The organism is Pseudomonas sp. Sample_11 (assembly GCF_004307505.1).
Lineage (GTDB): Bacteria > Pseudomonadota > Gammaproteobacteria > Pseudomonadales > Pseudomonadaceae > Aquipseudomonas > Aquipseudomonas atacamensis.
The window spans coordinates 1-57,671 of record NZ_RCOD01000029.1 but is presented as its reverse complement, the minus strand read 5'-3'; the positions used below and the strand labels follow the sequence as shown (position 1 = coordinate 57,671).

At 60.4% G+C, this 57,671-nt stretch carries 48 protein-coding genes and 1 tRNA gene (1 of these 49 running past the window's edge); 20 read left to right on the top strand and 29 right to left on the bottom strand.

The annotated features are described in order from the left end of the window. Window positions 1–339: the end of an acyl-CoA dehydrogenase C-terminal domain-containing protein gene (locus D8U60_RS07205; RefSeq protein WP_130899813.1), read on the top strand. Its footprint begins 1,458 nt before the window's first position; 339 of the gene's 1,797 nt are visible here — the last part of the coding sequence; its start codon lies off the left edge, out of view; its stop codon occupies window positions 337–339. A 157-nt stretch (window positions 340–496) separates the two neighbouring features. Beyond that, window positions 497–2,275, top strand: coding sequence for an acyl-CoA dehydrogenase C-terminal domain-containing protein (locus tag D8U60_RS07200; RefSeq protein ID WP_016772869.1), 1,779 nt, complete (start codon window positions 497–499; stop codon window positions 2,273–2,275). A gap of 228 nt (window positions 2,276–2,503) precedes the next feature. Here the strand turns inward: D8U60_RS07200 and D8U60_RS07195 are convergent, their stop codons facing one another. Next, complete coding sequence (locus D8U60_RS07195) at window positions 2,504–3,418, bottom strand: LysR family transcriptional regulator (RefSeq protein WP_130899812.1); 915 nt, start codon at window positions 3,416–3,418, stop codon at window positions 2,504–2,506. Between the two features lie 169 nt (window positions 3,419–3,587). Here D8U60_RS07195 and D8U60_RS07190 point away from each other — a divergent pair, with 169 nt between their 5' ends. Both D8U60_RS07190 and D8U60_RS07185 read left to right on the top strand, forming a co-directional pair. Further along, entirely contained in the window at window positions 3,588–4,814 is a 1,227-nt protein-coding gene (locus D8U60_RS07190) for an aminotransferase class III-fold pyridoxal phosphate-dependent enzyme (protein ID WP_130899811.1), read from the top strand. Window positions 4,815–5,007: 193 nt separating this feature from the next. Continuing rightward, window positions 5,008–5,166, top strand: coding sequence for a YqaE/Pmp3 family membrane protein (locus D8U60_RS07185; protein WP_003228885.1), 159 nt, complete (start codon window positions 5,008–5,010; stop codon window positions 5,164–5,166). 129 nt (window positions 5,167–5,295) lie between these two features. On the opposite strand, the gene D8U60_RS07180 is transcribed toward D8U60_RS07185, so the two are convergent. The 15 genes from D8U60_RS07180 to rpsU all read right to left on the bottom strand — a co-directional run bounded on the left by D8U60_RS07180 (window position 5,296) and on the right by rpsU (window position 24,942). Continuing rightward, window positions 5,296–7,104 (bottom strand): S9 family peptidase, encoded by a 1,809-nt coding sequence (locus tag D8U60_RS07180; RefSeq protein ID WP_130899810.1) that lies wholly within the window; start codon window positions 7,102–7,104, stop codon window positions 5,296–5,298. Further along, the gene (pqqE, locus tag D8U60_RS07175; protein WP_130899809.1) at window positions 7,070–8,230 is read right to left on the bottom strand and encodes a pyrroloquinoline quinone biosynthesis protein PqqE; all 1,161 of its coding nucleotides are present in this window, start codon (window positions 8,228–8,230) and stop codon (window positions 7,070–7,072) included. Before pqqE ends, D8U60_RS07180 begins: the two co-directional genes overlap by 35 nt. After that, window positions 8,202–8,477, bottom strand: coding sequence for a pyrroloquinoline quinone biosynthesis peptide chaperone PqqD (gene pqqD, locus D8U60_RS07170; protein WP_122699662.1), 276 nt, complete (start codon window positions 8,475–8,477; stop codon window positions 8,202–8,204). The genes pqqE and pqqD overlap by 29 nt, the downstream gene beginning before the upstream one ends. Further along, on the bottom strand, window positions 8,474–9,226 hold the full coding sequence (gene pqqC, locus D8U60_RS07165; protein WP_024014556.1) for a pyrroloquinoline-quinone synthase PqqC: 753 nt from the start codon (window positions 9,224–9,226) through the stop codon (window positions 8,474–8,476). The genes pqqD and pqqC overlap by 4 nt, the downstream gene beginning before the upstream one ends. A 150-nt stretch (window positions 9,227–9,376) precedes the next feature. After that, window positions 9,377–10,288: a pyrroloquinoline quinone biosynthesis protein PqqB gene (gene pqqB / locus D8U60_RS07160; RefSeq protein ID WP_065616547.1), complete on the bottom strand. Its 912-nt coding sequence runs from the start codon at window positions 10,286–10,288 to the stop codon at window positions 9,377–9,379. Between the two features lie 81 nt (window positions 10,289–10,369). Further along, window positions 10,370–10,444 (bottom strand): pyrroloquinoline quinone precursor peptide PqqA, encoded by a 75-nt coding sequence (gene pqqA, locus D8U60_RS07155; protein WP_003444522.1) that lies wholly within the window; start codon window positions 10,442–10,444, stop codon window positions 10,370–10,372. Between the two features lie 156 nt (window positions 10,445–10,600). Then, window positions 10,601–13,012: a pyrroloquinoline quinone biosynthesis protein PqqF gene (pqqF, locus tag D8U60_RS07150; protein WP_130899808.1), complete on the bottom strand. Its 2,412-nt coding sequence runs from the start codon at window positions 13,010–13,012 to the stop codon at window positions 10,601–10,603. A 38-nt stretch (window positions 13,013–13,050) separates the two neighbouring features. Further along, a complete protein-coding gene (locus tag D8U60_RS07145; RefSeq protein ID WP_130899807.1) occupies window positions 13,051–13,845 on the bottom strand; it encodes a carbon-nitrogen hydrolase family protein in 795 nt (264 codons plus the stop codon). A gap of 12 nt (window positions 13,846–13,857) precedes the next feature. Continuing rightward, window positions 13,858–15,540 (bottom strand): NAD(P)/FAD-dependent oxidoreductase, encoded by a 1,683-nt coding sequence (locus D8U60_RS07140; protein WP_130899806.1) that lies wholly within the window; start codon window positions 15,538–15,540, stop codon window positions 13,858–13,860. Between the two features lie 214 nt (window positions 15,541–15,754). Next, a complete protein-coding gene (locus D8U60_RS07135) occupies window positions 15,755–16,216 on the bottom strand; it encodes an Lrp/AsnC family transcriptional regulator (RefSeq protein WP_016772879.1) in 462 nt (153 codons plus the stop codon). Between the two features lie 179 nt (window positions 16,217–16,395). Next, window positions 16,396–16,472, bottom strand: a tRNA-Ile gene (locus D8U60_RS07130). A 15-nt stretch (window positions 16,473–16,487) separates the two neighbouring features. Beyond that, a complete protein-coding gene (locus D8U60_RS07125; protein ID WP_130899805.1) occupies window positions 16,488–20,234 on the bottom strand; it encodes an EAL domain-containing protein in 3,747 nt (1,248 codons plus the stop codon). A 126-nt stretch (window positions 20,235–20,360) separates the two neighbouring features. Next, window positions 20,361–22,208 (bottom strand): RNA polymerase sigma factor RpoD, encoded by a 1,848-nt coding sequence (rpoD, locus tag D8U60_RS07120; RefSeq protein ID WP_024014550.1) that lies wholly within the window; start codon window positions 22,206–22,208, stop codon window positions 20,361–20,363. Between the two features lie 67 nt (window positions 22,209–22,275). Beyond that, complete coding sequence (dnaG, locus tag D8U60_RS07115) at window positions 22,276–24,240, bottom strand: DNA primase (RefSeq protein ID WP_024014549.1); 1,965 nt, start codon at window positions 24,238–24,240, stop codon at window positions 22,276–22,278. 486 nt (window positions 24,241–24,726) lie between these two features. Continuing rightward, window positions 24,727–24,942 (bottom strand): 30S ribosomal protein S21, encoded by a 216-nt coding sequence (gene rpsU, locus D8U60_RS07110; RefSeq protein WP_002551877.1) that lies wholly within the window; start codon window positions 24,940–24,942, stop codon window positions 24,727–24,729. A 199-nt stretch (window positions 24,943–25,141) separates the two neighbouring features. Between rpsU and tsaD the strand changes: the two genes are divergently transcribed. Further along, entirely contained in the window at window positions 25,142–26,167 is a 1,026-nt protein-coding gene (gene tsaD / locus D8U60_RS07105) for a tRNA (adenosine(37)-N6)-threonylcarbamoyltransferase complex transferase subunit TsaD (protein WP_073476551.1), read from the top strand. 23 nt (window positions 26,168–26,190) lie between these two features. Here the strand turns inward: tsaD and plsY are convergent, their stop codons facing one another. Further along, window positions 26,191–26,760, bottom strand: a complete 570-nt coding sequence (gene plsY, locus D8U60_RS07100) for a glycerol-3-phosphate 1-O-acyltransferase PlsY (RefSeq protein ID WP_024014548.1) — start codon at window positions 26,758–26,760, stop codon at window positions 26,191–26,193. 74 nt (window positions 26,761–26,834) lie between these two features. Between plsY and folB the strand changes: the two genes are divergently transcribed. Together folB and folK are read left to right on the top strand one after the other, a co-directional pair. After that, window positions 26,835–27,191 (top strand): dihydroneopterin aldolase, encoded by a 357-nt coding sequence (folB, locus tag D8U60_RS07095; RefSeq protein WP_016772885.1) that lies wholly within the window; start codon window positions 26,835–26,837, stop codon window positions 27,189–27,191. Then, entirely contained in the window at window positions 27,182–27,700 is a 519-nt protein-coding gene (gene folK, locus D8U60_RS07090; protein ID WP_122612437.1) for a 2-amino-4-hydroxy-6-hydroxymethyldihydropteridine diphosphokinase, read from the top strand. The genes folB and folK overlap by 10 nt, the downstream gene beginning before the upstream one ends. 85 nt (window positions 27,701–27,785) lie before the next feature. Here folK and D8U60_RS07085 read toward each other — a convergent pair whose 3' ends face one another. The 11 genes from D8U60_RS07085 to D8U60_RS07035 all read right to left on the bottom strand — a co-directional run bounded on the left by D8U60_RS07085 (window position 27,786) and on the right by D8U60_RS07035 (window position 41,885). Next, on the bottom strand, window positions 27,786–29,015 hold the full coding sequence (locus D8U60_RS07085; protein ID WP_130899804.1) for a multifunctional CCA addition/repair protein: 1,230 nt from the start codon (window positions 29,013–29,015) through the stop codon (window positions 27,786–27,788). A gap of 63 nt (window positions 29,016–29,078) precedes the next feature. After that, entirely contained in the window at window positions 29,079–30,641 is a 1,563-nt protein-coding gene (locus tag D8U60_RS07080) for a SpoVR family protein (RefSeq protein ID WP_024014545.1), read from the bottom strand. Beyond that, window positions 30,638–31,909: a YeaH/YhbH family protein gene (locus D8U60_RS07075; protein WP_039757709.1), complete on the bottom strand. Its 1,272-nt coding sequence runs from the start codon at window positions 31,907–31,909 to the stop codon at window positions 30,638–30,640. The genes D8U60_RS07080 and D8U60_RS07075 overlap by 4 nt, the downstream gene beginning before the upstream one ends. A gap of 119 nt (window positions 31,910–32,028) precedes the next feature. After that, window positions 32,029–33,951 (bottom strand): PrkA family serine protein kinase, encoded by a 1,923-nt coding sequence (locus D8U60_RS07070; protein WP_016772892.1) that lies wholly within the window; start codon window positions 33,949–33,951, stop codon window positions 32,029–32,031. Between the two features lie 296 nt (window positions 33,952–34,247). Next, the gene (gene glpE / locus D8U60_RS07065; RefSeq protein ID WP_016772893.1) at window positions 34,248–34,577 is read right to left on the bottom strand and encodes a thiosulfate sulfurtransferase GlpE; all 330 of its coding nucleotides are present in this window, start codon (window positions 34,575–34,577) and stop codon (window positions 34,248–34,250) included. 33 nt (window positions 34,578–34,610) lie between these two features. Continuing rightward, window positions 34,611–35,492: a symmetrical bis(5'-nucleosyl)-tetraphosphatase gene (locus D8U60_RS07060; protein ID WP_122699654.1), complete on the bottom strand. Its 882-nt coding sequence runs from the start codon at window positions 35,490–35,492 to the stop codon at window positions 34,611–34,613. After that, window positions 35,492–35,872: a Co2+/Mg2+ efflux protein ApaG gene (gene apaG, locus D8U60_RS07055; protein WP_122612442.1), complete on the bottom strand. Its 381-nt coding sequence runs from the start codon at window positions 35,870–35,872 to the stop codon at window positions 35,492–35,494. The genes D8U60_RS07060 and apaG overlap by 1 nt, the downstream gene beginning before the upstream one ends. Window positions 35,873–35,985: 113 nt before the next feature. Continuing rightward, entirely contained in the window at window positions 35,986–36,804 is an 819-nt protein-coding gene (gene rsmA / locus D8U60_RS07050; protein ID WP_041476699.1) for a 16S rRNA (adenine(1518)-N(6)/adenine(1519)-N(6))-dimethyltransferase RsmA, read from the bottom strand. After that, on the bottom strand, window positions 36,801–37,790 hold the full coding sequence (gene pdxA, locus D8U60_RS07045; RefSeq protein ID WP_016772897.1) for a 4-hydroxythreonine-4-phosphate dehydrogenase PdxA: 990 nt from the start codon (window positions 37,788–37,790) through the stop codon (window positions 36,801–36,803). The genes rsmA and pdxA overlap by 4 nt, the downstream gene beginning before the upstream one ends. Then, window positions 37,787–39,109, bottom strand: coding sequence for a peptidylprolyl isomerase SurA (gene surA, locus D8U60_RS07040; protein ID WP_177434901.1), 1,323 nt, complete (start codon window positions 39,107–39,109; stop codon window positions 37,787–37,789). The genes pdxA and surA overlap by 4 nt, the downstream gene beginning before the upstream one ends. Further along, entirely contained in the window at window positions 39,084–41,885 is a 2,802-nt protein-coding gene (locus D8U60_RS07035) for an LPS-assembly protein LptD (protein ID WP_130899803.1), read from the bottom strand. The genes surA and D8U60_RS07035 overlap by 26 nt, the downstream gene beginning before the upstream one ends. A 130-nt stretch (window positions 41,886–42,015) precedes the next feature. Between D8U60_RS07035 and D8U60_RS07030 the strand changes: the two genes are divergently transcribed. The 3 genes from D8U60_RS07030 to D8U60_RS07020 are packed head-to-tail and all read left to right on the top strand — an operon-like array spanning window position 42,016 to window position 44,472. Then, entirely contained in the window at window positions 42,016–43,035 is a 1,020-nt protein-coding gene (locus tag D8U60_RS07030; protein WP_016772900.1) for a phosphotransferase, read from the top strand. Then, window positions 43,032–43,703, top strand: a complete 672-nt coding sequence (gene murU / locus D8U60_RS07025) for an N-acetylmuramate alpha-1-phosphate uridylyltransferase MurU (RefSeq protein ID WP_130899802.1) — start codon at window positions 43,032–43,034, stop codon at window positions 43,701–43,703. The genes D8U60_RS07030 and murU overlap by 4 nt, the downstream gene beginning before the upstream one ends. A gap of 1 nt (window position 43,704) precedes the next feature. Next, window positions 43,705–44,472 carry a TerB family tellurite resistance protein gene (locus tag D8U60_RS07020; RefSeq protein ID WP_024014539.1) on the top strand — a complete coding sequence of 256 codons (768 nt, stop codon included), beginning with the start codon at window positions 43,705–43,707 and terminating at the stop codon, window positions 44,470–44,472. A 96-nt stretch (window positions 44,473–44,568) separates the two neighbouring features. Here D8U60_RS07020 and D8U60_RS07015 read toward each other — a convergent pair whose 3' ends face one another. After that, window positions 44,569–45,555 carry an alpha/beta hydrolase family protein gene (locus D8U60_RS07015; protein WP_130899801.1) on the bottom strand — a complete coding sequence of 329 codons (987 nt, stop codon included), beginning with the start codon at window positions 45,553–45,555 and terminating at the stop codon, window positions 44,569–44,571. A 74-nt stretch (window positions 45,556–45,629) separates the two neighbouring features. On the opposite strand from D8U60_RS07015, the gene D8U60_RS07010 reads away from it, so the two are divergent. The 10 genes from D8U60_RS07010 to D8U60_RS06965 form a co-directional block, all read left to right on the top strand. Beyond that, a complete protein-coding gene (locus tag D8U60_RS07010; protein ID WP_130899800.1) occupies window positions 45,630–48,023 on the top strand; it encodes a transporter substrate-binding domain-containing protein in 2,394 nt (797 codons plus the stop codon). A 102-nt stretch (window positions 48,024–48,125) separates the two neighbouring features. Next, window positions 48,126–48,755: a response regulator transcription factor gene (locus tag D8U60_RS07005; protein WP_003228820.1), complete on the top strand. Its 630-nt coding sequence runs from the start codon at window positions 48,126–48,128 to the stop codon at window positions 48,753–48,755. Window positions 48,756–49,091: 336 nt separating this feature from the next. Next, entirely contained in the window at window positions 49,092–50,216 is a 1,125-nt protein-coding gene (locus tag D8U60_RS07000; RefSeq protein ID WP_016772906.1) for an ABC transporter ATP-binding protein, read from the top strand. 48 nt (window positions 50,217–50,264) lie between these two features. Then, window positions 50,265–51,308, top strand: a complete 1,044-nt coding sequence (locus D8U60_RS06995; protein WP_016772907.1) for an ABC transporter substrate-binding protein — start codon at window positions 50,265–50,267, stop codon at window positions 51,306–51,308. Between the two features lie 198 nt (window positions 51,309–51,506). After that, window positions 51,507–52,754, top strand: a complete 1,248-nt coding sequence (locus D8U60_RS06990) for an ABC transporter permease (RefSeq protein WP_016772908.1) — start codon at window positions 51,507–51,509, stop codon at window positions 52,752–52,754. Between the two features lie 12 nt (window positions 52,755–52,766). Next, window positions 52,767–53,591, top strand: a complete 825-nt coding sequence (locus D8U60_RS06985) for an ABC transporter permease (protein ID WP_016772909.1) — start codon at window positions 52,767–52,769, stop codon at window positions 53,589–53,591. Window positions 53,592–53,802: 211 nt separating this feature from the next. After that, window positions 53,803–54,951: an iron-containing alcohol dehydrogenase gene (locus tag D8U60_RS06980; protein ID WP_130899799.1), complete on the top strand. Its 1,149-nt coding sequence runs from the start codon at window positions 53,803–53,805 to the stop codon at window positions 54,949–54,951. 114 nt (window positions 54,952–55,065) lie between these two features. Beyond that, complete coding sequence (gene rpe, locus D8U60_RS06975; protein ID WP_007918813.1) at window positions 55,066–55,740, top strand: ribulose-phosphate 3-epimerase; 675 nt, start codon at window positions 55,066–55,068, stop codon at window positions 55,738–55,740. After that, window positions 55,737–56,555: a phosphoglycolate phosphatase gene (locus D8U60_RS06970; RefSeq protein WP_101160848.1), complete on the top strand. Its 819-nt coding sequence runs from the start codon at window positions 55,737–55,739 to the stop codon at window positions 56,553–56,555. Before rpe ends, D8U60_RS06970 begins: the two co-directional genes overlap by 4 nt. A 70-nt stretch (window positions 56,556–56,625) precedes the next feature. Further along, window positions 56,626–57,671, top strand: a 1,046-nt coding sequence (locus tag D8U60_RS06965) for a chorismate-binding protein (RefSeq protein ID WP_130899798.1), incomplete at its 3' end; no start/stop codon positions are given.

The following is a 57,671-nucleotide window of genomic DNA, read 5'->3' as shown; positions in this document are numbered from 1 at the left end:
GTCGCGCAACTCAACGGGCTCAATCAACAGTGGGGCGACCTGACCATGAAGGTCGGCATGGCCGCCATGAAGAACCCGGACGAAGTCGGCGCCGCATCGGTGGATTACCTGATGTACAGCGGCTACATCATCCTGGGCTACCTGTGGCTGCGCATGGCGTCGGTTGCGCAGGCACAGCTGGAGGCGGGCGAGGGTGAAGCTGATTTCCTCAAGGGCAAACTGGCGACGTGCGAGTTCTACTTCAAGCGTTTGTTGCCGCGTACGGCTGCGCATCAGGCAGCGATCGAGGCGGGCAGTGATTGTTTAATGAATTTGCCGGCGCAGGCGTTTGCTTTGTAGGGCAGATCGAAAGATCGCGGCGATCTTTTTCCGGTGACTAAAAATAACAAATCAGTCACCGGTTGACCCTATGTGTCGCAAAAGTTGTTGAGGTACACTCCGGATCAACGAAAACATCATTCCACGAACCACCTGTTTAGATCTTGCGAGGTTTGCCATGGCTGACTACAAAGCGCCGCTGCGCGATATGCGCTTCGTCCTCAATGAAGTGTTCGAAGTCGCCAAACTCTGGGCCGAGCTGCCGGCGCTGGCCGAGACCGTCGATGCCGAAACCGTTGAAGCGATTCTCGAAGAGGCCGGCAAGGTCACCAGCAAAAGCATCGCGCCACTGAGCCGTGCCGCTGACGAGGAAGGTTGCCATTGGGCGGACGGTGCCGTCACCACCCCGGCCGGTTTCCCACAGGCTTATCAGACTTATGCCGAAGGCGGCTGGGTCGGCGTCGGCGGTGATCCGGCCTACGGCGGCATGGGCATGCCCAAAGCCGTGTCGGCGCAGGTCGAAGAAATGGTCAACTCCGCCAGCCTCGCGTTCGGTCTGTATCCGATGCTGACCGCCGGCGCCTGCCTGTCGATCAATGCGCATGCCAGCGAAGAACTGAAAGCTGCGTACCTGCCGAACATGTACGCCGGCATCTGGGCCGGCTCCATGTGCCTGACCGAGCCGCACGCCGGCACCGATCTGGGGATCATTCGCACCAAAGCCGAACCTCAGGCCGACGGTTCCTACAAGGTCAGCGGCACCAAGATCTTCATCACCGGCGGCGAGCACGACCTCACCGAAAACATCATTCACCTGGTACTGGCCAAGCTGCCTGACGCCCCGGCCGGTCCAAAAGGTATTTCGCTGTTCCTGGTGCCGAAGTTCATGGTCAATGCCGACGGCAGCCTCGGTGCGCGTAACCCGGCCAACTGTGGCTCGATCGAGCACAAGATGGGCATTCAGGCCTCGGCGACCTGCGTGATGAACTTCGACGAAGCCGTGGGTTATCTGGTCGGCGAGCCGAACAAAGGCCTGGCGGCGATGTTCACCATGATGAACTACGAGCGCCTGGGTGTTGGTATTCAAGGCCTGGCCACGGGCGAGCGCTCTTATCAGAACGCTGTTGAATATGCGCGCGATCGTCTGCAGAGCCGTTCGCCGACCGGCGCGCAGAACAAGGACAAAGTCGCCGACCCGATCATCGTCCACCCGGACGTGCGACGCATGCTGCTGACCATGAAAGCCTCGAACGAAGGCGGCCGTGCGTTCTCCACGTATGTGGCGATGCAACTGGACACCGCCAAGTTCAGTGAAGACGCGACCACCCGCAAGCGCGCGGAAGATCTGGTGGCGTTGCTGACGCCGGTAGCGAAAGCCTTTCTGACCGACCTGGGTCTGGAAACCACTGTCCACGGCCAGCAGATTTTCGGCGGCCACGGCTACATCCGCGAGTGGGGCCAGGAGCAACTGGTGCGTGACGTGCGCATCACCCAGATCTACGAAGGCACCAACGGTATCCAGGCGCTGGACCTGGTCGGGCGCAAGATCGTTGGCAGCGGCGGCGCGTTCTACCAGTTGTTCGCTGACGAGATCCGCCATTTCACCGCAACCGCCAGTGCCGATCTGGGCGAGTTCACCAAGCCGTTGAACGATGCCGTCGACACCCTCGACGAGCTGACCGCGTGGCTGCTGGACCGGGCGAAAAACAATCCGAACGAAATCGGCGCGGCCTCGGTCGAATATTTGCAAGCGTTCGGATACACCGCTTACGCCTACATGTGGGCGTTGATGGCCAAAGCCTCGCTGGGCAAGGAAGCGCAAGATGATTTCTATGCGAGCAAGCTGGGCACCGCACGCTTCTATTTCGCCCGTTTGCTGCCGCGTATCCACTCGTTGAGCGCGTCGGTCAAGGCCGGTAGCGAATCGCTGTTCCTGCTGGATGCGGCACAGTTTTGATCCTGTAGACGTCATGTAAGCATTTGCTTACGTGACGTGCTGCTGTTCTCCCATATCCGTATATTGGATCCACGGCTAATCTACATTTCATGGACGTCGCGCAGGAAGCGCAAAGTAAACAACACGGACACGTAGGATTCTGCCAGGGTGGCGGAGTGAAATGGATGTCAGGGAAACAGTCTGCAAAGCCCCGCTTCGGCGGGGTTTTCTTTTGCCTGAAGAAAAGTTTCAGGCGAGCGGATCGAGAGCCGGCTTCATTTCGCGATCGATCACCTCTTCAAGCAATGTCCGCAGCAATGCCAACGAGGCCTGCTGGCGTTGCACATCTCGGCACACCAGGCCAACTTGCAACGGTACCCGTGGCTCGCTTAGCGGTTTCCACAGCAGATCGGCATCGTCGTATTCCTTTTGCGAACGTCCCGGCAGCACCGTCGCCAGCCGGGTGTGCGGCAGGCTGTCGAGAATCCCCAGCATATTGTTCAGCTCGGCCTGCACCTGCGGGCGTCGACCGAGGCTGGTCAGTTGTGCCTGCCAGATCTGCCGGATCTGAAACTCCTCACCGAGCAGCAGCATTGGCAGCTCAGCAGCCTGGCGCATCGAGACCTTCTTGAACTCGCGCAAGGGATGGTCTGCCGGGATCACCAGCGTCAGTTCATCTTCGTACAGCAACACGCCGTGCAGACCGGGTTGGCGCGGCGGCAGATAGCTGATGCCGATGTCCAGCGAACCATTGAGCAGACGCCGTTCGATTTCCAGCCCGGTCAGTTCATAGATTTGTACCACCAGATGCGGCTGCGCCTTGCGCACACGCTCGAGCATTTGCGGCACGAGGCTGGTGTGCACCGTTTGCAGCACACCGATCGCCAGGGTGCGCAATGCCTGACCCTTGAAATTGCCCAACGCGTCGCGCGCCCGCTGCAAGCCATCGAGCAGCGGCAACGCGTGGTTGTACAGCGTGTGCGCAGCGAGGGTCGGCAGCAGGCGTTTACTGCTGCGTTCGAACAGGGTGACTTCGAGATTCTGCTCCAACTGACGGATCTGTTGCGACAGCGCCGGTTGCGAGATCGACAAGCGCTCAGCCGCACGGCCGACGTGGCCTTCTTCGTAGACCGCGACGAAATAACGCAGTTGTTTGAAATCCATAAGTAGCGCTTATCGAAATGGCTGAAAAATCGAAATGGCCTGAAGCCGTTTGCGCGCCTAGTCTAACCGCATTCACAAGGCTTGCAGGGCCAGAAAGCGTGACGAATTCCATTTGCTACGTTAGTGCTTACATAGGCAGTTCAAAAAACCTCAAGCGAGGTTTTTCCGCATGAATCTGTTCAGTTTACGGCGCCAGACGCCGAGTCTGGATGACCTCACCTTCGAGGCGGGGCCATCCACTATGACCGATCACCTCAATGCCCAACGCCTGATGCCCAGTGGCGAGCGGCCGCATCAAGTGTTCGTTCGCGGCCAGGGTTCCTGGCTGTGGGACAGCAACGATCGCGCCTACCTCGACTTTTCCCAGGCCGGCGGCGCCAACAGCCTTGGCCACAGCCCTACGGCGCTGGTCAAAGCCATCGCCAATCAGGCCCAGGCGCTGATCAATCCCGGCTGCAATCTGCAAAATCGCGGCATGCTCAGCCTCGCCGAGCGTCTGTGCGCCAGCACGTCCAGCGATCAGGCCTACCTGCTCAACAGTGGCGCCGAGGCTTGTGAGGCGGCAATCAAACTGGCGCGCAAATGGGGGCAGCTGCATCGCGGTGGCGCTTCGCGGATCATCGTGGCGCAGCAGGGTTGCCATGGCCGCAGTCTGGCGACGGTCGATCGAGTGCCATTCAACGACCTGCCGGCGCTGCATGCGGCGGTTGATGCGCAGACCTTGGCAATCATGCTGGAGCCGATCCAGAGCGATGCCGGGGTCATCCCGGCGACCGAGCACTACCTCAAAGGGGTCGAACGACTGTGCCGTGAACTGGGCATTCTGCTGATTCTCGACGAAGTGCAGACTGGCATCGGCCGCTGCGGCAGCTTGCTCGCCGAACAGTCCTACGGTATTCGCGCCGATATCGTCGTGCTCGGCAAAGGCCTCGGCGGCGGCTTGCCGCTGGCGGCCTTGCTGGCGCGAGGCAAGGCCTGCTGCTTTGCCACCGGCGAGCTGAGCGGCCCCCATCACGGCAACGCCTTGATCACGGCGGCCGGTCTGGTAGTGCTCGACAGCATCCATGACCGCAGCTTCCTCCAGCAGGTCAACGACAACGGCCAGCACCTGCGCGAAGGTCTGTCACGACTGGCGTACCGCTACGGCCACGGCGAATTGCGCGGCCAAGGCCTGTTCCATGGGCTGACGCTGTCCGACGAGTGCGCCGACGCCGTCGTCCATGCCGCACTGCACGAAGGCCTGATATTGAACGCCGCGCAGCCTGACTGCCTGCGCTTCACCCCCGCCCTCACTGTCAGCAAAGCCAACATCGACGAAATGCTCCTGCGCCTGGGCCGCGCCTTCTCGCGAGTGCGCACCGCCCAAGTGCAATGTCGCAAGGGCATTGCCGTCTGAGCTGAGCAGCCCCAACCGATTACCCGAACCGTCTCGCGGTATAACGCACGCCCCACGCCTGATTCTTTTGGCGTGGGGCGTTTTTTTTGTGATGCTGGCGATCAAATAGCAAGCGTAATGAACCCTGACTAACGGCGCAGGTCGATTAGCTTGTATGGCTCAAGTGAGCCAACCCCCATTGAGGAGCTGCCCCATGGATTTCATTCGTATCATCATCGCTATTCTGTTGCCGCCACTGGGCGTGTTTCTGCAGGTCGGGTTTGGCGGGGCGTTCTGGCTGAACATTCTGCTGACGTTGTGCGGCTACATTCCGGGGATCGTGCATGCGGTGTATATCATCGCCAAGCGTTGAGTCCAGCGGCGTCTGATCAATAGCTATCGCGGGCAAGCCCGCTCCCACAGTGTTATGAGTGATCACAATTTTTGTGTACACCAAATAACCTGTGGGAGCGGGCTTGCCCGCGATTGGAGCGACGCAGTCTCAACGTGAGGGCTCAGTCAGCCCCATCACCCGCCGATAAAACGTCCACTCCCGCTCCAGTGCATGCGCCTGGTTGGCCGCGCGACGAAAGCCGTGGCGTTCGTCAGGGTAGTAATGCGCTTGGACCGGGATGCCGTTGTGCTCCAGCGCCGCGACCATGTCGCGGGTCTGTTGCGGCACGACCACCGCGTCCAGTTCACCCTGAAAGAAAATCACCGGCACGCGAATGTTATCGGCGTGCAGCAATGGAGTGCGGGCGGCATAGCGTTCGGCATCTCCCTCGGGATCGCCGATCAGCCAGTCCAGATAATCGCCCTCGAACTTGTGCGTGGCCCGTGCCAAAGCCACTGGATCGCTGACGCCATAGAGGCTGGCGCCTGCGCGGAACACCTGCCTGAACGCCAGTGCGCACAATGTGGTGTAACCACCTGCACTGCCACCGCGAATGAACGCGCGTTCGCCATCGATCAAGCCTTGATCGGCGAGATAGCTGACCACCGCGCAGGCATCCTCGACATCCACCTCACCCCAGCGCAGATGCAGCGCTTGCCGATATTCACGGCCATAGCCACTGCTGCCGCGATAGTTTAGGTCGGCGACGGCGAAACCGCGCTGCGTCCAGTATTGGATGCGCGGGTCGAGTATCGGATAGCACGCCGAGGTCGGGCCGCCGTGGATAAACACCACCAGCGGCGGTTTCGCTTCACCGCTCATGGCCGGGTAGAAGAAACCATGCGCCTCGCCGGAGCCGCTCGGATAACGCAAGGTCTGCGGACGGCTGATGCGTTCGGCAGGCAATGGAGCCACGCCGCCAGCGAGGATTTTCACGGCATGAGTGACACGATCAATGGCGATCACTGCCGACGGGCTGGTCGGCGATGCAGCGATGCAATAGATGAATTTTTGATCCATCGCCAAGTGGCGGAAGCGGCTGTAGTCACCGCTGAAATCTTCATTTCCCAAGGCCAGGCGCCCGAAACCATCCTCGCTCCAGCTGGCTAAAAATTGATCACCGACAGGCAGCCAAGTGCAGCCGCCCAGTTGCCAGGGCGCAGGCGCGTAATCGGCCTCGGCACTCGGTAGCGCGTGCAAGCCATCGGTCGTTTCGACCCACGGCTGCCAGTAGCCGCCACGATCTGTCAGGCAGTAGAGCCGGCCGTCGGCGTCGAAACGCGGCTGCTGGATCGACTCCTCAATCTGCTCGCCGGCAATACAACGAGGCGCAGAAAAATCATCTTCCGCGACCATCAACCGCGTCGAGGTCCACGGCTGATGCGGTCGGCTCCACTCGATCCATGCCAACCGCTGGCCGTCCGGGCTCAGCGTTGGCGACGCGTAGAAATCAGCACCTTCGGCCAGCACCTTGCGCGTACCGCTCGCCAGATCGATCGCCACCAGGCGATGTCGATCCTGCTGCTCTTCGACCGCCAACACCCGGCCAGCGGCGAATTGCAGATCGCCGTAGCGGCAGTCAGTCGTCGTCAGCGCGACCGGCTCGCCATCCAGCGCTTGCCGATACATCTGCTGATCCGCTTCATTGACGAAAACCACCCCGTCAGGCGTCAGACAAAACGCACCACCGCCATACTCGTACACGCGGCTACGCACGCTGAAGCCGTCCGGCGTCAGACGTTTCGCTGCGCCATCGCGCCAATGCCAGATTCGGCACGCGGCGTCCTCGGGGCGGTATTCGTTCCAGAACACACCATGGGCGCCGAGCTGCAGTTCGGCGAAGTCGGTCCCGGCAGCGACGGCTTGGGCGGCGGTGAAAGGCTCAGCCCTTGGCGATGAGGCGTGAGTTTCGTTCATTGCGAAAGGCCAGTTGTTCGATGGTTTGAGTGGCGCTCTCGGCTTCTTCGCGGGCCTTGAGGATCACGCCGTGATGTTCGGACTTGCTGCACACCGGGTCGGCATTACTGGCGTCGCCGGTGAGCATGAACGCCTGGCAGCGGCAGCCGCCGAAGTCTTTTTCTTTCTCGTCGCAAGAGCGGCACGGCTCGGGCATCCAGTCGTAACCGCGAAAACGGTTGAAGCCGAACGAGTCGTACCAGATGTGCTGCATGCTGTGCTCGCGCACGTTGGGAAACTGCACAGGCATCTGGCGGGCACCATGGCAGGGCAGGGCGGTGCCGTCCGGGGTGACGGTCAGGAAGATGCTGCCCCAGCCGTTCATGCAGGCTTTCGGGCGTTCTTCGTAATAGTCCGGGGTGACGAATATCAGCTTGCACGGATGCCCTTCTGCTTCCAGTCTGGCGCGGTATTCGTTGGTGATGCGTTCGGCGCGCACCAGTTGTTCCTTGGTCGGCAACAGACCGACACGGTTGAGCTGCGCCCAGCCGTAGAACTGGCAAGTGGCGAGTTCGACGAAGTCAGCCTCCAGCGCAATGCACAGTTCGATAATGCGGTCGATCTTGTCGATGTTGTGCCGATGGGTGACGAAGTTCAGCACCATCGGATAGCCGTGGGCCTTCACTGCGCGAGCCATTTCCAGCTTTTGCGCAAAGGCCTTTTTCGAGCCCGCGAGCAGGTTGTTCACTTGCTCGTCGCTGGCCTGAAAACTGATCTGGATGTGATCAAGCCCGGCCTTTTTGAAGTCGCTGATTTTCTGCTCGGTCAGGCCAATGCCGGAGGTGATCAGGTTGGTGTAGAAACCCAACTGCCGTGCTTCACGGATCAGTTCGGCCAAGTCCTGACGCACCAGCGGTTCGCCGCCGGAAAAGCCCAGTTGCGCCGCGCCCATCTCCCGCGCTTCGCGGAACACCTTGATCCATTGCTCGGTGGTCAGCTCTTTGCCCTGCTCGGCGAAATCCAGCGGATTGGAGCAGTACGGGCATTGCAGCGGGCAGCGGTAGGTCAGCTCGGCGAGCAGCCACAGCGGCAGGCCGACTTGCGGTTTGGCCGGCAGATCAGCCAAGGGTGAGCCAGTGTTGCTCACGGGCAACCTCCATGAATTGCTCGACGTCGTCACCGAGCTCGGGCACGCCGGGGAACTGCGTGTCGAGTTCGGCAATGATTGCCGCGACATCGCGTTCGCCATCAATCAGGCCGCCAATCAGCGCGGCGGTTTCGTTGAGCTTGATCATGCCTTCCGGGTACAGCAAGACATGGCCCTTTTGCGCCGGCTCGTATTGGAAGCGATAGCCCGGGCGCCAGCTCGGCACTTTGCTGCGGTCGAAACTCATAAGATGATTCCTTTATGCCAGACCCGTTGTTCGGTCACGCTGTGATACGGCGGACGGTTCAGTTCGTAGGCCATGCTCATGGCATCGAGCATGCTCCAAAGAATGTCCAGTTTGAACTGGAGAATTTCCAGCATGCGCTCCTGGCCTTCGCGGGTCTTGTAATGCTCAAGGGTGATCGCCAGCCCATGCTCGACGTCACGCCGCGCCTGACCGAGACGGGTGCGGAAGTATTCGTAACCGGCCGGGTCGATCCACGGGTAATGCTGCGGCCAGCTGTCGAGGCGCGACTGGTGGATCTGCGGCGCGAACAATTCGGTCAGCGAACTGCTGGCGGCTTCCTGCCAACTGGCGCGACGGGCGAAGTTGACGTAGGCATCGACGGCGAAACGCACGCCGGGCAGCACCAGCTCCTGAGAACGCAATTGGTCCGGGTCGAGGCCAACAGCCTGGCCCAGACGCAGCCAGGCCTCGATGCCGCCATCTTCACCGGGTGCGCCGTCGTGGTCGAGCAGGCGCTGAATCCACTCGCGGCGGATTTCCCGATCCGGGCAATTGGCAAGGATCGCTGCGTCTTTCAGGGGAATGTTCACCTGATAGTAGAAGCGGTTGGCGACCCAGCCCTGAATCTGCTCGCGGGTCGCGCGGCCTTCGTACATCGCCACGTGGTACGGGTGGTAGATGTGGTAGTAGGCGCCTTTGGCGCGCAGGGCCGCTTCGAATTCGGTCGGGGACAGCGGGGTGTCGGTCATTGCGGTTCTCCGGGGAACAACCGTTGGAATTCTGTGGTGTCTGTCAGGACGTCATCGCTGGCAAGCCAGCTCCCACAGGTTTTGTGTACGCCACAGATCCAATGTGGGAGCGAGCCTGCTCGCGATAGACCGCGCAGCGGTCTCGATTGCTTAAAGCACGATACTCATGCCATCAAACGCCACTTCAACATTACGCCGCGCCAGCTCGGCACGCTCCGGGGAATCCTCGTCGAGGATCGGGTTGGTGTTGTTGATGTGGATAAGTACCTTGCGCTGCTCGGGCAACTGCTCCAGCACTTCGAGCATGCCGCCGGGGCCGTTCTGCGCCAGGTGGCCCATCTCGCGACCGGTGCGGGTGCCGACGCCACGGCGCTGCATTTCATCGTCATCCCACAGCGTGCCGTCGACCAGCAGGCAATCGCTGCCCGCCATGATTTCCAGCAGCGGCGCATCGACCTTGCCCAGCCCCGGCGCGTAGAACAGCTTGCCGCCGGTGTTGAGGTCTTCAACGATCAAACCGATGTTGTCGCCCGGATGCGGATCGAAACGGTGCGGCGAATACGGCGGCGCGGCGCTGCGCAACGGCAACGGTGTGAAACGCAGGTTAGGGCAGGCCGCTACGGTGAAGCTCTGGTCGAGCTCGATACGGTTCCAGTCCAGCCCGCCGTTCCAGTGGGTGAGCATCTTGAACAGGGGAAAACCGGTGCTCAGGTCTTCGTGAACCATGTCCGTGCACCAGACCTGATGCGGGCAGCCTTCGCGCAGGCTGAGCAGGCCGGTGGTGTGGTCGATCTGGCTGTCCATCAGGATGATCGCGCTGATGCCGGTGTCGCGCAGGGCGCGGCCCGGTTGCATCGGGGCGAAGCTTTGCAGTTGCGCGCGGATGTCCGGCGAGGCATTGCACAGCACCCAGTTAACGCCGTCATCGGAAATGGCGATGGACGATTGGGTACGGGCCTTGGCGTTCAGGCTGCCGTCGCGAAAGCCTGCGCAGTTGACGCAGTTGCAGTTCCACTGCGGAAAACCGCCACCGGCGGCCGAACCCAGAATCTGGACGAACATGAACGCTCCATCATTTCAACGCGGAAAATAAAACGCCTCGGCGAGCCGAGGCGTTGCACTGCGATTCTGCGTAAGCAGAACTCAGCGGCTGGCGAAGTACATGGTGACTTCGAAGCCGATACGCAGGTCGGTGTAAGCAGGTTTGGTCCAGGCCATGAGATGTCTCCTTCTGAGGGTTGGGATAGCGCTATCCATAGTTATAGTCCACGGCAGCGCGGTGATGTTCCAATTAGTTAGGCGGCTATGTTACTCAAAATTTCAACGCCGTGACCCGTGAATCTTTGAGAAAGCTCCTTGCCGCCTCGGTAATGATCAGTTTGTCGCTGGCCACGGCGCGTCCGGCATCGATTCATTGGCCAGGCAATGCCAGCCGCCCTCGGCATTGATCAGACGCTGCGCAGCATCGAGCAAAGCCTGGCGATTCAGCTGCTGAATCGCCGCGACCAACTGCTCACGGTAATCCGACGAATGGCCAGCGAGTTTGCCCTGCCACAGCAGCTCGGCGGCATCCTTGGTGGACAGCGTGGCGTCGTCGAACTGATCTGCAAGAACTTGGCGCTGTTGCTTGAGGCTTGCGTCATCAAGCGTTTCGATCAACGCGGGGATGTTTTTCAGGAACTCTTGAATGTATTCGAGCAACTCGGCGGCCGAAGTCGTCGGCGATTGCACGCCAAAGACAATCGCGGTCCTGCCGTGCAATTGACGCAGCGCGCTGAACACGGCGTACCCCAATTGCAATTCGACACGCAGGCGCTGGTAAAAAGGCGTCTGGCACAGCTGAGCCAGAAGGCGCCATGCAGCTTCATCAGCGATGTCGCGGCTGGCAGTCGGGCAGACCAGCAGCAAGGCGTGTTCGCTGGAGGCCGTGTTGATCTGGCTCCAGTGGTACTGGGCTTGGGTGATCGGTGTCACCGCTAGCTGATTGTCCGGTGTGCCGGGAATGCGGCTCAGCGCCAGGCCCAAGGCTGATTGGGTTTGTTGGTCAAACCCGAGAGCGAGGCCGTCCCAGCGCGAAGTTGTCCACAGCTGATTGGCGTCCTCGCTGGTTCCAATTGTGGGCAGGGATTTCTCTGGCAACGCTTCGAGTAGTTGGCGGATCGGCATCGACGGTATCTGCACCTCGTCGCGCGGCGAATCGGCGTCGATCATCGTCAGACATTTCAGCGCATGCTCGAGGACGCTGGGCATCGGTTCCTGTAATCCGCTCATTTTCAGCAGGCATTGGTTACCTGTGGCGCTGAAAGACAAGTCCACTCCGGCTTCGGACGCATCCTGTCGGGTCTGGCGCAGACTGCGCTGCAATCTTGCGCGCAGATCTGCGCTGGCCGCCGCCTCGACCTGCCAGCGCAGATAGATCGCGCCTTCATCGCTGTTGTCCGGCAGCGCCTGACTGAAATGCATCGGCGAACGTTCGCGACGGCTGCGCGAGCGATCCTGGGCGAACGTGCGCAGGCCACGGTGGGCGCTGGTCTGGCCGCGAATCAGCCCGGCGTTGGCCAGCGGTTCACTGGCGCGCAAGAAAGGATTGGCGGCGGGCAGATGCCAATGATCGCTGAAGTTATCCACAACGCCGATCTCGCGAAGGATGTGCTCAAGTGCGGTAGCGCCGGATTCGGACAGGCCGAATGCTTGCTGCTCGAGATCGAGCCGTGCCAGTTGCAAAGCGCCGCTGACTTGCTGCTGGCGCTGAAGCAGGGCGGCGTATTCCTCGCGCAACGGCTTCCAGTCCTGACGGGCGAAGAAGCTCAGCCAATCCAGCAGGCGTTCGCGAATGGTATCCAGGCGGTCGCCATCGGCATGGAATTGAAGATGCAGCAGCGCTTGGCCGGCGAACTGGTAAAGCGGCGTGGCTTTCAGGCTGTCAGCCAGATTCTGTTGATGCAGGTATGCGAGCAATTCACCAGGTTTTGCGCTATTCAACCAATAACAGAGAAAAGCCATCGCCTCGGCGGATGACTCGGGCAACCCGTCGAAAGCAAATAACAGGTTCGTGTGAGCGCCGACCTGTTGATAACTTTTCACTGCCAACGGTGGCGGTGCGGCCTGAGCAACTTTATCCCCAACCGGCAACACCGCTGCGAATTGCTGCGCCAGCTCCCGAAGCTCATCGATACTTTGTGGCCCGACCAGACTCAGGCTCATTTGCCCGGTTCGATAAAAGCGCTGATGGAAGTCTTGCAGCGCCGACTGAAACCCAGGCGATTCGACCTGCAAGCTGTCCCGATTGCCCGCATGAAAACCGCGCAACGGATGCTCCGCTGGTAAACCTTCATACAAGGCAAACTGCTGTTGCGCTGTCGGATCCTGCGACCAGGCGACGAATTCCGCCTGCAGCACTTCTCGTTCACGCAGTTGATCGTCCAGATTCATACGTGGCCGGGCGAGCATGTCTGACAGACGCTCGAGCCCCGCGCTGAAGGACGACACAGGCAACTCGAAGAAAAAGTCCGTGGTGCGCTCGCGGGTGCTGGCATTCACCTGCCCGCCGTGACGTTGCACGTAGGCCATCAGCCCTTCGTCTGTGGGAAAACGCTCGGTGCCGAGAAACAGCAAGTGCTCGAGAAAATGCGCCAGCCCCGGCCATGCCAGCGGCACGTCATGACTGCCGGCCGCCACGCGCAACGCGGCAGCGCTGCGCTTGAGACCGGGCACGTGGCGCAGGGTCACGTGCAGGCCGTTGGCCAGGGTTTCAGAGTGGGGGCGGGGATGAGTCGGCGCGGGCATGGGCACTTCCAGAACAGTGAAGTGCCCATGCTAGCGGATTAGCGGCGGTTGAGCGCGCCGTAAAGCTCCGGGCGGCGATCGCTGAGATAGCGATTGGCCTGGCGTGAATCGTTCATCAAATGGCGGTCCAGTTCACCGACGATCAACGCCTCGTCCAAACCTGCCAGGGCGATACGGCTACCGTCCGGTGCGGCAATGCTGCTTTGCCCGCAATACTGGATATCGCCTTCATGTCCGCAGTAATTGGCGTAAGCCACGTAGCACTGGTTTTCGAAGGCGCGGGCACGCACGGTGACATCGGCGACGAAGTCGAACGGAATCATGTTCGCCGTCGGCACCACGATCAGCTCGGCGCCGGTCAAGGCCAGGCGCCGCGCGTTTTCCGGAAACTCCAGGTCGTAGCAGATCAGGAAGCCGAGCTTCCAGCCGTTCAATTCAACCACCGGCAAGTCGGAGTCACCGGGGCTGAACATCGACCGGTCGAGATCGCCAAACAGATGCGACTTTCGATAGTTGCACAGGCGCTCGCCGTGGGCGTCGATCAGTTGCACGGCGTTGTAGATCTGCCCGTCGGCGGTGCGCTCCGGATAACCGTAAACGATCGCCAGACCCGCAGCCTTGGCAATCCGGGCGATCTGCTGCGCCCATTCACCGTTGTAGACCTCGGCCAGCGTGCTCACCGCTTCGGCGCCGATGTTGTAGCCGGTCATGAACATCTCCGGCAGCACCAGCAGGTCGGCGCCCTTGGCCTCCATCGCTACCTGATGCAGGCGCTGCAGGTTGGCGGCGGGGTCCAGTGGCAGCGGTGGACATTGGTAAACGGCTACGCGCATCGGGGAATCCTCTTACTCGGGCAGGGCGATAGGGCCGATGTCTTTGAACACATCACCCGGGCCCGGGTTCTCTTTATGTGTCGAGCCGCCGAAATGTTTCATGATGCCCCACACCGCGTTGAGCGAGGTCTGCACCGCGCCTTCAACCCACGCGGGCGTCCATGACACATCGTCGCCCGCGATGAAAATCCCGCGCTGCTCGGCCGGCATGTCGTCCTGGATGAAGTGCGCATACATGCGCTGGTTGTAGCGGTAATGGCCGGGCAGGGCGCCCTTGAAGGCACCGAGGAAGTACGGATCGGCTTCCCACGACACGGTGATCGGATCGCCGATGATCCGCGCGGCGATGTCGACTTTCGGGTAGATCTTTTTCAGCGCGTTCAAGGCCAGCTCAACGCGTTTTTCCACCGGATGCGGGAGCATTTTCAACGCGTCGCTCATCCACGAGTAAGACAGGCAGATCACCCCCGGCTTGTCGTCGCCGTTGTCGAACAGATAGGTGCCACGGGTCAGGCGATCGGTGAGGGTCATGCTCATCACATCGCGGCCGGTTTCCGGATCCTTGTCCTTCCAGAACGGCCGGTCGACCATCACGAAGGTTTTCGACGACTGCATGTAGCGCGTGCGGTCGAGGGCCATCCACATCTTCTGCGAGAACAGGGTTTCGTCGCATTCGATCTGAGTGGTCAGCAGCCAGCTCTGGCAGGTGGTCAGCACAGCGGCATATTCGCGGGTGTCACCGTTGTTGTCGGTAACGGCGAAACGGCCTTGCGGTGCGTGGGCAATCTTCTTCACACCGGAACGCGGCGCGCCACGGTGCAGGGATTTCAGGCTGGTGCCGGCCGGCCAGTGCACGCAGCGCTCCGGCACATGGCGCCAAATGCCCTGTGGCACCTGCTCGACGCCACCGACCACCAGGTGCTGGTGATCGTCGCAATTGGTCATTACCACGCGGAAGATTTCCAGCATCGAATTGGGAAAGTCTGAATCCCAGCCGCCGGTGCCGAAACCGACCTGGCCGAACACTTCGCGGTGCTGGAACGACAATTTGGCGAAGGCCTTCGAGGTGGCGACGAAGTCGTAAAAGGTCCGGTCGTCCCACAGCGGCACCAATTTGTTCCACAACTCTTTCAGGCGCGGCACATCGCGATCACGGATGGCTTGCTGAATATCGGAGAACTGCGAACCGGCTTCCAGCGCATCCGCCCAGGCGTCAGCCACTTCCTGAAACAATGCAGGAAGATCCTTCAGGCTTTCGGCGTAATAGGTTTCGCCTTCCAGATCGATCACGGTGCTGCCAGAAGCGCCGGTCAACGGGTTGGGAAAAGGCTTGGTTTCGAGGCCGAGCTTGTCGACGTAGTGGTAGAACGCTGTGGAGGACACCGGAAAGCGCATGCCACCGAGCTCGGCGACGATGGCATCGGTGCCGTTGAAGGCCTGCGAGCGCAGACGACCACCGAGTTTCGACGCCTCGTACACCACCGGCTTCAAACCGAGTTTCATCAGTTCATACGCAGCCACCAGACCGGCAATACCCGCGCCGACAATCGCCACCTCAGCGCCATGGTGCTGCTCGGGAATGCTGCCCAGGCCGGCGGGATGCTCGATCCAGTCGTCAAACGCGAACGGAAAGTCCGGACCGAAAATGGTGACTGGTTTTTTTCCGTCTGCAGGATGGCGATTGTTCTTGTTCATGGCTGACCTTATTGGCGACCCGACGCAGGATTCGCGTCTGAGTATAGGAAAAGATGCCAGCCATTCTAGGGAGCGTGGAGCGCGTTAATAAGACGCAATGTGTCGTCGTTTTGCCTGATTGTTGTGCAGACTGACGATTGTTGGCTGCATACCGACCAAAAAATGGGAGCGAGCCTGCTTGCGAAGCGGCTCAGCCAGAATGCCCGGCCAATGCTCAGACCGGCTGCCCGCGATCAATCTTGCTACTCAGAATGATCGAAGTCGTGGTTTTCTCCACCCCATCGACGCTGCCAATCTGATCCAGCAACTGATCGAGCTGCTCCGGCGAATCGGTGCGCAACCACGCCACATAATCAAACTCGCCACTCACCGCGCACAACTGCTGCACCTGCGCCATCGCACTCAAGCGCCGCAGCACGTCCTTGCCGGAACGCGGCTGCACCTTGATCCCGACGTAGGCCTGCAAGCCACCATCGACCACACGCTGACCCAAGCGCACACCATAACCGGTGATTACCTTGGCCTTTTCCAGCCGGGCCAGACGCGACGTCACCGTCGTGCGAGCAATGCCTAGCTGACGGGCGAGCATAGCCACGCTTTCACGGGCGTTGATTTGCAGCGCGGCGATTAGCTGGCGGTCGATTTCGTCGAGGATGGGTTGGCGGGTGTCTGGCAAGGGGGACTCCGGTGGCATGGGACAATCAGGTTAAGGATGGTACAGGGACAATCGCGTTGGGGCTTTCTGCGTTCTCTCAAACGGATTTTCCTGCGCAGTTCCAGAACGTTGCGCCCGCCGAGACGAAACCCAACCACTCGCCCACAAAAAAGCCGCGCATCAAGCGCGGCTTTTCAATTTGGTGGGCCCACACGGACTCGAACCGTGGACCAAAGGATTATGAGTCCTCTGCTCTAACCAACTGAGCTATAGGCCCTCAGTAGGCCGCGGATTATAGCGACGGTTTCGCGGCTGTGCTATCCGAAAAATCCGATAGGGTTACATGCAGAAACGTCGCGGCGAATTCCTCCGGGGGCAGCGGCAGGCTGACGATGTAGCCCTGGATCTGTTCACAACCTTCCGCGGCGAGGAATTGTTGTTGCGCCTGGGTTTCCACGCCTTCGGCAATCACGGTGAATTGCATGCTACGCCCCAGAGCGATGATGGCGCGCACAATGGCTGCGTCGTGGGGGTCGTCAGGCAGTCCGCGGACGAAGGACTGGTCGATCTTGAGGATGTCCAGCGGCAGGCGTTTGAGGTAACTGAGCGAGGAGTAGCCGGTGCCGAAGTCATCGATCGCCAGTTGCACACCGAGGTGTTTGAGTTGGTGCAGCACCGCCAGCGCCTCTTCGGCCTGACTCATGATGAAATTCTCGGTAATTTCCAGTTGCAGTAAATCCGGCCTGAGGTGGTTGTCCTTGAGCAGTTGTTCGATGCGCACCAACAGGTTGGGCTGACGCAATTGCGCACCGGCGAGGTTGACCGAAAGCGGACCGAGCGGTTGGTAGATCTCGTTCCACTCGAACATCTGCCGGCAAGCGGTCTCCAGCACCCAGTCACCGATCTGCAGGATCATGCCATTTTCTTCCGCCAACGGAATGAAATGCTCGGGCGGCACGTCGCCGAAGGTCGGGTGACGCCAGCGAATCAGCGCCTCTGCACCGACCAGACTGTGATCGACCAGGCTGATTTTCGGTTGGTAATAGAGAAACAGCTCATCGCGCTCGATGGCGCGGCGCAGTTCGTGTTCCAGCGCTATGCGCTCGCTGGCTTGGGCAGTGAGGTCGCGGGTGTAGCTTTCAACGCGGTTGCGTCCTTTGGCTTTGGAGCGGTACATCGCCGCGTCGGCGTTTTTCACCAGCGTGGCCACATCGCAACCGTCGCGGGGATAGAGGCTGGTGCCGATGCTGGCGCTGATAAAGAACTCGTGTTCGCCGGCCTGGAACGGCGCGCCGAAGCAGTTGAGCAGTTTCGTCGCGATGTTGTCGGCGTCGCTGGCTTGCTGCAAGCCCGGCAACAGGATGATGAACTCGTCGCCACCCAACCGTGCGACCGTGTCGATATCGCGCAGTTGTTCTTTCAAGCGCACGGCGATGCCCTTGAGCAACAGGTCGCCGACCGGGTGGCCGAGGCTGTCGTTGATGTGTTTGAAGCGGTCGAGATCGAGAAACAGCACCGCGCCCTGGCCGCCATTTTCCTGCTGGCTGGTCAGGGCCATTTGCAGGCGGCTCTCAAACAAGGTGCGGTTGGGCAAACCGGTGAGCGGGTCGTGGTGGGCCTGATAATCGAGTTTGGCCTGGGCATGCTTGAGGCTGGAGATGTCGGCGAACACCGCGACGAAGTGAGTGATGAACTTGTCGCGATTGCGCACCGCGCTGATGGTCAGCCAGCTCGGGTACAGCTCGCCGTTCTTGCGCCGGTTGGAAATCTCGCCTTGCCAGTGTCCCTCGTCGGTCAATTGATGCCACATCGCAGCGTAGAAAGCGCTGTCATGTAGCCCTGACGCCAGCAAGCGTGGCGTGTGGCCCAGTGCTTCACTTTCGCTGTAACCGGTGATTTCGGTGAAAGCACGATTGACGGCGCTGATGTGTTGTTGAGTATCGGTGATCAATACGCCCTCGGCGGTGCTCTCGAAAACGGTCGCGGCCTGCTGCAGTTTCTCCTGCATGAGATGGCGTTCGGTGATGTCGCGGGCGATGGTCAGCATGCAATCCTCGTCGCCAATCGGCAGCGGTCGACTGGACACTTCGCACAGGCGAATCTGCCCGTCGCTGCGACGGATGTGGCATGTGAAGTCGCGGACGAAACCGTCGCGTTGCAGCAGGTCGAGCATCTGTTTGCGTTCGTTGAGGTTGACCCAGATACCCAGATCCAGCGTCGAACGATCCACTGACATGGCGCTGTTGAAACCGGTGATGCGGCTGAAACCTTCGTTGACCTCCAGCAGCAGGCCGTCGCTCTGGCGCGACAGCAGCAGGCCGTCGGGCGACGCATGGAAAGCCTTGGCGAACTTCTCTTCAGAGGTTTGCAGTTGCTGTTGGGTTTCCTTGAGCTGGCTGATGTCGCGCACCACGACTACCAGCGCCGGCGTGGTATCGAGGTCGAAGGGTTCGGCGGAAATCAGCCCGGTGAACAATTGGCCGTTGTTGCGGCGAAAGGGCATTTCCAGATTACGGATGCTGCCGGCCTGCAAACGCTGCAAGAGGCCCGGCCCGACGCCGGGAATGCCCCAGATATTGAGGTTGGTGGCGGTCTGGCCGATCACGTCCTCGGCCCTGAGGCCGATCTGCTCCTCGAAGGCCTCGTTGACCTCCAGCAGGCAGCCGTCGGACAGGCGTGCAATCACCAGAATGTCCGGGCACTGCTCGAACACCGATGCGAACTTCTGCTCGGACAGGCGCAGCGCCTCTTCGGTGCGTTTGATTTCGCTGATATCGATCATCAACCCGCGCATCACCGGTTCGTGGCCATGCTCGATCAGGCTGACAATGTCGCGCACCCACAGGCAGCGGCCGTCGGCGGTGATCACGCGATAATCGACGATGTGATCGCGGCCCTGGCGTAGCGCTTCCCTGCAATAGTTCTGCGTGCGGGTCAAGTCGGCCGGATGAATGATGTTGTGCCAGAAACCCGGAGTCAGCCAGTGAGACTGTGGATACCCGAGCAGGTCTTCAGCATGGGGCGATACATAGCTGTAGGTGAAGTCGCTCATCCGCGCTTCCCAGGCGATGGCTGACAAGCTCTCCACCAGGCCGCGGTAGTGATATTCGCTGCTGCGCAGCTCTTGTTCGAGGTCGATGCGCCGGCTGATTTCCGAACTCAGGCGGCGGTTGATGCGAATCACCACGGCGAGGATCGTCATCAGCAACAACAGACCGGGCAGACCGTACATCAGCAGGTCCGACCAGAACGTGCGGTGGTCGAGCACATTGCCGACCCAATGTTCCTGGATGCTACTTATTTCCGCCGGGGTCATGTCGGCGAGGACTTTATCAAGTATCCCGACCAGCACCTTGTTGTCGCGGGGCACGGCCATCGCCAATTGATAGCGATATGGGGTTTCGCCGCTGACGTAGAGGCCGTCGAGCTTGAGCTGGCGCAGGCTCCACACGCTGGAAGCGAGATCGCCGACCACCGCGTCCACTTCATCGGTCGCCAAAGCTTGCAGCGCCGAGCTGACATTGGGCATGGCGACCAGATTCAGATCGGGGTGGTGAGTACGCAGCAGTTCGTGGGGGGCGTAGTTTTCCACCACGGCGATTTTCAGACCGTAGAGGTCGTCGAGTTTGCGCGGCTGGGCGCCGCCGACATGGGCAAGTATGACGATCGGGAAGTCGAGGTACGGCCGGGTAAATGACAGGTAATTCTGGCGCTCCGGCGTGGACATGATCCCCGGCAGCAAATCGATCTTGCCTTTTTTCACCTGCTCCAGCACCACCGTCCAGCTTGCCGGTTCGATCGGCGTCAGCTTGATCGCCAGGCGTTGGCGAATCACGTCGATATAGTCAGCGGCCAGACCCTGATAGCGGTTCTGATCGTCACGAAATTCGAAAGGCGGCCACGACGCGTCGACACCCAGGCGCAAGTCAGGGTGAGCCGCCAGCCAGCTGCGTTCTTCATCGGTGAGAGTCAGCGCGTCAGCCGTGGCGGTGCAGATCATCAATGACAGCAGAAAAAGCACGGGCGCCAGTCTGGGCATAACGCTCTCGTCACGGCTTGGGGATGATTGTTTCGAGTGTAGACGGGGTACGCGGCGGGGAGGGCGGAGCGGGGAATTTAATCTGCCATAAAACAAAACCCCCGGCCTGGGCCGGGGGTTCTGGTATCACTCGTCGAGGAAGGAGCGCAGATGCTCGCTTCGCGTCGGATGGCGCAGCTTGCGCAGCGCCTTGGCTTCGATCTGACGAATCCGCTCACGCGTTACGTCAAACTGTTTGCCAACTTCTTCGAGCGTATGGTCGGTGTTCATGTCGATACCGAAACGCATGCGCAGTACCTTGGCTTCACGGGCAGTGAGGCCGGACAGCACTTCGCGAGTCGCTTCCTTCAGACTTTCCACCGTGGCGACATCGATTGGCGACTGCATGGTCGAGTCTTCGATGAAGTCGCCCAGATGGGAGTCTTCGTCATCACCGATCGGGGTTTCCATGGAGATCGGCTCTTTGGCGATCTTCAGTACCTTGCGGATCTTGTCCTCAGGCATTTCCATGCGTTCGCCCAGCTCTTCCGGGGTCGGTTCACGACCCATTTCCTGCAACATCTGCCGGGAAATACGGTTGAGCTTGTTGATCGTCTCGATCATGTGCACCGGAATACGGATGGTGCGCGCCTGGTCGGCGATCGAGCGAGTGATCGCCTGACGGATCCACCAGGTGGCATAAGTCGAGAACTTGTAACCGCGACGGTATTCGAACTTGTCCACCGCCTTCATCAGGCCGATGTTGCCTTCCTGGATCAGATCGAGGAATTGCAGGCCGCGGTTGGTGTACTTCTTGGCGATCGAGATCACCAGACGCAGGTTGGCTTCAACCATCTCTTTCTTCGCGCGGCGGGCCTTGGCCTCACCGATCGACATGCGACGGTTGATGTCCTTGATTTCAGCAATGGTCAGGCCGGTCTCGGTTTCCAGTGCGATCAGCTTCTGCTGGCAACGGATGATGTCCGGCTGCACGCGACCGATGGCTTCGGCGTACTTGCTCTTGCCTTTGGCCAGGGCGTCGGACCAGCTTTCGTCGACTTCGTTACCCGGGAACTGACGCAGGAAATCGGCGCGTGGCATACGTGCATCACGTACGCACAGCTGCATGATCGCGCGCTCTTGCTGACGCAGACGATCCAGGGCACTGCGCACACGCTCGACCAGGGCTTCGAATTGCTTCGGCACCAGTTTGATCGGCATGAACAGCTCGGCCAGGGCCAGCAACTCGGCAACCGCTGCCTTGTTGTGACGACCGTGCTTTTTCAGGGCCTTGCGGGTGATTTCCATCTGGTCGGCGACGGCGCCGAAGCGCTGTGCAGCGATGACCGGATCCGGACCGCTTTCGGCTTCTTCTTCGTCGTCGGAAGATTCGGCATCATCGTCGTCAGTGTCGTCGTCAGCCTTGACGGCTTTCGGATCGACCGGCGGCGGCACTTCTGCCGCAGGCGGCGCGATGCCGTCGTCCGGGTCGATATAACCGCTCAGGACGTCGGACAGGCGACCACCTTCGGTGGTGACGCGGGTGTACTCGGAGAGAATGTGGTCAACCGTGCCAGGGAAGTGCGCAATTGCGCTCATCACTTCACGAATGCCTTCTTCGATCCGCTTGGCGATTTCGATTTCGCCTTCACGGGTCAGAAGCTCGACCGTACCCATTTCACGCATGTACATGCGCACCGGGTCAGTGGTGCGACCGATATCGGTCTCCACCGCCGCCAACGCAGCGGCTGCTTCTTCCGCAGCGGCCTCGTCGGTATCGGCGTCGGCCAACATAAGGGCGTCCGCATCCGGAGCACTCTCGTGTACGGGGATCCCCATGTCGTTAATCATGCGGATGATGTCTTCCACCTGCTCCGGATCTGAAATATCCTCGGGCAGGTGGTCGTTGACCTCGGCGTAAGTCAGATACTTCTGCTCACGACCCAGTTTGATCAACTCAATAATACGAGACTGCTGTTGCGCTTTTCCGGACATAACACCCTATCCACTGAAGGTCTTGGCGGGCAAAAAACAAGCCGAGGATTATACCTGAGCTATGACCTCACGCGCCAGTTGAGGTCGGGTTTGATGCGGAAACATTGCGACTTAAAAGGTCGCGCAGTTGATTTTTCTCTTCGACGCTCAGTTCGCTTTGCCGCGCTTTCCTGAGTAACTGTTCGAGATTTCGCTCGCGTTGGCGGGCGGACAAGCTAGTAATGGTGTCGAAAAACTGTTGTTCAAGGTTATCTCCGTCAATCAGCCATTCCTTTTCTGCCAGCGCCTTGAGCAAGCGACCCTGTTCAGTACCGTGCCATCGCGCGATCAACTGAAATGAGTTTAGCTTGGGATTCTTCTGTACGGCTTCGAGCAGCGCCACAAGCAACTGGGCGTTGGTCTGATTTTCATCGGCAATGTGCCCGGCGTCTTCGACGCGCTTGGCCAGTTGCGGATGATGGAGCAATGTTCTCAATGCCGTCAGGGTTGGCGATTCAACGCCAATCGGCGTGCGCGGGCGCTGCTGTTCGCGATCGCCACCACGCTTGCCGTTCTTGTCCCACGGTTTCTTGTCCCACTTCTTGCCGCCGGCGCCGGGTTTCTTCGGCGTCCATTCCTGCTGCGGCGCGTACATGTCCTGTGCCTGCGGCTGATGGTAGTCGCTGTAGTCCGGCATGGCGTCGTAATCGAAGCCCGGATCGTAGGCAGGCGGTGCTTCCTGCGGCGCACTCTGAACCAATTGGCTGACGGTCTCGCTGCTCAGGCCGGTAATCTCGGTCAGGCGCTGACGCATGAGGATGCGCAGGTTCGCTCCTGGCACCTTGTCGATCAATGGTGCAGCGAGGGTGGCCATGTGCGCCTTGCCCTCAAGCGAGCGCGGGTCGGATTCTTCGGTCAGTTGCTGGAAAAAATAATCGGCCAGCGGCTGCGCGTGCTGATTGATGCGCGCCTTGAATGCGTCGGTGCCTTCGGCGCGAACCAGGGTGTCCGGGTCTTCGCCTTCGGGCAAAAACAGGAACCGCGCGCGACGACCGTCCTGCAGACACGGCAGCGTCGCTTCCAGTGCGCGCCACGCGGCGTTGCGGCCGGCCTGGTCGCCGTCGAAGCAGAACAATACGTTCGGGACGACGCGGAACAGGCGCTTGAGGTGTTCTTCGCTGGTCGCGGTACCCAGCGTGGCGACGGCATTGCGCAAGCCTTGCTGAGCTAGGGCGATGACGTCCATGTAACCCTCGACAACGATGATTTCATCGAGGTTGCGATTGTTCTTGCGTGCTTCATAAAGGCCGTAGAGTTCCTGGCCTTTATGGAATACCGGGGTTTCCGGTGAGTTCAGGTACTTGGGCTTGTCGTCGCCCAGTACGCGGCCGCCGAAGGCGATGATCCGTCCACGGGTGTCGCGGATCGGGAACATCACGCGATCGCGGAAGCGATCATAGCGCTTGCCGGTTTCGGCGTTCTCGATCAGCAGGCCGGCTTCGATCATGGCCTTCTGTTGCAGGGTGTCGCTGCTCAGATGCTTGAGCAGGTTGTCCCAGCCCGGCGGTGCAAAACCGAGGCCGAAATCCCGAGCGATCTCGCCAGTCAGGCCGCGACCCTTGAGGTAATCCACCGCAGCCTTGCGCGACGGATGACTCTTGAGTGCCTGCCGGTAAAAATCAGCGGCGGCGGTGAGCAGTGGATACAGCGGCGAATCGGTCGGCTGACGCGGCTTGCGCTCGCGGCCGCTTTCTTCGCGGGGGATTTCCATGCCGGCGGCTTTGGCCAGATCTTCGACGGCCTGGGGGAAGTCCAGGTTGTCGTGATCCATGAGAAAGCCGAGGGCGTTGCCGCCGGCGCCGCAACCGAAGCAGTAATAGAACTGCTTGTCGGGGCTGACGCTGAACGACGGGGTTTTCTCTTTGTGGAACGGGCAGCAGGCGGTGTAGTTCTTGCCGGCCTTCTTCAATTGCACGCGCGAGCTGACCACGTCGACAATGTCGGTGCGGTTCAGCAGGTCGTCAATGAAGCTCTGGGGAATCAGCCCGGCCATGGCGTTCTCGTCGTCTGCGCTGCAATAAATCCGTTGCGACAGGCTGTCGGACGCGGGCCATTGCTGGAAACGCACAAAAAGTGCGGCTCGACCGGTGTCGTCTGCGTGATCGCTGTCGGGAAGTGTATCTGCCGAAAATCCACTGACGTTAGTACCTATCAGTCTTCGACTATTTGAAAGTGTTGCGCTGAATCCGCTGACGGCCGGTTGTTGGCCTCGGATAGCTCAATAAAGCGGGCACGCATGCAGGTGCCTTGGGCTGATCGTCGTAAGAGGAATCAGTGGGTGTGCTCGTCAGTAGCCTTGAAAGGCTCGTCAGAAAAGACGTGCACCGCTGGCAAAAGAGCCAGGCCTGACGCGGTGAAGCAGATTTGTCTCGGTCGCATCGGCGGCGTCGACGGTGAAGCATCAAGCGTTTTACGCAAATGCCATTAGCCCGGCTGAGGGCCGGGCTTAGGCAAGAAGCTTGCTACGAACGTCTGTGGATTAGTACAGACGAACGGCGCGGCGCTGTTCGCGCTGAACTTTCTTGGCGTGACGCTTAACAGCGGCTGCTGCTTTGCGCTTACGCTCAGAAGTTGGCTTCTCGTAAAATTCGCGGCTACGAACTTCAGCCAGTACACCGGCTTTTTCGCAGGAGCGCTTGAAACGACGCAGAGCTACGTCGAAGGGTTCGTTCTCTTTTACTTTGACGGCTGGCATCCAGAGCTACCTTCATTCATTACCGGGGTCAACATCCTCGCGGCAAAAGAGCACTTGAAGACGTCGGTTTTTAAGGGTTGCGGATGTTAACCCCTCATCGCTCGGAATGCAAAGCCTCTGATCGAAAACCGCTGGTCGGGGCATCACGTGGCGACTATTATGCGCGCCTTCGAATTCAGCCTAAACAAGGCGCAAACCCATGCTAGTACTGGGATTAGAAACCTCCTGCGACGAAACCGGCGTCGCATTGTATGACAGTGAACGCGGTCTGCTGGCCGACGCGCTGTTCAGTCAGATCGACCTGCACCGTGTCTATGGCGGTGTGGTGCCGGAGCTGGCCTCGCGTGACCACGTCAAACGCATGCTGCCCTTGATCCGTCAGGTGTTGGCCGAGGCCGACTGTGTGCCGACCGAGATCGACGCAATCGCCTACACCGCAGGTCCTGGCCTGGTCGGCGCGCTGCTGGTCGGTGCCTCCTGCGCGCAGGCGCTGGCGTTTGCCTGGGGCATTCCGGCGCTTGGCGTGCACCATATGGAGGGCCACTTGCTGGCTCCGATGCTGGAGCCGAAACCGCCGCAATTCCCGTTCGTCGCTTTGTTGGTTTCCGGTGGCCATACGCAGTTGGTTCAGGTCGACGGCATTGGCCAATACAGCCTGCTCGGCGAGACGCTCGACGATGCGGCCGGTGAAGCCTTCGACAAAACCGCAAAGATGATGGGCCTCAATTACCCCGGCGGGCCGGAAATCGCCAAGCTGGCCGAGAAGGGCGTCGCAGGACGTTTCACTTTTCCGCGTCCGATGTGTGATCGCCCGGGTCTGGACTTCAGCTTCAGCGGCTTGAAAACCTTCGCCCTCAACACGTGGCAGCAATGCGTCAGCGCCGGGGACGACGGCGAGCAAGCCCGTTGCGACATCGCGCTGGCATTCCAGCAGGCCGTGGTGGAGACTTTGACCATCAAGTGCAAGCGCGCCCTGAAACAGGCAGGCATGAAGCGGCTGGTGATTGCCGGCGGCGTCAGCGCCAACAAGGCGTTGCGGGTTTCGCTGGAAAAGATGCTCGGCGAAATGAAGGGCGATGTGTTCTATGCGCGCCCTGAGTTCTGCACCGACAATGGCGCGATGATCGCGTTTGCCGGTTGCCAGCGCCTGAAGGCTGGTCAGCAGGAAAGTCTGGCAATCACCGTGCAGGCACGCTGGCCAATGGAGCAGTTGTCGGCGCTGTAATGAGCGACGCTCATGAACGGCAGTCAGAAATGCCGTTCGCGCCCGGCAAACAGGTCGCGTAGATTGCCGCGATGGCGCCAGACAATCAGCAAGGTCAGCGCGCTCATTGGCAGCAAGGCTTCCGGCTCCTGCCAGGCCAGCAATGGCAGGGTCAGTGGCGTGGCAATCAGCGCCGCCAGCGAGCTGGTGCGGGTCAGGTAGAACGTCAGCAGCCAGGCGCACACCGCCAGCAGCGCGGCGGGTGGATACAGGCCGAGCAGCATGCCGGCGGCAGTGGCAACGCCTTTGCCGCCGCGAAAGCGAAAGTACAAAGGGAACAGGTGACCGATCACGGCGCACACGCCAATCCAGGCCTGATCCTGCAGTGAAAGACCCGCGCTCGAGGCGATCAGCACCGGCAGCAGGCCTTTGCACAGATCACCGAGCAGGGTCAGGATCGCCAGTTTGCGACCGGCCAGGCGCAGCATGTTGGTGGCGCCGGCATTACCCGAGCCACTCATTCGCGGATCCGGATTTCCGGTCAGGCGGCTGAGCAAAATGGCGAAGGACAGCGAGCCGAGCAGGTAGGCGAGAATCGCCAGTAACCAAAACATGCTAACTATTCCGGGCGAGGACGCCCTGATTCTAACGGCGCATCGCGCCCTTGTCGTGCAGCGGAGAGAAGTGCTTGGACAGAGTGTTTATCGAGGGCCTGGAAGTCGACACCGTGATCGGTGCCTACGACTGGGAGCGCGGCATCCGTCAGTGCCTGCGTCTTGATCTGAGCTTCGCCTGGGACAATCGCCCGGCCGCCGCCGGTGACGACCTGACCCTGGCGCTCGATTACGCCAGTGTTTCCACGCGCATTCAGGCCTTCGCCGAGCAGGCGCAGTTCCAGTTGGTCGAAACCTTTGCCGAGCGTCTGGTTGAAGTGCTCATGGCCGAATTCAAGATCACCTGGGTGCGACTGAAACTGACCAAACCGGGCGCGGTGCCGGCCGCCAAGGGTGGTGTGGGTGTGGAGATCGAGCGCGGATGTCGCTGACTCAGGTCTATCTCGGGCTCGGTAGCAATATCGAGCGCGAAACCCATTTGCGCGCCGGTCTCGATGCGCTGGCCACGTTCCTGGTGGATATCCGATGTTCGGCGGTGTTCGAGAGCCAGCCGGTGGGCATCAAGAGCGGGCCGTTCTTCAATTTCGTGGTCTCGGCCTACACCGATCTGCCGTTGATGGAGCTTGATCGCCGCTTGAAATTCATTGAGGCGGATAACGGTCGCTATGCACCGGATCGCAAGGGCTTGCCGCTGGATATCGACGTGCTGCTGTATGGCGATCTGGTGGGTAATTTCGACGGATTGGTACTGCCGCGTGCGGAAATCCTGAAAAATGCCTTTGTGCTGTGGCCGCTGTCGTTGATTGCGCCGGATCGGGTGCATCCGGGGGTGGGCAAGAGCTTTGCGATGTTGTGGGCTGAGGCGCAGATTGATCAGGTGTTGGCGCCGGTGGAGTTCGAGTGGCGGGGGGAGCAATTAACCCCTCCAGATTTGCGTTGATCTGACTTACGTTTTCGCGAGCAGGCTCGCTCCCACATGAGATCGAGGTCTCCGGTGGGAGCGAGCCTGCTCGCGAAGTTTTTTATCAGGCTGTCGCCGCCTCTTTGTAGGCTTTCAACGCCTTCAGTCGTTCCCGCTTCAGCGCTTCGCCCAATTCCGGCCCCTTGAATCCCTGCTCCAGCAAAGGCTGCACCGCCACCGCTCGCGCAGCTTTCGCGGCTCCGCGCAAATAGTCCGCCTGTGGATAACTTCGCTGCTCCAGGCCCTTGCGGCCACGGGCATCCATCTCGCACGCGGCGATAAACTCTTCGAATCGCTGCGGCCGGCGATAAATATCGAAACTCTGCAGCAACTCCAGCAGCGTCGAGGCTTTCAGCTCCAGCGCCCGGTGCCCATGGGTGTGGTATTGCCCGACCAGCAGTGCCAGTTCCTGACAGTCTTTGGGGGCCTTGAAGCGCTCGTTGACCGCTTTGATCAGCTTCAGCCCGGTGTGCTCATGGGCGATATGCCTGGGCCATTCTTCTTCCGGCGTCAGGCCTTTGCCCAAGTCGTGCAGCAGGCAGGCCCAGCGCACCGTCAGTGGTTGTTTGTGTAGGGCTGATTGCTCCAGCACGCTCAGGGTGTGCAGGCCTGTGTCGATTTCCGGGTGGTGGGTCTCTGGCTGTGGCACGCCGAACAAGGCGTCGACTTCCGGCATTAGCTCTTTGAGTGCGCCACAGTCGCGCAAGACCTGGATGAACACCTGCGGGTGGTCTTCCATCAGTGCGCGGGAAATCTCTTTCCAACTGCGCTCAGCGGTCAGCGCCTGCAATTCGCCGGACTCACTGAGCTGACACATCAGGTCCATGGTCTCGTCGGCGACCGTAAAGCCCAATCCTGCGTAGCGTGCAGCAAAACGGGCAACGCGCAGCACTCGCAACGGATCTTCGGCGAACGCCGGGGAAACATGGCGAAGGATTCGTGCTTCGAGATCGCGCTGACCATGGTACGGATCGGTCAGGTTGAGCTGATCGTCCTCGGCCATGGCATTGATCGTCAGGTCGCGGCGAATCAGGTCTTCTTCAAGCGTGACTTCGGGACTTGCGTAGAAAGTGAAACCGCCGTAACCGCGACCGCTTTTGCGCTCGGTGCGGGCGAGGGCGTATTCCTCGCCGGTTTTTGGGTGCAGAAACACCGGGAAATCCGCGCCGACCGGGCGGAATCCCTGAGCGAGCATTTCTTCAGTGGTTGCACCGACCACGACCCGGTCGACATCAGTGACCGGCAACCCTAACAGGCGATCACGTACCGCGCCGCCAACCTTGTAAACCTGCATAAAAAACCTCCGTCAGTCCGACAGGATAACCCTTGCGTCAGACTTTCGGAGGCCAGAACCGGATCAAAGATGAATCACGGCCAGATCGAGCCGGCCGTAATCGCCCTCGCTGTGTTCACTGCGTGGCGGCACGTGATGGGTTTTCATGATCTGGTCGCCTTGCAGGGTTTCCAGATGAATGTCGAAGCCCCAGAGCCGGTGCAGGTGCTTGAGCACTTCTTCGGTTGAGTCGCCCAGTGGTTTGCGGTCGTGTTGCTGATGACGCAGGGTCAGCGAGCGATCGCCGCGCCGGTCGATGCTGTAGATCTGCACGTTCGGCTCACGATTGCCGAGGTTGTACTGCGCTGCCAGGGTTTCACGGATGATCCGGTAGCCGCCCTCGTCATGGATGGCCGGCACCAGCAGGTCGTCTTTCTGGTCGTCATCGAGAATGCTGAACAGCTTCAGATCGCGGATCACCTTCGGCGACAGGTACTGCAGGATGAAGCTCTCATCCTTGAAACTGCTCATGGCGAACTTGATGGTCGACAGCCAGTCGGAACCGGCGATGTCCGGGAACCAGCGGCGATCCTCTTCGGTAGGCTCTTCGCACATGCGCCGAATGTCGCGGTACATGGCGAAACCCAACGCATAGGGGTTGATGCCGCTGTAGTACGGACTGTCGAAACCCGGTTGGAATACCACGCTGGTGTGCGAAGTCAGGAATTCCATCATGAAGCCGTCGGTGACCAGGCCTTCGTCGTACAAATCATTCATCAGCGTGTAATGCCAGAACGTTGCCCAGCCTTCGTTCATGACTTGGGTCTGGCGCTGCGGATAGAAATACTGGGCGATCTTGCGCACGATGCGCACGATTTCGCGCTGCCAGGGTTCCAGCAGCGGTGCGTGTTTCTCGATGAAATAGAGGATGTTTTCCTGCGGCTCGGCAGGGAAGCGGGCGTTGTCCTTGTCGCTGTATTTGTCCGCGCCTTTGGGAATGGTGCGCCACAGATCATTGATCTGCTTCTGCATGTGCTCTTCGCGATCCTTTTGCCGCCGGCGCTCTTCCTCGGCGGAAATCGGATACGGGCGCTTGTAGCGGTCGACACCGTAATTCATCAGGGCATGGCAGGAGTCGAGCAGATCTTCCACGGCATCGATGCCGTGGCGCTCTTCGCACTGCATGATGTACTGCTTGGCGAACACCAGGTAATCAATGATCGAACTGGCATCGGTCCAGGTGCGGAACAAGTAGTTGCCTTTGAAGAAGCTGTTGTGGCCATAGCAGGCATGGGCCACCACCAGCGCCTGCATGCAGATGGTGTTCTCTTCCATCAGATAGGCGATGCACGGGTCGGAGTTGATTACGATCTCGTAGGCCAGGCCCATCTGCCCGCGACTGTAGGATTTCTCTGTGCTGAGGAAGTGTTTGCCGTAGGACCAGTGGTGATAGCCCAGAGGCATGCCCACCGAGGCATAGGCGTCCATCATCTGCTCGGCGGTAATCACTTCGATCTGGTTGGGATAGGTATCCAGCGCGTAGCGGGCCGCGATCCGGGCGATTTCACGGTCGTAGGTCTGGATCAGCTCGAATGTCCATTCGGAGCCGGTGGAAATCGGTTGGCGTTTCTGCTCTTTGGCGGTCATGTCACTAACCTGCGCTGGAAGAGTTCACGGAAGACCGGATAGATATCTCCGGCCGAGACCAGTTGCTGCTGGGCAAACGTGTCAGAGAAGGCTTCGGCGATGCGTTCGTATTCGTACCACAGGGCCTGATGTTCGCGCGGGGTGATCTCCACATAAGTGTAGTACTGCACAAACGGCATGATCTGGTTGATCAGGATGTCACGGCAGATCGGCGAGTCGTCGTTCCAGTTGTCGCCGTCCGAGGCCTGAGCGGCGTAGATGTTCCACTCGTTGCTCGGATAGCGCTCGGCCATGATTTCCTGCATCAGCTTCAGGGCGCTGGAAACAATGGTGCCGCCGGTCTCACGAGAATAGAAAAACTCCTCTTCGTCCACTTCCCGGGCGCTGGTGTGGTGACGGATGAACACCACGTCGATCTTGTCGTAGTTACGCTTGAGGAAAAGGTACAGCAGGATGAAGAAGCGCTTGGCGATGTCCTTGGTCGCCTGCGTCATCGAACCGGAAACGTCCATCAGGCAGAACATCACTGCTTTGGAACTGGGGTTGGGTTGCTTGACCAGCAGGTTGTATTTCAAGTCGAAGGTATCTAGGAACGGCACGCGGTGAATGCGTGCGCTGAGTTTCTCGATTTCAGCCTCGAGTTCCTGGATATCGCCGAAGTTGTCCGGTTCTTCGCGCTTGAGCCGTGCCAGCTCTTCCTTGGCTTCACGAAGCTTTGCGCGGCTGCTGCCGGACAGAGCAATACGACGTGCATGTGCTGAGCGCAGGGTGCGGATGATATTGATGCGTGAAGGGTTACCTTCGTTGCTGATCCCGGCGCGTACGGTTTTGAACGTGTCGGTGCCGGTCAGGTTGCGTTTAACCAGATTCGGCAATTCAAGGTCTTCGAACATGAATTCGAGGAACTCTTCCTGAGTGATCTGGAAGACGAACTCGTCCATGCCTTCGCCGGAATTGCCCGCCTTGCCCGGACCGCGTCCACCGCCGCCTCCCGGTGGACGAGCGATATGTTCACCGGCCGTGAACTCTTTGTTACCGGGGTGCACCACGGTCTGTTTGCCGCCGCGTCCGTGATGAAGCACCGGCTCGTCGATATCGCGGCCGGGAATGCTGATCTGTTCACCGTGCTCCATATCGGTAATGGAGCGGCGACTGACTGCCTCTTCGACAGCCTTCTTGATGTGGTCACGGTAACGCCGCAGAAAACGCTGGCGGTTTACCGTGCTCTTGTTCTTGCCATTGAGGCGTCGGTCGATCACATAGCTCATAAGGCCCCTCCGGGGAGCTTCAAGTTTTGAGCTGCAAGCTGCAAGTAGAAGCGAATGCCCGTGTTTTCAGGTTCACGCGCTTTGTTCTTGCAGCTTGTGGCTTATAGCTTGCAGCTGCCTCACTGCGACTTGCGGACCCGCAGGTACCATTCGGACAGCAGGCGTACCTGTTTATCGGTGTAGCCACGTTCAACCATTCGCGTAACGAAGTCGTTGTGTTTCTGCTGATCCTCCTTGCTGGCCTTGGCGTTGAAGCTGATGACGGGCAGCAGGTCTTCGGTGTTGGAGAACATTTTCTTCTCGATGACCACCCGCAGTTTTTCGTAGCTGAGCCAGGTCGGGTTCTTGCCGTTGTTGTTGGCCCGGGCGCGCAGGACAAAGTTGACGATTTCGTTGCGGAAATCCTTCGGATTGCTGATCCCGGCCGGTTTCTCGATTTTCTCCAGTTCTTCGTTCAGCGCCACACGGTTGAGAATCTCGCCGGTTTCCGGGTCGCGATACTCCTGATCCTGAATCCAGAAATCCGCATACAGCACGTAGCGGTCGAAGATGTTCTGACCGTATTCGCTGTAGGACTCCAGATAAGCGGTCTGGATTTCCTTGCCGATGAATTCGATGTAGCGCGGCGCCAGGTATTCCTTCAGATAGCGCAGGTAGCGTTCGCGGGTTTCGGCCTGGAACTGTTCCTGTTCGATCTGCTGCTCCAGCACGTAGAGCAGATGCACCGGGTTGGCGGCGATTTCATGTGGATCGAAGTTGAACACCTTGGAGAGGATCTTGAAGGCGAAGCGGGTCGACAGGCCGTTCATGCCTTCGTCGACACCGGCCGAATCGCGGTACTCCTGAATCGACTTGGCCTTCGGATCGGTGTCCTTGAGGTTTTCGCCGTCGTAGACGCGCATCTTCGAATAGATGTTGGAGTTTTCCGGCTCCTTGAGGCGCGACAACACGGTGAACTGCGCGAGCATTTTCAGGGTGTCCGGTGCGCAGTGCGCCTTGGACAGGGAACTGTTGAAAAGCAGTTTGTCGTAGATCTTCACTTCGTCGCTGACGCGCAGGCAGTACGGCACTTTGACGATGTAGATCCGGTCGATGAACGCCTCGTTGTTCTTGTTGTTGCGGAAGGTGTGCCACTCCGATTCGTTGGAGTGAGCCAGCAGGATGCCGGTAAACGGAATCGCGCCGAGGCCTTCGGTACTGTTGTAGTTGCCCTCTTGGGTAGCAGTCAGCAATGGGTGCAGCACCTTGATCGGCGCCTTGAACATTTCGACGAATTCCATCAAGCCCTGGTTGGCCCGGCACAACGCACCGGAGTAGCTGTAGGCGTCGGCGTCGTTCTGCGGGAATTCTTCGAGCTTGCGGATATCGACCTTGCCGACCAGCGCCGAGATGTCCTGGTTGTTCTCGTCACCGGGTTCGGTCTTGGCCACCGCAATCTGATTGAGGATCGACGGGTACAGCTTGACCACGCGGAACTGGCTGATGTCGCCGCCGAATTCGGCCAGGCGCTTGGTCGCCCAGGGCGACATGATGGTGTTCAGGTAGCGCCGTGGAATGCCGAAATCTTCCTCGAGGATCGCGCCATCTTCGGTGGCGTTGAACAGACCCAGAGGCGATTCGAAGACCGGCGAGCCCTTGATGGCGTAGAAAGGCACTTTTTCCATCAGCTGTTTCAGCTTCTCGGCCAGAGACGATTTACCGCCGCCAACGGGGCCGAGCAGATAAAGAATCTGTTTCTTCTCTTCCAGGCCTTGGGCGGCGTGGCGGAAATACGAGACGATCTGGTCGATGCATTCTTCCATCCCGTGGAAGTCTTCAAAGGCCGGATAGCGGCGGATCACCTTGTTGGAGAAGATGCGCGACAGCCTCGAATTGGTCGAAGTGTCGAGCAGTTCCGGTTCGCCGATCGCCATCAATAGACGCTCGGCGGCGGAAACGTAGGCGCTGCGATCGTTTTTGCACAGCTCCAGGTACTCCTGCAGAGAGAGTTCTTCCTGGCGTGTGGATTCGAAGCGTTGTTGGAAGTGGCTAAAGATACTCATGACGTCACCTCGCTCGATACGTGGAGCCGACGCCGGATCACTCAGTCGATGCTGGCAGCAGTCGCTGTGGCAGCTGCTGTTTACCCCCCAGAATTCTCCCACGGTCGACAAACCGCGAAAGCTACTCCCGATGATCCGCGCGCCGGTGTACCGGCTCTCCCCTGATTTGGATGGCCTGCGCTTAAGGATAGTTGGGAATTCGAGAGGTAAAGGCGAGATACGTAATTAGTTGTGGCAGACCGTTCGTCTGCCGCGCGCAGGCCCACGGCAGCCGGGGCCTGCGCTGCGCAAAAAAATTATTCGGCGGTGCCTTGCGCGGTTTCCGACGGATAAGTCGTACGCCACAGCTCAAAGCCGCCGTCCATGCTGTAAACGTCGGAGAAGCCTTGGCTGACCAGATAGGCGGCTGCGCCCTGACTGGAATTGCCGTGGTAGCAAACCACGACGGTCGGTGCATCAAGGTCGGCGCCTTGAATGAAAGCGTGCAGCGAATGGTTGTCGAGATGCTTCGAACCGCTGATATGCAGCGCGGCAAAGGTCGCCGGGTCGCGCACGTCGACCACAACGGCGCCTTGTTCACGCAGGGCCTGCGCCTGTTCCGGGGGGATTCGTTTGAATTCGCTCATGGCGGGTTCCTGTAGCTCAACTGAAAGTGCAGTCTAACGCGGCGCGTCGACTGGCGAAGGTTCGGGGATAAGTGGTGCAACCGTGTGTGCAAGCCCGCCGTGCTCGTCGCATTTGCATGACAGGCGTTCGCCGCTGTCGACGTTCATCAGCGTCAGGCTGCCGCCCCAGACGCATCCGGTGTCCAGCGCGGAAATGCCCGGCTCGTGGATATTGCCCTCGAGCGCAGCCCAGTGACCGAAGATGATGCGCAGGCCTTTGGTCTTGCGCTCCTTGTGCTGGAACCACGGCTTGTAGCCGGGCGGGGCGCTGTCCAGGCCTTCCTTGCTTTTGAGGTCGAGCTTGCCCTCGGCGGTGCAAAAGCGCATGCGCGTGAAGTAATTGGTGATCACCCGCAGACGATCAATGCCTTTGAGATCGTTGTCCCATTTTGCCGGCTCGTTGCCGTACATACCGTCAAGGTAGGCGGGGAATACGTTGTCGTCACGCAGGGCGGTCTCGACTTCGGCGGCGCACTTCAACGCACGGCGCAGCGACCATTGCGGCGGGATGCCAGCATGGACCATCGCAACATCGCGTGTTTCGTCGTAATGCATCAGCTTCTGCTGGCGCAGCCATACCATCAATTGCGGGCCGTCGGGGGCCTCGATGATTTCGCGCAAGGTGTCACTTTTCTTCAAGCGCTCGATCTTTTTCGCGGCGGCCAGCAGATGCAAATCGTGATTGCCGAGGACACAGACCAGCGACTCGCGCATCTCGTAGAGAAAGCGCAGGGTTTCCAGCGACTGCGGACCACGGTTGACCAGATCGCCGACCAGCCATAGCCGATCCAGCACCGGGTCGAAGGCAACTTGCTTGAGCAGGCACTTGAGCGGTTCGAGGCAGCCTTGCAGGTCACCGACGGCGTACGTCGTCATCAGTGCAGGGCTCCGGGTACGGCGAGGCGAAACGGTTTGATGGTCGCATCGAAACGTTTGCCGTCGTCGGCGAGCATCTGATAGGAGCCTTGCATGGTGCCGACCTTGGTGGTCATCACCGTGCCGCTGGTATACGTGTGGCTCTTGCCTGCATCGATCAACGGTTGCTGGCCGACGACGCCTTCACCGCGCACGTGTTCGACATGGCCGTCACCATCGGTAATCACCCAGTGCCGGGACAGAAGCTTGGCCGCAAGCTCGCCGTTGTTCTGCACGGTGATGGTGTAGGCGAAGGCGAAACGGTCGTGTTCGGGTTGCGATTGGTCTGCCAGATAATGGGTGACGACGCTGACATCGACCTGATAACGGGAATCGGACATGCAAGAAGGCCTTAACGAAGCGGAACGCGGGGCGTAGCTGATGGGGAATCAGTCTAGGCAAGTATCGGGCAGTAAACCAGAGTGGTGTGCTGCCCGATAGCGTTCATCGCGGGTCAGTCGGCGGCGGGAGCTGCCGGGACCTGTATCGCGAGCTGGTCGGCCAGGCGCACGAATGCAGCCAGATCCAGCTGCTCGGGACGCAGGCTGCCATCGACGCCGGCGGCTTCGATTTCGGCATTGCTGAGCAATTGCTTGAGGGTATTGCGCAAGGTTTTGCGGCGCTGGTTGAAAGCTTCGCGCACCACGCGCTCCAGCAGCTTGTGATCCTTGGCCGGGTGCGGCAGTACCGCGTGCGGCACGAGACGAACGATCGCCGAATCGACTTTCGGCGGCGGATTGAATGCGCCTGGGCCGACGTTGAACAGATGTTCTACACGGCAGTGATACTGAACCATGATCGACAGACGACCCCAATCACCGCCACCCGGGCCTGCGGCCAGACGCTCGACCACTTCTTTCTGCAACATGAAGTGCATGTCACGAATGATGCCGGCGTTGTTCAGCAGGTGAAAAATCAGCGGCGTGGAGATGTTGTACGGCAGGTTGCCAACCACCCGCAGGCTGTTCGGCGCGGCATTCAGCGTATTGAAGTCGAACTTCAGCGCATCGCCCTGATGCAGGTTGAAATTGCTCATGCCGGCAAACTGCTGGTTGAGGATCGGGATCAGATCCTTGTCCAGCTCCACTACGTCGAGCTGCGCGCCGGAGCCCAGCAAACCTTGGGTCAGCGCACCCTGGCCGGGGCCGATTTCCAGCAGGCGGTCGTCAGGCTTGGCGTGGATGGAGCGCAGAATGCGGTCGATAACGCCGGCATCGTGGAGGAAGTTCTGACCAAAGCGTTTGCGCGCCTTGTGTTGGTATTGCTCGTTCATAAACGGGTCTCGGCCATCTGGTAGGCGGTTTCCAGGGCGACTTGCAGGCTGCCGGTGTCGATCCTGCCGCTGCCGGCCAGATCCAGGGCGGTGCCATGGTCGACCGAGGTGCGGATGATCGGCAGGCCCAGCGTCACGTTGACGGCAGCGCCGAAGCCTTTGTACTTGAGCACGGGCAAGCCCTGGTCGTGGTACATCGCCAGCACTGCGTCGCAGTGCTCCAGATATTTGGGGGTAAACAGAGTGTCGGCAGGCAGCGGGCCACGAAGGTCCATGCCCTCGCCGCGCAGGCGCTCTAATGTCGGTTCGATGATGTCGATTTCTTCATGGCCCAGGTGGCCGCCTTCACCGGCGTGCGGATTAAGACCGCAGACCAGAATGCGTGGCCGGGCGATGCCGAATTTGTCTTGCAGGTCGGCGTGGAGGATTCGCGTCACTCGCTCGAGCCGTTCCGGGGTGATCGCGTCGGCAATCTCGCGCAGGGGCAGATGCGTGGTGACCAGCGCCACGCGCAAACCGCGAGTGGCCAGCATCATCACTACTTGCGCGGTGTGCGTCAGGTCGGCGAGAAACTCAGTGTGTCCAGAGAACGCGATGCCCGACTCGTTGATCACACCTTTGTGCACCGGCGCGGTGATCATCCCGGCGAAGTCGCCGTTCAGGCAGCCGTTGCCGGCGCGGGTCAGGGTTTCGAGGACGAATGCCGCGTTGGCCTTGTCCAGTTGCCCGGCGATTACCGGTGCGCTGAGCGGCGTGTCCCAGACGTACAGGCTGTTGGCCGGTGCTGGAACATCTGGCCACTGCCCCGGCGCCACATCCAGCAGACTGACGGCCAGCCCCAGCTGCGCGGCCCGCTCAAGGAGCAGGTCGCGGCTGGTGATGGCAATCAGGGGGTGTGGCTGGGCTTGCGAGGCGAGCAGCAGGCACAGGTCGGGACCGATGCCGGCCGGTTCGCCGGGTGTCAGCGCGAAACGCTTGGGTTTCACTGCGCTGCCTGGTCTGCACCAGGAAGTTTGATCTCTACGTACGCTTCGTCACGGATCTGACGCAGCCAGGTTTGCAGCTCTTCATCGTATTTGCGGTTACGCAGTACGGTCATGGCTTGCTGCTCACGGGCCTGTTCGGTGCCGTCAGTGGCGCGACGGCCAAGGACTTCCAGCACGTGCCAGCCGTATTGGGTCTGGAATGGCTTGGACAGCTGACCTTGCGGGGTCGAAGCCATCACTTCGCGGAATTCCGGTACCAGCACGTTCGGGTCGATCCAGTTCAGGTCGCCACCGTTAAGGGCGGAACCCGGATCTTCCGAATAGTTTTTCGCCAGTTCGGCAAAGTCTTCGCCGGCGGTGATGCGGTCATACAACGATTGCACCAGTGCCTTGGTCTTGGCTTCGTCGCGGATCGGGCTCGGCTTGACCAGGATGTGACGCACATGCACTTCGTCGCGCATCTGCGCTTCGCCGCCACGTTTGCCCAGCAGCTTCAGAATGATGAAGCCGCCCGGTGTACGCGCAGGCTGAGTAATGTCGCCGACGGCCATGCTGCTCAATTCACGATCGAACGGCGGTGGCAGTTGCGCGGCTTTACGCCAGCCCATCTCGCCGCCTTCCAGCGCGTTGTCGCTACCGGATTTGGCCACGGCCATCTGACCGAAGTCGGCGCCTTGCTTGAGCTGCTGGTATACATCCATGGCCTGACGATAAGCGCTCTGAATCGCTTCAGAGTTGGCGCTTTCCGGGGTCGGAATCAGGATGTTGGCCAGGTGCAGTTCTTCGGACAGTTGCATCTTGCCGAGGTCAGAGGCGAGGAAGTTTTTCACTTCCTGCTCGGACACCTGAATGCGTTCTGCCACGCGACGCTGACGCACACGGCTGATGATCATCTCGCGCTTGATCTGATCACGGGCGTCGTCATAGTTCAGGCCATCGCGAGCCAGCGCAGCACGGAACTGATCAACAGTCATGTTGTTGCGCTGGGCGATGGTGCCGACAGCCTGGTTCAACTCTTCGTCAGTGATGCGGATGCCCGAGCGTTCGCCGATCTGCAGTTGCAGGTTTTCGACGATCAGGCGCTCGAGCACTTGCTGATCGAGCACGCCCGGAGGCGGCAGACCGCCACCGCGCTTGGCGATGGTCTGCTGAACTTCGTGAACCCGCTGGTCCAGTTGGCTCTGCATGACCACGTCGTTATCGACGATCGCCACCACTTTATCGATGGACTGTACGGCGGCGTTGGCCGCCGTACCCAGGAACAACGCGCCCAGCAGCACCGGGCGCAGACAATCAGAAAGCTTGGTCTTCACGTTCACGATAACCTTGAATGCCTTTGTCGAGGAAGCTCTCTACCTTGGCGCCAGTCAGGCCGCCGAGTCCCTTCAGAACAATTTGGAGGAAGACGCCATGGTCGCCTTTTTCGTTTTGCGGAGCTTCCTGGCTGAACTCGTCATAGGAAACCCAGTAACGGTTGATCAGGCGCAGTTTCCAGCAGCAGTTGTCGTATTCGAAACCACCGAAAGCTTCCAGCGTGCGATTGCGGTTGTAGTCGTACTGCCAGCGGCTGATAGCGTTCCACTGCGGAACGATCGGCCAGATGACCGAGAAGTCATGCTGCTGGATCTTGTAGTAGTCCTTCACGTAGCCAGGTTGGCCTGGGGTGCCATAGTCACCGCCGCCCACAGACCATTTACCAGTGTTCTGGTCAAAACGGACCTGGTCATTACGGTAGCGATAACCAACGTTGATGACTTTGTTCGGGTTGTCTTCCGGCTGGTAGTGGAACATCGCGCTGCCAGAGCGCGGGCTGCGGCTGTCCGGGTCCCAGTTGTAGTCGGCAGTGGTGCGCCAATCGCGGTTCCAGCGGTATTCGTATTCCAGCGCGTATGGCGAAACGTCGGACTTCGCGTCGTCACGATCGTTGAAAGCGATACCCGGCAGTTGAACCTTGCGATCCTTGAAATACAGAGCCTGGCCAACGCTGATGCGCTGACGTTCGAAACCGTTGTCTTCAATCCAGCGACTGGTTACGCCCAGCGACAGTTTGTTCTCGTCGCCGACACGGTCGGCGCCGGAGAAGCGGTTGTCGCGGAACAGCGAGGCGTAGTTGAAGGTGTATTCGCTGGTGTCGAAAACCGGAATGTCTTCCTGATCAACCTCAGGTACATAGAGGTAGAACAGGCGTGGTTCCAAGGTCTGACGGTAGTTCTTGCCGAAATACGAGGTGTTGCGGTCGAAGTACAGGCCACCATCGATGCTGGCGATCGGTACGCCACGGTTCTGGTTGCTGTCGAACTCGCCGTTGAGCTTTCTCTGTTCTGCGGTCATCGCATCGATCTGCGATTTACCGGTGTTGTCCAGATCAAGCTGATACTGCGTGTACTGGTACTTCAGCGATGGCTTGAGGAAGCCATACGTCCAGTTCATCGGCAGGCTGACGCCCGGCTTCAGATTCAAACGATCGCCGTTGGCGCGAGCCAGGCCAGTGATGTTGTTGTCCAGGCGCGACTCGGTAGTGATGCCGTCTTCCTGTACAAACGTGCCGCTACGCAGGTCGCGATCAAAGCGAACCAACTCGGTCTCGTAATCGAAATTCAGACCTTCCGGGTGATACGGTAGCTGACCATTGAAGGTGATCTGCGGCAGACGGCCATACGGTGTAATGTTCGAAACGGTCGCCAGTTGATACTGCTGAGCGTTGAGGCGTGCGGTGTAGCTGTCGCCACGATAAGTGACCGAGCCCTGCTGGTTGACGAAGTCGTCGCTCTTGACGCCGATCTGGTCGGTTTGCAGGTCCTGGAAGTAATACGGATCGCTGATCTTGGTGTAGTCAACCTGGGTCAGCACGCGGGAGTCGAGGCCGCCCTTGTGCTGCCAGTTGTACATGTAGCGAGTCTCGTTGTAGTCGGACTGACGCTTGCGATCATCGTTCTCGTCGTTGAGGTACGAGGCACCGAACTGACCTTCACTCGACTTGGTCAGGTAGCGGAACTCACCCTCCACCAGCATGCCGCGCTTGCTCATGTAACGCGGGTACAACGTGGCGTCATAGTTAGGCGCCAGGTTGAAGTAGTACGGGGTGACCAGCATGAAGCCGGTGTCGCTGCCCGAGCCGATGGTCGGCGGCAGGAAGCCTGACTGGCGACGGTCGTCGATCGGGAAGTAGATGTACGGGGTGTACAGAATCGGAATGTCTTTGACGCGCAACGTCACGTTGGTCGCGGTACCGAAACCGGTGGCCGGGTTCAGGGTGATGTTGTTGCCCTTGAGCTGCCAGGCGTTGCTGTTCGGTTCGCACGTGGTGTACGTGCCGTCCTTCAGACGAATGATCGCGTTTTCGGCGCGCTTGGCGTACAGCGCGTTACCGCGAATGCGCGATTTGTGCATCACGTATTCGGCGTTGTCGACCTTGGCTTCGCCGGTGTCGAGCTGCACATCGGCGTGGTCGCCGACGATCAGCGCGCCGTTGTCACGGATGCGCACGTTGCCGGCCAGTTCGCCGCGGCTCTCGGCCTGATACAGGTTGGCCTCGTCGGCTTCGACCTGCATGCTGCCCTGACGCATGATCACGTCACCGGCGAGGCTGGCGACTTGTGTGTCCTGCTCGTAACGCGACGCTTTGGCACCGATGAAGGTCGGCGCGTCACTTTTATTCGTCTTGTCATTCATGCCAGGACGAATCGGTTCGATATAGGAACCAGAGCAGTAAGGACCGGTCTCGGCCAATTGCGCAGCGGTGAGCTTCTCGCGCGGAACCCAGTCGAGGTGACTGTAGTCTTCGCTACGGGATTTCAGGCCGCGGCCCTTGGACTCGGTAACCAGTGCGGTTTTCGCGCCAGTGTCGGCGTCGGAACCCTTGTCGGCCGCAGGCTCGCCGGCGGCGCTGACGGCACTGCCGTCATGCACCGGACGCGGCGGCAATGCCGCGGCGGGCGACTTGGGCGCACAGTCCCAGCCACCCGTAGCCGAGACGGAGCAGTCATACTGCTCGGCGGCAACAACGAATTGACTGGCCAGAGGTTGCATAGCCAGCAGACTGCCGGTTACCAACAACGGAAATTTTTTACGAAACGCGGGGGATTTCAATGCCATCTTATTAGTCCGGGCTTCCTGCGTGCCATCTGCCCGCGGTGTGGGCCGCACGCCTCTCGATGGTCTGAAAAAGATGCTGGATAATAAAGCATGACCCGCTTGACGGCTAGCGCCGTCGGAGACCCTTGCAATGCCTGACCAAGATGTACGCTTGCAACACCTGAAAGTTTGGCTCGATGAGCAGTTGGCAAAGTTGTTTGCCGAGCAGGGCTGGGGCACCGTGCCCCCGGCCACGTTGACCGCGGCCAGCAGCGACGCGAGTTTCCGCCGCTACTTCCGCTGGGAGGGCGATGGTCGCAGCTTCGTCGTGATGGACGCGCCGCCACCCCAGGAAAACTGCAAACCGTTCGTGGATATCGCCTTTTTGCTGGCGAAATCCGGAATTAATGTGCCGAAAATTTACGCCGAAGACCTCGAGCGCGGTTTTCTTTTGCTTAATGACCTGGGCAACAAGACCTATCTCGACGTCATCGATGGCGAAAATGCCGACGCGTTATTCCACGATGCCCTGCAAGCGCTGTTGGCTTTTCAACAGTTGCCGATGGTTGCGCCGTTGCCCAGTTACGACGTCGCCCTATTGCGTCGTGAGCTGGAGTTGTTCCCCGAGTGGTACGTCAAGCGCGAGCTGGGCGTCGAGTTCGATGCGGCCCAGCAGCAACAATGGCAGCACATCAGCGAGTTGCTGATCGACAGCGCGCTGGCGCAGCCGAAAGTGCTGGTGCACCGCGACTACATGCCGCGCAACCTGATGCTTAGCGAGCCCAACCCCGGCGTGCTGGACTTCCAGGACGCGGTTTACGGCCCGGTGACCTACGACGTGACCTGCCTGTTCAAGGATGCTTTCCTCAGCTGGCCGGAAGAACGTGTACGCGGCTGGCTGGAAAGTTACTGGCAGCAGGCCTCGGCACTGGACATTCCGGTGCAGGCGGATTTCGAAGACTTCCTGCGCGCCAGCGACCTGATGGGCGTGCAGCGTCACCTGAAAGTCATCGGCATCTTCGCGCGTATCTGCCACCGCGATGGCAAGCCGCGTTATCTGGCCGATGTGCCGCGCTTCTTCTCTTATATAGAAGCAGTGATCGCCCGCCGTCCTGAACTGGCGGAGCTGCAAGCGCTGTTCAGCAGCTTGCGTGCTGGAGCGACGGCATGAAGGCAATGATCCTGGCGGCGGGCAAAGGCGAGCGCATGCGCCCGCTGACCCTGACCACGCCGAAACCGCTGGTGCGTGCCGCCGGCGTGCCGCTGATCGAGTATCACCTGCGCGCCCTCGCGGCCGCAGGCTTCAACGAAGTTGTCATCAACCACGCCTGGCTCGGTCAGCAGATCGAGGATCATCTGGGCGACGGTTCGCGTTTCGGGCTGAGCATCCAGTACTCGCCGGAAGGCGAGCCACTGGAAACCGGTGGCGGGATTTTCCGCGCGCTGCCGTTACTTGGTGACGATGCGTTTCTGGTGGTCAACGGCGACATCTGGACCGATTACGACTTCAGCGTGCTGCACCAGCCGATCAATGGCCTGGCGCATCTGGTGCTGGCCGACAATCCGCCGCATCACCCGAAAGGCGACTTCACTCTCATCGACGGCAAAGTGCAGGACGGCGAGCCTGATGCGCAGACGCTGACTTACAGCGGCATCGCCGTGCTGCATCCGCAGTTGTTCGATGGTTGCAGCGATGGCGCGTTCAAGCTCGCGCCGCTGCTACGCAACGCCATGGCCAAAGGTGAAGTGACGGGCGAGCGGTTGAAGGGGCATTGGGTAGATGTTGGTACCTACGAGCGTCTGGCCGAAGCCGAAGCCTTGATAGAAGCGAGTCGCTGAGATGCTGTGGCCAGGGACTCTGATTGGAGCCGGAGTGGGGTACGCGATTGCCAGCATTCCGGGGGCCATGCTTGGGGCGTTGTTGGGGCAAGCGCTGGATCGGCGCTTGCACTTGCAAAGCTGGGGACATTTACGCGAAAAGCTCGGCGGCCGGCCGATGCTGCGCAACGATGAATTGCTGTTCGTGTTGCTCGGGCGTCTGGCCAAGAGCGACGGGCGCGTCACTGACGGGCATATCCAGCAGGCGCGCAATGAAATGCGCGCGCTGGAAATGAGCGAGCCGGCGACACGGCGGGCCATTGCTGCATTCAATCGCGGCAAGTCCGGCAGCGACAATCTGCGCGGTTATCTGCGTCGTTTGAGTTCGCAACCGCATGCGGCTGAGGGCGTGTTGCGTGCCTGTTGGCGAATGGTCTGGGCTGATGGTCGCGCCGGGGTCAGCGAACGCGAGTTGCTGGCGCAGTGGGGCAAATGGCTCGGCTGGACGGCGCAGCAGGTGCAGGCATTGGCCAGCGATTACGAGCCGGGCAAGCGGCCGATCGTCAGTGCGGCAGTGAGTTACCAGGAGGCAATGAAGTTGCTTGGGGTGTCGGCGAGCAGCGAGCCGGCGCAGATCAAGCGCGCTTACCGACGGTTGCTCAGTCGCCATCACCCGGACAAGATCGCCGGCAGTGGCGCGACCCCGGCACAGGTGCGTGAGGCGACCGAGCGGACGCGGGAATTGCATAGCGCTTATACGCTGATTCGCGAGCGGCGGGATTTTCGCTGACCCTTGAAGATCAAAAGATCGCAGCCTTCGGCAGCTCCTACCTTTGGAATGCATTTTTCCTGTAGGAGCTGCCGAAGGCTGCGATCTTTTGCTTTATCAGTCCGTATTTTGTGGATTCAACCATCCTCGCACCCGCCGAAACAATTGTTCCTGCTCAGCCTTCTTGTCCGGCAACACCTTCAGCGCCACCTGGCTGAACGCCGAGGTCTTCAGACGCTTGCTCGCCTGCATGCGCTCCAGCGCCGCGTTGCGATCCAGCGCTTTGTCCATGTAGAAAATATCCACCGTCGGCAGCTTCAGCGTCGGCGTCAGTTCGGCGAGTGGCGGCAGGGCTTTGGCTGGTGCTTGCGCGTCAACCATCACCAGTTTTTCCACCTGCGGCGTCTGCCGCTCGCTGAGAAAACGCGCCGCCCAGTAGGCGCCGGTGCCATGCCCGAGCACGACGATGCTGCGCGCGCTCTGCTGTTCGGCGTAGGCAATCGCTGCGTCGATGCGCCCGGAGATGCGATCGGCATCGGCCTTGGCTTGTTCTTCGCTGGTCTCGGCGACCACCTGTTCGGCAACTTCCGCTTCACCGCCTGCGGCCTGTTCGATCGGTTGTGCGGTGGCGGCATCCTTGCTTGTGGTTTCCGGGGCTTTCGGCGCCGCGGCCGGTTCGATCACGCGCGGAGCAATGGCGTCGCCTTGCAGATCCGGCAGGGTGATACTCAGGCTGCTCCACTCGACGTCCGGCAATTTGCGTCGCAACGGGCCGATTGCCTGCGGCCAGTCAGCGGTTTCGCCGGCACCGGGGACGATGATCACCGCACCTTTGGGTTCGGCGCTGTTGGCCGGTTTCCACAGGGCGAGGAAAGTGTCGCTGCCAGCCTGCAGTTGTTGCTGCTCTTGCGCTGGCAGTTTACGTTGCAGTGCGGCGGCCTCTTCCTGACTACGCTCAAGCAGTGGCTGGCGCTCGGCCGGTTTTTCTTCGGCGGGTTTATCCGTGGCGGCAGGCGCAGGGTCGGCGGCTTCGACGGAAAACGCACAAGGCAGGATCAGCGACAGGCACAATGCTGGCAGTGCCAGGCGGTAGACAGAGGGCATCGGTTATTCCAGGCCAGAAAAGTATCCCGGCAGCCTAATGGGTTGGTCAGAATTTGTCAGTGTATGAGACTTCAATGAAGCGATTTTGCTGCCTGTGGGTTATCGGCTGTTTGTGGTTTCCCTTGATGGGCTGGGCGGCGCCTGCGCCGCCGGCTCATGCCGCGCAATTGTCGCCAGAGCAGCAGCAATGGCTGGCGCAGCACAACGAATTGCGCGTCGGCCTGGTGTTGCAGGCGCCCTACGCGACCTACGATCGGCGCCTGCAGCGATTGTCCGGGGCCAATGTCGAGTTGATGAAACTGCTGGCCAAAACCCTCGGCGTGGAACTGAGCTGGCGCAACTTTCAGGATCTGGGGGCATTGGAAAACGCTTTGCGCGAGGGCGAGATCGACATCGCCCCGGGCCTCAGCCAGACCCCGAGCGCGCTGCGCCTCTGGCAGTTTTCCGACCCGTACATGCGCGTGCCGCAACTGGTGGTCAGCGACCAGAAAAGCAGCGGCGCGGTCGATCTGGAAAAGCTCGACAGCCAGACCCGCGTCGCCGTGCGCATGCCGAGCAGCACTGCCGACTATCTGCGCAGCAACTATCCGCACTTGAATTTGCAAGGCGTGCCGCTGGAACGGCAAGCGTTGCAACTGCTGTTGAGTCAGCAAGCCTCCTACGCGGTGGTCGACGAAGCACAGTTGGGCCGGCTGTCGGTGGAGCCGGAGTTTGCCGAACTGGTGGTGGTTGGCGATATCGGCCTGCCGCAACTGCTGCGTGTGGCCTCGCGGCGCGATTGGCCGGAACTGGCCGGCATCGTCCAGAGCGCCTTGCGCGCGATCCCGGCCAAGGATCTGGAACAATTGCACAACCAATGGCTGCAGCCGAAATACCCACGGCTGACCGAGTCGCCGGGGTTCTGGCAGAACCTCAGCCTGTTGTTCGCGGTGATGCTGCTCAGTTGCGCGGCAATCGTGGCGTGGCAGCGGCGCCAACAGCACAGCCTCGAACAACGCCTGCTCAGCGCCCGCGAAGACATTGCATTGCGCGCGGCCAGTGAAGAGGCGCTGCGGCTGACACAGTTTTCCATCGACCAAAGCACCGTCGGCATTCTCTGGGTCAATTGGGACAGCCATGTGCGCTACGCCAACCGCGCGGCGGAAAACATGCTTGGTTATCCCTCGGGCGGGCTGATCGAGCGGCCGCTGATCGATTTCGAGCCCGGCCTGCACATGGATCGCTGGCTCAATCTGTGGAAGCGTGCACGGGCCAGTGAAGAAGGGCCGCTGAGCTTCGAAACCAGCTGCCTGCGCGCCGATGGCAGCGTGTTGCCGGCGGACGTTTCCCTGAGCTTCCTGCGTTTTCGCGACAGTGAATATCTGGTGGTCTACCTCACCGACGTCACCGACCGCCGCCGCGCGCTCGCCGCTTTGCAGGAAAGCGAGGCGCGCCTGCAAGGCATCGCCGCCAACGTTCCGGGTCTGGTGTTCAGGCTGGAGCGGGCACCGGTCACCGGGCAGATCGACTTTGCCTACATCAGCGAGGGCAGCGAAAGTCTGGTCGGTTATGCGCCGGCAGCCATCGCTCATCGCGACATGGGCTTGCGCAGCCTCGTGCACCCCGACGACAAGGCCAGTTATCACCGCACCCAGGATCAGGCGCTGGATACCGACAGCGACTGGTCGTGGCAGGGCCGCATCGTCACGCGCCAGGGTGAGCAGCGCTGGGCCGAGATCAAGGCGATCACCCGCCAGCTGGAGGACGGCGCCTATGTATGGGACGGCATCGTCTGGGACATCAGCGAAAGCAAACGCATCGAGCTGGAACTGGCGGCCTCGCGCGAGCAACTCCGTGAACTGTCGGCGCACCTGGAAAGCGTGCGTGAAGAAGAGAAGGCGCGCATCGCCCGGGAAGTTCATGATGAGTTGGGACAGATGCTCACCGTGCTGAAACTGGAGACATCGATGTGCGAATTGGCCTACGCGCAGCTTGATCCGGGACTCAACGAGCGGCTCAACAGCATGAAGCGCCTGATCGCGCAGTTGTTTCAGCTGGTACGCGATGTGGCGACGGCGTTGCGCCCGCCGATCCTTGATGCCGGGATTGCCTCGGCCATCGAGTGGCAGGCTCGGCGTTTCGAGGCGCGCACACAGATACCGTGTCTGGTGCAGGTGCCGGACAACCTGCCGGCACTCAGCGATGCCAAAGCGGTGGGGCTGTTCCGGATATTGCAGGAGGCGCTGACCAATGTGATGCGCCATGCTCAGGCGCACACGGTGGAGCTGACGCTGGAGCTTGCGGGCGATGAATTGTGTCTGACCGTCAGCGATGATGGCGTAGGATTTCTCGCGGCCGAGGGTAGGCCGACGTCGTTTGGCCTGGTCGGCATGCGTGAGCGGGTGCTGATCATGGGCGGGCGGCTGGAGCTGCTGAGTGAGCCGGGGGAGGGCACCAGTCTTAAGGTGTGGGTGCCTGTGGATCGCTAAAAGATCGCAGCCTTCGGCAGCTCCTACACTGATCGCATACCCCTGTAGGAGCTGCCGAAGGCTGCGATCTTTTCGCTTCATGCAAATATCGAGGAAATCCAAGTGATCCGTGTACTGGTAGCCGAAGACCACACCATCGTCCGCGAGGGCATCAAGCAATTGATCGGCCTGGCCAAGGATCTGCAAGTCGTGGGGGAGGCGAGCAATGGTGAGCAACTGCTCGAAACCCTGCGCAGCGTGCCGTGCGAGGTGGTGTTGCTGGACATATCCATGCCCGGGGTCAATGGCTTGGAAGCGATCCCGCGTATCCGTGCGCTGAACAATCCGCCGGCGATTCTGGTGCTGTCGATGCACGACGAAGCGCAAATGGCCGCGCGCGCATTGAAGGTCGGTGCCGCCGGGTATGCGACCAAGGACAGCGATCCGGCGCTGCTGCTCACGGCGATTCGCAAAGTCGCGGCGGGCGGGCGTTACATTGACCCGGAACTGGCCGACCGCATGGTTTTCGAAGTCGGCCTGACCGATACCCGGCCGCTGCATTCGCTGTTGTCAGAACGCGAATTCTCGGTGTTCGAACGCCTGGCCCAAGGCGCCAACGTCAACGACATCGCCCAGCAACTGGCCCTGAGCAGCAAGACCATCAGCACCCACAAGGCGCGGCTGATGCAGAAGCTCAACATCACCTCCCTGGCCGAACTGGTGAAATATGCGATGGAGCACAAACTCCTCTGAACCCGCCCGCCCCTGTAGGAGCTGCCGAAGGCTGCGATCTTTTGATCTTATAAACAGCAAGGTCAAAAGATCGTCCGATCGCGGCCCGAGCCTTCGGCAGCTCCTACATGAGACCGCGTTGGCATATCTGTTAGCGACAAACGCTTTTGCCTTTACTTGCGGCTCGCAGCTTGCCGCTCACCATTGCTTTATCCATTAACGCCATCCTTGTAGGGCAATCCCTACCCCCAACCTTCCATTGCACTTAAGCGATTCTCTCCTGCGCCCCGATTTGCGTGGCCGCCGCCAGCCACTAGGCTTGATGAACAAGCAGTCATCAACAACAAAGGTGTGGGTATGAGCCAGGTCGATACAAGCGCAGGGACCAGTGATGTGCTGGTCAGCTTTCGTGGTGTGCAGAAGAGCTACGACGGCGAGAACCTGATCGTCAAAGACCTCAACCTGGACATTCGCAAGGGCGAATTCCTTACCCTGCTCGGGCCGTCCGGTTCCGGCAAGACCACCAGCCTGATGATGCTCGCCGGCTTCGAAACGCCGACCGCCGGTGAAATCCTCCTGTCCGGGCGTTCGATCAACAACGTGCCGCCGCACAAGCGCGATATCGGCATGGTGTTCCAGAACTACGCGCTGTTCCCGCACATGACTGTCGCGGAGAACCTTGCTTTCCCGTTGACCGTGCGCGGCTTGAACAAAAGCGATGTCAGCGAGCGGGTGAAGAAAGTCCTCAGCATGGTTCAGCTCGATGCGTTCGCTTCGCGCTATCCGGCGCAGTTGTCCGGTGGTCAGCAGCAACGTGTGGCATTGGCCCGCGCGCTGGTGTTCGAGCCGCAGCTGGTGCTGATGGACGAACCGCTGGGCGCCCTCGACAAACAACTGCGTGAACACATGCAGATGGAGATCAAGCACCTGCACCAGCGCCTCGGCGTGACCGTGGTCTACGTGACCCACGACCAGGGCGAAGCACTGACCATGTCCGACCGCGTGGCGGTATTCCATCAGGGCGAGATCCAGCAGATCGCGCCACCGCGCACGCTCTACGAAGAGCCGAAAAACACCTTTGTCGCCAACTTCATTGGCGAGAACAACCGCCTCAACGGCCGCCTGCTCAGCCAGAGTGGCGAGCGCTGCGTGGTCGAGTTGGGGCGTGGCGAAAAAGTCGAGGCGCTGGCCGTCAACGTCGGTCAGACCGGCGAGCCGGTGACTCTGTCGATCCGTCCGGAACGCGTCAGCCTCAACGGTTCGAGCGATCAATGCGTCAACCGCTTCTCAGGGAGGGTGGCGGAATTCATCTATCTGGGCGACCACGTCCGGGTGCGCCTGGAAGTCTGCGGCAAGACCGACTTCTTCGTGAAACAACCGATTGCCGAGCTCGATCCTGCGCTCGCTGTCGGCGACGTGGTACCGCTTGGCTGGCAGGTCGAGCACGTTCGTGCGCTCGATCCGCTTTTAGAGGCGCACTAAGCGCCCCGGCAATACCAACACCAACCCTGCACGTGGAGAGAACAATAAATGTTGAGATCCCTGAAGTTCACCGCCCTGACTCTGGGCCTGATGGGTGCGACCGGCGCAATGGCCGCCGGCCCGGACTTGACCGTGGTGTCGTTTGGCGGGGCGAACAAGGCGGCGCAAGTCAAAGCCTTCTATGCACCGTGGGAAGCGGCGGGCAACGGCAAGATCGTTGCTGGCGAATACAACGGCGAGATGGCCAAGGTCAAAGCCATGGTCGACACCAAGAGCGTGTCGTGGGATCTGGTCGAAGTTGAATCGCCAGAGCTGTCCCGTGGTTGCGACGAAGACATGTTCGAGCAGCTCGATCCTGCGCTGTTCGGCAAAACCGAAGACTACGTCAAGGGTGCCATTCAGCCGTGCGGCGTGGGCTTCTTCGTTTGGTCGACCGTGTTGGCCTACAACGCCGACAAACTGAAAACCGCACCGACCAGTTGGGCGGATTTCTGGGACACGAAGAAATTCCCGGGCAAGCGCGGTCTGCGCAAAGGCGCCAAGTACACCCTCGAATTCGCGCTGATGGCCGATGGTGTGGCGCCGAAAGACGTCTACAAAGAGCTGGCGAGCAAGGGCGGCCAGGATCGTGCCTTCAAGAAACTCGATGAGCTCAAGCCAAGCATTCAGTGGTGGGAAGCCGGCGCACAACCGCCACAGTACCTCGCTTCCGGCGACGTGGTGATGAGTTCGGCCTACAACGGTCGCATCGCGGCGGTGCAGAAAGAATCCAACCTGAAAGTGGTGTGGAACGGCGGCATCTACGACTTCGACGCCTGGGCTATCCCGAAAGGTCTGGACGCCAAGCGCGCCGAAGCGGCGAAGAAATTCATCGCCTTCTCGGTGCAGCCGCAGCAGCAGAAGACCTACTCGGAAAACATCGCCTACGGCCCGGCCAACACCCAAGCCGTACCGCTGCTGGCCAAGGATGTCCTGAAAGACATGCCGACCACCCCGGAAAACATCGCCAACCAGGTGCAGATCGACGTCAGCTTCTGGGCTGATAACGGCGAGCAGTTGGAGCAGCGTTTCAACTCTTGGGCTGCCAAATAACCCAAGCATGCGGACCGATGGCTTTCCGGATGATCGTTCCCACGCTCTGCGTGGGAATGCCGCCCGGGACGCTCCGCGTCCCTGTGTGACGCAGAGCGTCACTGGATACATTCCCACGCAGAGCGTGGGAACGATCACTGGCAAAAGTTCGAGGTGGTTCGCCACCTCTGTAACGATCAAAGATTTGCGGAGTACGTCATGGCCATCGCCGTTCCCCTGAACGAGGGCGCCAGCCCCACCTTGAAGCAGAAGCTCAAGCACGCCGAGCGGGTCAACCGCTGGAAAGCCCAGGCACTGATTGCGCCGCTGGTGCTGTTTCTGCTGCTGGTGTTTCTGGTGCCGATCGTGGCGCTGCTCTATAAAAGCGTCGGCAACCCGGAAGTGGTTGGCGGCATGCCGCGCACTGTCACCGCCATCGCCAGTTGGGACGGCCGTGGTCTGCCCGCCGAGCCGGTGTACAAGGCGGCCAGCGAAGACCTCGCCGAAGCCCGCAAAAACCAGACGCTGGGCGATCTGTCCAAGCGCTTGAACATGGAGTTGGCCGGCTACCGCAGCCTGCTGACCAAAACCGCCCGGGCGCTGCCGTTCGCCAGCGAACCGGCTTCTTATAAAGAAGCGCTGGAAGCGCTCGACGAACGCTGGGGCGACCCGGCCTACTGGCAAGCGGTGAAACGCAACACCAGCAGCATCACTCCGTATTACCTGCTGGCGGCGGTCGATCACCGCATCGATGACCTCGGCGAACTGGCTCCAGCCACCCCGGATCAGGCGATCTACCTCGACATCTTCGCTCGCACGTTCTGGATGGGCCTGGTCATCACCGTGATCTGCCTGCTGCTCGCCTATCCACTGGCTTATCTGCTGGCGAATCTGCCTTCGCGGCAGAGCAACCTGCTGATGATCCTGGTGCTGCTGCCGTTCTGGACTTCGATTCTGGTGCGGGTCGCAGCATGGATCGTGCTGCTGCAATCCGGCGGTCTGATCAACAGTGCGTTGCTGGCCATGGGCATCATCGATAAACCGCTGGAACTGGTGTTCAACCGCACCGGCGTATACATCTCGATGGTGCACATTCTGCTGCCGTTCATGATTCTGCCGATCTACAGCGTGATGAAAGGCATCTCGCCCACCTACATGCGCGCGGCGATTTCCCTCGGCTGTCATCCGTTCGCCAGTTTCTGGCGGGTGTACTTCCCGCAGACCTACGCCGGTGTTGGCGCCGGCTGCCTGTTGGTGTTCATCCTCGCCATCGGCTACTACATCACCCCGGCGCTGCTCGGCAGCCCGAACGACCAAATGGTCAGTTACTTCGTCGCCTTCTACACCAACACCAGCATCAACTGGGGCATGGCCACTGCGCTCGGCGGGCTGCTCTTGCTGGCGACCGTGGTGCTTTATCTGATCTACAGCTGGCTGGTCGGCGCCAGTCGCCTGCGCCTGAGCTAAGGGGAATTTGCGATGCTGAGTCCTTACATGTCGCCCATCGAACGGGTGTGGTTCTACAGCCTGCGGATCCTCTGCGGCCTGATTCTGTTGTTCCTGATCCTGCCGGTGCTGGTGATCATTCCGCTGTCGTTCAACTCGGGGAGTTTTCTGGTCTATCCACTGCAGGGTTTCTCGCTGCAGTGGTACCACGACTTCTTCGCCTCGGCGGAATGGATGCGTGCACTGAAGAACAGCATCATCGTCGCCCCGGCGGCGACGGTGCTGGCGATGATTTTCGGCACGCTGGCGGCGATCGGCCTGACCCGTGGCGACTTCCCCGGCAAATCGCTGGTGATGGCACTGGTGATTTCACCGATGGTGGTGCCGGTGGTGATCATCGGCGTGGCGAGTTATCTGTTCTTCGCGCCGCTGGGGCTGGGTAACAGCTTCTTCTCGCTGATCGTCGTGCATGCGGTATTGGGTGTGCCGTTTGTGATCATCACCGTGTCGGCGACGTTGCAGGGGTTTAATCACAACCTGGTGCGTGCTGCTGCGAGTCTCGGTGCATCGCCGCTGACTGCATTCCGCCGGGTGACCTTGCCGCTGATTGCGCCGGGAGTGATTTCCGGGGCGCTGTTTGCCTTTGCCACTTCTTTCGATGAAGTGGTGGTGACGCTGTTCCTTGCCGGACCCGAGCAGGCGACATTGCCTCGGCAGATGTTCAGCGGGATTCGCGAGAACCTCAGCCCGACGATTGCCGCGGCGGCGACGTTGCTGATTGCCTTCTCGGTGATCTTGCTGCTGACGCTGGAATGGCTGCGCGGGCGCAGCGAGAAACTCCGCACCGCGCAGGTCTGACACCAGCCCCTGCCGGAACCGAATCGTCCTCTGTAGGAGCTGCCGAAGGCTGCGATCTTTTGATTTTGCTTTTAGATCAAGATCAAAAGATCGCAGCCTTCGGCAGCTCCTACAGGTTATCCGTTGGTCATTCATGACCTGAATAGCAGACAACCCCAAATCCCCAGCTAATCTTGTGCCCAGCTCCCACATCTATAAGAGGCTGCGCACCATGAGTCTGTCCCAGTTCAAAATCGCTCACAAACTGATCACCGGCGCCGCAGCCATCGAGCAACTGGCCGCCGAACTCACCCGCCTCGACATCGACAACCCGTTGATCGTCACCGACGCCGCGCTGGTCAGGTCCGGTACCGTCGAGCTGGCGCTGGTGCAACTCGGCGGGCGCGAGTACGAGATTTTCGACCGTGTGCTGCCCGATCCGGAAATCGCCATCGTCGAAGACTGCATGCGCGCCTATCGCGAAGGCGGGCATGACGGCTTGATCGGCCTCGGGGGCGGCAGCGCCATCGATATTGCCAAAAGTGTCGCCGCCTACGCCGGATATCACGGCGCGCTGGAAGATCTATTCGGCGTCGACCAGGTGCCGCGCAAAGGCCCGCCGCTGATCGCCATTCCGACCACCGCCGGCACCGGCTCTGAAGTCACCAACGTGGCGATCCTCTCGGACAAGGTCGCGCAGTTGAAGAAAGGCATCGTCAGCGACTATCTGCTGCCGGACGTGGCGCTGGTCAGTCCGCAAATGACCCTGACCTGTCCGCGCAGCGTCACCGCCGCCAGTGGTGTCGATGCACTGGTGCACGCCATCGAATCCTATCTGTCGGTGAATGCCTCGCCGATCACCGACTCTCTCGCCATCGGCGCAATCAAGCTGATCGCCAGCGCTCTGCCCAAGGCCTACGCCAACGGCGCCAATTTGCAAGCGCGCGAAGACATGGCCACCGCCAGCCTGATGGCCGGCATGGCGTTCGGTAACGCCGGGGTCGGCGCGGTGCATGCGCTGGCGTATCCGCTGGGTGGGCGCTTCAACATTGCCCACGGTGTCAGCAATGCCTTGCTGCTGCCCTATGTGATGACCTGGAACAAAATGGCCTGCGTCGAACGCATGCAGGATATTGCCGAAGCCATGGGCGTGAAGACCGCGCATCTGAGCGCCAGCGAAGCCGCGGACAAAGCCGTGCAGGCCATGACCGACCTGTGCGCGGCGGTGGAAATCCCTGCCGGGCTGCGCAGTTTCGGCGTGCCGGAGGAAGCGATCCCGGCGATGGCCGTGGAGGCCGCCGGCATCGAGCGGCTGATGCGCAACAATCCGCGCAAACTCAGCGCCGGCGATATCGAGAAGATTTACCGCGCGGCTTACTGAGGCGCGATCGCTGAAGGCTCATGGCACAACCCAATCATCGCGGTCCCGGTGCGCGTGTGGAAACTTGAGGTATACAATGCGCGCCATCGTGATTTAGCTCAGCACAGGTGCGTCATGCAGCCCTTCGTAATTGCTCCGTCGATCCTCTCCGCCGACTTCGCCCGCCTCGGCGAGGAAGTGGACAACGTTCTCGCCGCCGGCGCCGACTTCGTCCACTTCGATGTCATGGACAACCACTACGTACCGAACCTGACGATCGGCCCGATGGTCTGCGCGGCACTGCGCAAGTATGGCGTCACCGCGCCGATCGACGCGCACCTGATGGTCAGCCCGGTGGACCGCATCGTCGGCGACTTCATCGAAGCCGGCGCGACCTACATTACCTTCCACCCGGAAGCCACGCTGCACGTCGATCGCTCGCTGCAACTGATCCGCGAAGGCGGCTGTAAGTCCGGTCTGGTGTTCAACCCGGCGACCCCGCTGGACGTGCTCAAGTACGTGATCGACAAGGTCGACATGGTCCTGCTGATGAGCGTCAACCCGGGCTTCGGCGGGCAGAAGTTCATTCCCGGCACCCTCGACAAGTTGCGTGAAGCGCGGGCGATCATCGACGCCTCGGGCCGCGACATCCGCCTGGAAATCGACGGCGGCGTCAACGTCAACAATATCCGCGAAATTGCCGCTGCTGGTGCTGACACCTTCGTCGCCGGCTCGGCCATTTTCAACGCGCCGAACTATCAGGAAGTCATCGACAAGATGCGTTCCGAACTGGCACTGGCGCGCCCATGAGCGGTTTTGAGCAGTTGTTCCCGGGGCAGTTGCCACGGTTGGTGATGTTCGATCTGGATGGCACGCTGATCGATTCGGTTCCCGACCTGGCGGCGGCGGTGGACACCATGCTGCTCTCCCTCGGCCGTCCGCCGGCGGGTATCGAAGCGGTGCGCGAATGGGTCGGCAATGGCGCGCCGGTGCTGGTGCGTCGGGCCTTGGCCGGTAGCATCGATCATTCGGCGGTGGATGACGCTGAAGCCGAGCGCGCACTGGAGATTTTCATGGAGGCGTACGGCGCCAGCCATGAGCTGACCGTGGTCTATCCCGGTGTGCGCGACACGCTCAAGTGGCTGCACAAGCAAGGCGTGGCCATGGCGCTGATCACCAACAAGCCCGAGCGCTTCGTCGCGCCGCTGCTCGATCAGATGAAGATCGGCCGCTACTTCAAGTGGATCATCGGCGGCGATACCCTGCCGCAGAAGAAGCCTGACCCGGCGGCGCTGTTCTTCGTAATGAAAATGGCCAACATTCCGGCCTCGCAATCGTTGTTCGTCGGCGACTCGCGCAGCGATGTGCAGGCGGCGAAAGCAGCGGGGGTCAAGTGTGTGGCGCTGAGTTACGGCTACAACCATGGCCGGCCGATTGCCGAGGAATCCCCGGCACTGGTGATCGACGATTTGCGCAAACTAATTCCCGGTTGCCTGGATCTGGCCGGTGGGATAACGTTGCCCGACGCTGTTCAACCCCCTTCTGGAAACGCCATCGTGGTGGTCACCCGCAAACTCTGGATGAAAGTCATCAAGGCCCTGGCCCGCTGGCGTTGGCGCGCCTGACTGATTCTGGCCGGCCGTGCCGGCGCGTTTGCATACCTGACTGATTGCACCTCACACCACGAGGCACCTTATGAATCGCGAAGAATTCCTGCGTCTGGCCGCTGACGGCTATAACCGCATCCCGCTGGCCTGCGAAACCCTGGCCGACTTCGACACGCCGCTGTCGATCTACCTGAAACTGGCCGACCAGCCCAACTCCTACCTGCTCGAATCGGTGCAGGGCGGCGAGAAATGGGGCCGTTACTCGATCATCGGCCTGCCGTGCCGCACCGTGCTGCGAGTCCACGACCATCACGTCAGCATCAGCGTGGATGGCGTCGAGACCGAAAGCCACGAGGTTGAAGACCCGCTGGCGTTCGTCGAAACCTTCAAGGCGCGCTACAACGTGCCGACCATCGCCGGCCTGCCGCGCTTCAACGGTGGACTGGTCGGCTACTTCGGTTACGACTGTGTGCGCTATGTCGAGAAGCGTCTGGGCAAATGCCCGAACCCGGATCCGCTGGGCGTGCCGGACATTCTGCTGATGGTTTCCGACGCCGTTGTGGTGTTCGACAACCTGGCCGGCAAGATGCACGCGATCGTCCTCGCCGACCCTGCGCAGGCCGATGCCTTCGAGCAAGGCCAGGCGCGGTTGCAGGAACTGCTCGAGCAACTGCGTCAGCCGATCACCCCGCGTCGTGGCCTGGATTTCAGCAAACAGCAATCGGCCGATCCGGTGTTTCGTTCCAGTTTCACTCAGGACGATTACGAAAAAGCCGTCGACACCATCAAGGAATACATCCTCGCCGGCGACTGCATGCAGGTGGTGCCATCGCAGCGCATGTCGATCGACTTCAAGGCAGCGCCAATCGATCTGTATCGCGCGCTGCGTTGCTTCAACCCGACGCCGTACATGTACTTCTTCAACTTCGGCGATTTCCACGTCGTCGGCAGTTCGCCGGAAGTGCTGGTGCGCGTCGAAGACAACCTGATCACCGTGCGCCCGATCGCCGGCACGCGCCCACGCGGTGCCACCGAAGAAGCCGACGTGGCGCTGGAGCAGGATCTGCTCTCGGATGACAAGGAGATCGCCGAGCACTTGATGCTGATCGATCTGGGCCGCAACGATACCGGGCG

Bases quoted from the DNA above. Each gene is read 5' to 3' on its own strand.
- D8U60_RS07085 (WP_130899804.1), bottom strand. From the start codon at position 29,015: ATGCAGGTTTACAAGGTTGGCGGCGCGGTACGTGATCGCCTGTTAGGG.
- D8U60_RS07060 (WP_122699654.1), bottom strand. From the start codon at position 35,492: ATGACGACGTACGCCGTCGGTGACCTGCAAGGCTGCCTCGAACCGCTC.
- tsaD (WP_073476551.1), top strand. From the start codon at position 25,142: ATGCTAGTACTGGGATTAGAAACCTCCTGCGACGAAACCGGCGTCGCA.
- pqqC (WP_024014556.1), bottom strand. From the start codon at position 9,226: ATGACCGACACCCCGCTGTCCCCGACCGAATTCGAAGCGGCCCTGCGC.
- D8U60_RS06995 (WP_016772907.1), top strand. From the start codon at position 50,265: ATGTTGAGATCCCTGAAGTTCACCGCCCTGACTCTGGGCCTGATGGGT.
- pqqF (WP_130899808.1), bottom strand. From the start codon at position 13,012: ATGCCCGCGCCGACTCATCCCCGCCCCCACTCTGAAACCCTGGCCAAC.
- D8U60_RS07030 (WP_016772900.1), top strand. From the start codon at position 42,016: ATGCCTGACCAAGATGTACGCTTGCAACACCTGAAAGTTTGGCTCGAT.
- pqqD (WP_122699662.1), bottom strand. From the start codon at position 8,477: ATGAGTTTCGACCGCAGCAAAGTGCCGAGCTGGCGCCCGGGCTATCGC.
- apaG (WP_122612442.1), bottom strand. From the start codon at position 35,872: ATGTCCGATTCCCGTTATCAGGTCGATGTCAGCGTCGTCACCCATTAT.
- plsY (WP_024014548.1), bottom strand. From the start codon at position 26,760: ATGTTTTGGTTACTGGCGATTCTCGCCTACCTGCTCGGCTCGCTGTCC.
- dnaG (WP_024014549.1), bottom strand. From the start codon at position 24,240: ATGGCCGGGCTGATTCCCCAGAGCTTCATTGACGACCTGCTGAACCGC.
- D8U60_RS07190 (WP_130899811.1), top strand. From the start codon at position 3,588: ATGAATCTGTTCAGTTTACGGCGCCAGACGCCGAGTCTGGATGACCTC.
- D8U60_RS07200 (WP_016772869.1), top strand. From the start codon at position 497: ATGGCTGACTACAAAGCGCCGCTGCGCGATATGCGCTTCGTCCTCAAT.
- rsmA (WP_041476699.1), bottom strand. From the start codon at position 36,804: ATGAACGAGCAATACCAACACAAGGCGCGCAAACGCTTTGGTCAGAAC.
- D8U60_RS07140 (WP_130899806.1), bottom strand. From the start codon at position 15,540: ATGAACAAGAACAATCGCCATCCTGCAGACGGAAAAAAACCAGTCACC.
- folK (WP_122612437.1), top strand. From the start codon at position 27,182: ATGTCGCTGACTCAGGTCTATCTCGGGCTCGGTAGCAATATCGAGCGC.
- D8U60_RS06990 (WP_016772908.1), top strand. From the start codon at position 51,507: ATGGCCATCGCCGTTCCCCTGAACGAGGGCGCCAGCCCCACCTTGAAG.
- D8U60_RS07185 (WP_003228885.1), top strand. From the start codon at position 5,008: ATGGATTTCATTCGTATCATCATCGCTATTCTGTTGCCGCCACTGGGC.
- D8U60_RS07015 (WP_130899801.1), bottom strand. From the start codon at position 45,555: ATGCCCTCTGTCTACCGCCTGGCACTGCCAGCATTGTGCCTGTCGCTG.
- D8U60_RS07145 (WP_130899807.1), bottom strand. From the start codon at position 13,845: ATGCGCGTAGCCGTTTACCAATGTCCACCGCTGCCACTGGACCCCGCC.
- D8U60_RS07000 (WP_016772906.1), top strand. From the start codon at position 49,092: ATGAGCCAGGTCGATACAAGCGCAGGGACCAGTGATGTGCTGGTCAGC.
- D8U60_RS07035 (WP_130899803.1), bottom strand. From the start codon at position 41,885: ATGGCATTGAAATCCCCCGCGTTTCGTAAAAAATTTCCGTTGTTGGTA.
- D8U60_RS07195 (WP_130899812.1), bottom strand. From the start codon at position 3,418: ATGGATTTCAAACAACTGCGTTATTTCGTCGCGGTCTACGAAGAAGGC.
- D8U60_RS07010 (WP_130899800.1), top strand. From the start codon at position 45,630: ATGAAGCGATTTTGCTGCCTGTGGGTTATCGGCTGTTTGTGGTTTCCC.
- D8U60_RS06980 (WP_130899799.1), top strand. From the start codon at position 53,803: ATGAGTCTGTCCCAGTTCAAAATCGCTCACAAACTGATCACCGGCGCC.
- rpoD (WP_024014550.1), bottom strand. From the start codon at position 22,208: ATGTCCGGAAAAGCGCAACAGCAGTCTCGTATTATTGAGTTGATCAAA.
- glpE (WP_016772893.1), bottom strand. From the start codon at position 34,577: ATGAGCGAATTCAAACGAATCCCCCCGGAACAGGCGCAGGCCCTGCGT.
- D8U60_RS07020 (WP_024014539.1), top strand. From the start codon at position 43,705: ATGCTGTGGCCAGGGACTCTGATTGGAGCCGGAGTGGGGTACGCGATT.
- pqqB (WP_065616547.1), bottom strand. From the start codon at position 10,288: ATGTTCGTCCAGATTCTGGGTTCGGCCGCCGGTGGCGGTTTTCCGCAG.
- D8U60_RS07075 (WP_039757709.1), bottom strand. From the start codon at position 31,909: ATGAGCTATGTGATCGACCGACGCCTCAATGGCAAGAACAAGAGCACG.
- D8U60_RS06985 (WP_016772909.1), top strand. From the start codon at position 52,767: ATGCTGAGTCCTTACATGTCGCCCATCGAACGGGTGTGGTTCTACAGC.
- rpe (WP_007918813.1), top strand. From the start codon at position 55,066: ATGCAGCCCTTCGTAATTGCTCCGTCGATCCTCTCCGCCGACTTCGCC.
- murU (WP_130899802.1), top strand. From the start codon at position 43,032: ATGAAGGCAATGATCCTGGCGGCGGGCAAAGGCGAGCGCATGCGCCCG.
- rpsU (WP_002551877.1), bottom strand. From the start codon at position 24,942: ATGCCAGCCGTCAAAGTAAAAGAGAACGAACCCTTCGACGTAGCTCTG.
- D8U60_RS07070 (WP_016772892.1), bottom strand. From the start codon at position 33,951: ATGAGTATCTTTAGCCACTTCCAACAACGCTTCGAATCCACACGCCAG.
- D8U60_RS07080 (WP_024014545.1), bottom strand. From the start codon at position 30,641: ATGACCGCCAAAGAGCAGAAACGCCAACCGATTTCCACCGGCTCCGAA.
- D8U60_RS07180 (WP_130899810.1), bottom strand. From the start codon at position 7,104: ATGAACGAAACTCACGCCTCATCGCCAAGGGCTGAGCCTTTCACCGCC.
- D8U60_RS06970 (WP_101160848.1), top strand. From the start codon at position 55,737: ATGAGCGGTTTTGAGCAGTTGTTCCCGGGGCAGTTGCCACGGTTGGTG.
- D8U60_RS07125 (WP_130899805.1), bottom strand. From the start codon at position 20,234: ATGCCCAGACTGGCGCCCGTGCTTTTTCTGCTGTCATTGATGATCTGC.